The organism is Streptomyces wuyuanensis (assembly GCF_900103455.1).
GTDB classification, from domain to species: Bacteria; Actinomycetota; Actinomycetes; order Streptomycetales; family Streptomycetaceae; genus Streptomyces; species Streptomyces wuyuanensis.
Genome location: NZ_FNHI01000001.1, coordinates 115343 through 173013 on the forward strand (window position 1 = coordinate 115343; position 57671 = coordinate 173013).

Below are 57671 nucleotides of genomic sequence, written 5' to 3' on the forward strand. Positions count from 1 at the left end.
CGACTCCGCCGACGATCCGGTCGCCCTCCTTGAGCGCGATGACCTCGAGCTCGTCCTTGTTGGACGGAAAGTCCGGCACCACCCGCTTGACCACGCCCTGCAGCGTGCCCAGCGCCAGACCCGGCGAGGACTCCTCCAGACCGGTCAGACAGACGACCGTCTCGTCCGCCTCCAGCGACAGGAACTCCGAGACCTGGGCACCGCCCGAGAGGTTCGGCGCATGGGCCGTCTCCGGAAGCTGCGGGAGGTCGATCACCGACAGCCGCAGCAGCCTGCCCGCCGAGGTCACCACGCCCACCTCGCCCCGCGCCGTCGCAGCCACGGAGGAGACGATCACGTCGTGCTTGGCGCGCCTGCCCTCGTCCGGCAGCGGCTCGCCGGTGACCGTCCGCGCGAGCAGCCCCGTCGAGGACAGCAGCACGCGGCACGGGTCGTCCGCGACCTGCAGCGAGGCGGCCGGGGCCGGGGTACCCGCGGACTCCAGCAGGACGGTGCGCCGGGGGGTGCCGAACTTCTTCGCCACCGCGGCCAGTTCGGACGAGACGAGCTTGCGCAGCTCGGCGTCCGACTCCAGGATCGTCGTCAGCTCCGCGATCTCGGCCTTCAGCCTGTCACGCTCGGCCTCCAGCTCGATCCGGTCGAACTTGGTGAGCCGGCGCAGCGGGGTGTCCAGGATGTACTGCGTCTGGACGTCGCTGAGGGAGAAGTGCGCCATCAGCCGCTCCCTGGCCTGAGCCGCGTTCTCGCTCGACCGGATGAGCCGGATGACCTCGTCGATGTCGACCAGCGCGACGAGCAGTCCCTCGACCAGGTGGAGCCTGTCCCGCTTCTTCCCGCGGCGGAACTCGCTGCGGCGCCGCACCACGTTGAAGCGGTGGTCGAGGTAGACCTCCAGCAGTTCCTTGAGGCCCAGCGTGAGCGGCTGGCCGTCGACCAGCGCCACGTTGTTGATGCCGAAGGACTCCTCCATCGGCGTCAGCTTGTACAGCTGCTCCAGAACTGCCTCGGGGATGAAGCCGTTCTTGATCTCGATGACCAGGCGCAGTCCGTGCTCGCGGTCCGTGAGGTCCTTGACGTCGGCGATGCCCTGCAGCTTCTTCTGGCCGACCATGTCCTTGATCTTGGAGATCACCTTCTCGGGGCCGACGCTGAACGGCAGTTCGGTGACGACGAGGCCCTTGCGGCGCGCGGTGACGGTCTCCACCGCCACCGTGGCACGGATCTTGAACGTGCCGCGGCCGGTCTCGTAGGCGTCCCTGACCCCCGACAGGCCGACGATCCGGCCGCCGGTCGGCAGGTCGGGACCCGGCACGTGACGCATCAGCGTCTCCAGGTCCGCACCCGGGTGCCTGATCAGATGACGGGCGGCGGCGATGACCTCGCCCAGGTTGTGGGGCGGCATGTTCGTCGCCATGCCGACCGCGATCCCGGACGCGCCGTTCACCAGCAGGTTCGGGTACGCCGCGGGCAGCGCCAGGGGCTCCTGCTCCTGCCCGTCGTAGTTCGGCGCGAAGTCGACCGTGTCCTCGTCGATGGACTCGGTCATCAGGCTCGTCGCGTCGGCCATCCGGCACTCGGTGTAACGCATCGCCGCCGGAGGGTCGTCATTGCCCAGGGAGCCGAAGTTCCCGTGGCCGTCGACCAGCGGCAGCCGCATCGAGAACGGCTGGGCCATGCGCACCAGGGCGTCGTAGATCGACGCGTCGCCGTGCGGGTGGAGCTTGCCCATCACCTCGCCGACGACACGGGCGCACTTCACATAGCCCCGGTCGGGGCGCAGCCCCATCTCGTTCATCTGGTACACGATCCGGCGGTGCACCGGCTTCATGCCGTCCCGGGCGTCGGGCAGGGCGCGGGAGTAGATCACCGAGTACGCGTACTCGAGGAAGGAGCCCTGCATCTCGTCGACGACGTCGATGTCGAGGATCCTCTCCTCGAAGTCGTCGGGCGGCGGCGTCTTCGTGCTGCGGCGGGCCATCGCTGCTGCGGCTCCTTCACCAACATGAACCATGAACGGGATCTGACGCGGACCATTGTGGACCGTCCCACCGACAACGCGGACCGCGACCCGGAACAGAGGGTGGAAGCGGCGGGAACTTCGCCGGTTACCTGCACGGTTTGCATACAGTGGCAGAACATCCTGCAACGCGATCGAAGGGACCACATGCCCATGGGTCACACGGCCACAGCCCAGGCCGGCTCCGGAGGCCTGACAGCGACCGAGCACCGCCTGGCCAACGGCCTGCGCGTGGTGCTCTCCGAGGACCACCTGACCCCGGTCGCCGCGGTGTGCCTCTGGTACGACGTCGGCTCCCGCCACGAGGTCGAGGGCCGCACCGGCCTGGCCCACCTGTTCGAGCACCTCATGTTCCAGGGCTCCGCGCAGGTGCCGGGCAACGGCCACTTCGAGCTGGTGCAGGGGGCCGGCGGCTCGCTCAACGGCACCACGAGCTTCGAGCGCACCAACTACTTCGAGACCATGCCCGCCCACCAGCTGGAGCTCGCGCTCTGGCTGGAGGCCGACCGCATGGGCTCCCTGCTGTCCGCCCTCGACGACGAGTCCATGGAGAACCAGCGGGACGTCGTCAAGAACGAGCGCCGCCAGCGCTACGACAACGTTCCCTACGGCACGGCCTTCGAGAAGCTGACCGCGCTCGCCTACCCCGAGGGCCACCCGTACCACCACACCCCGATCGGCTCGATGGCAGACCTGGACGCGGCGACGCTCGAGGACGCGCGGAACTTCTTCCGCACGTACTACGCGCCGAACAACGCGGTGCTGTCGGTCGTCGGCGACATCGACCCGGAGCGGACGCTGGCCTGGATCGAGAAGTACTTCGGGTCCATCCCCATGCACGACGGCAAGCAGCCGCCGCGCGACGGCACGCTCCCGGAGACCATCGGCGAGCAGCTGCGCGAGGTCGTGGAGGAGGACGTCCCGGCCCGCGCCCTGATGGCTGCGTACCGCCTCCCGCACGACGGCACGCGCGAGGCCGACGCCGCCGACCTCGCCCTGACCGTCCTCGGCGGCGGCGAGTCGTCCCGGCTGCACAACCGGCTGGTCCGCCGCGACCGCACGGCCGTCGCCGCCGGCTTCGGCCTGCTCCGCCTCGCCGGCGCCCCCTCCCTGGGCTGGCTGGACGTGAAGACGTCCGCGGGCGTCGAGGTCCCCGACATCGAGGCCGCGGTCGACGAGGAGCTCGCCCGCTTCGCCGCCGAGGGCCCCACGGCGGAGGAGATGGAGCGCGCCCAGGCCCAGCTCGAGCGCGAGTGGCTGGACCGCCTCGGCACCGTCGCCGGCCGTGCCGACGAGCTGTGCCGGTACGCCGTGCTCTTCGGCGACCCGCAGCTGGCGCTCACCGCCGTCCGGCGGGTGCTCGACGTCACCGCGGAGGAGGTGCAGGCGGTAGCCAAGGCCCGGCTGCGCCCGGACAACAGGGCGGTGCTCGTGTACGAGCCCGTGGCGGCAGCCGAAGCCGAGGACAACGACGACGCAGAGGGGACGGACCAGTGAGCGACGCTGCCGTGACCATGGACCTCCACCCGCAGCCGCAGCCCGGCGAGGCCAGGCCCTGGGCCTTCCCCGCCCCCGAGCGGGGCACGCTCGGCAACGGGCTGACGGTGCTGCGCTGCCACCGTCCCGGCCAGCAGGTCGTGGCCGTGGAGATCTTCCTCGACGCCCCGCTCGACGCCGAGCCCGAGGGGCTGGACGGTGTCGCCACGATCATGGCCCGGGCGCTGCACGAGGGCACCGACAAGCACTCGGCGGAGGAGTTCGCGGCCGAGCTCGAGCGCTGCGGCGCCACGCTCGACTCGCACGCCGACCACCCCGGGGTCCGAATCTCCCTGGAGGTACCGGTCTCCCGGCTGCCGAAGGCCCTCGGCCTGCTCGCCGAGGCGCTGCGCGCACCGCTGTTCGCCGACAGCGAGGTCGAGCGGCTCGTGCGGAACCGGCTGGACGAGATCCCGCACGAGACCGCGAACCCGGCCCGCCGGGCCGCCAAGGAGCTCTCCCGGCAGCTGTTCCCGGCGTCCTCCCGGATGTCCCGTCCGCGGCAGGGCACGGAGGAGACCGTCGAGGGCATCGACTCCGCCGCGGTCCGCGCCTTCTACGAGGCGCACGTCCGCCCCGCCACGGCCACGGCCGTGGTCGTCGGCGACCTCGAAGGGGTGGACCTGGACGCGGTGCTGGCCGACACGCTCGGCGCCTGGACGGGCGACTCGGCGGAGAGCCGCCCGATGCCGCCGATCACCGCGGACGACACGGGCCGCGTCGTCATCGTCGACCGCCCCGGCGCCGTCCAGACCCAGTTGCTGATCGGCCGGATCGGCCCCGACCGCCACGACCGGGTCTGGCCCGCCCAGGTCCTGGGCACCTACTGCCTCGGCGGCACGCTCACCTCCCGCCTGGACCGGGTCCTGCGCGAGGAGAAGGGCTACACCTACGGCGTGCGGGCCTTCGGCCAGGTGCTGCGCTCCGACGCCCCGGCGTCCCCGGGCGGCGCCGCCGGCGCGTCGATGCTCGCCATCAGCGGCTCGGTGGACACCCCGCACACCGGCCCCGCGCTCGACGACCTCTTCAAGGTGCTGCGCACCCTGGCCGCGGAGGGACTGACCGACGCCGAGCGCGACGTCGCGGTGCAGAACCTGGTGGGCGTCGCCCCGCTGAAGTACGAGACGGCCGCGTCCGTGGCCGGCACGCTGGCCGACCAGGTCGAGCAGGGTCTCCCGGACGACTACCAGGCCCAGTTGTACGCGCGGCTGGCCGGAACGGGCACCGTGGAGGCGACCGCCGCGGTCGTCAGCGCCTTCCCGGTGGACCGGCTCGTCACGGTCCTCGTCGGGGACGCGTCCGAGATCGAGGAGCCCGTCAGGGCGCTCGGAATCGGTGAAGTGACCGTTGTCACGGGCTGATTGACCGCGCGCGCTCCGGCGCACGCGAAAGGGCTCCGTCGGCTTCGCGCCGGCGGGGCCCTTTCTCCTACCCGGAACACCCTCCCTCTATGTCCGTTTTGATGAGGAGAGGAGGTGTCTGCCCTGTGGCGTGCACTACAAATATCCGTGTCTGTTTGGTGATTGGGCGAAGATCGGCTTAGCGTCTTCTGCGCTGTCCGCCAGTTGCACGCGCCGCACCCGCGGCATCGGACAGCCATCGCCGAGTCCCCGTCCGGCGCGAGCCTGGGGAGCCGGGGACCCACATGTCCCCTGGGGTGAATCGGACGCCTTCGCCTCCGCGCGGAGGGGCCCGTAGGAGACCTTCCTGCTCCGAACCCGTCAGCTAACCCGGTAGGCGAGAAGGAAGGAAAGGATCAGCCACTTCATGGCGTTCACCCGTGCCACCGGGAAGCATCGTGGTCCGAGCCGCCTGTCGCGCAAGAGCGCGGGCGTCGCCTCCGTCGCGGCCATCGCCACCACCGGCGTCATCGGCACCCTCGCCTCCCCGGCCTTCGCAGCCGAAGCCGAGGTGTCCGCCCCCGTCGAGGACACCGGACTGACCCAGGCCGTCGCCGTCGACTCGCTCGCCCAGCAGATCGACGCCCAGGCCGAGGCCCAACAGCAGGAGGCCGCCCTGGTCGCGGCCCAGGAGAAGGCCGAGGCCGAGGCCAAGCACAAGGCCGAGCTCCGGGTGAAGGCCGCCCGTGACGCCGCGGAGCGCGCCGCCCGCGAGGCCGAGCGCAAGCGTCTGATGACCTACACGCTCCCGGTCGCCGGCTCCTACGTGAGCACCGACTACCACGCCGGTGGCGCCCAGTGGTCCTCCGGCAGCCACACCGGCGTCGACTTCCACGCCGCCTCCGGCACCGAGGTCGTCGCCGTCGGGATGGGCACCGTCGTGGAGGCCGGCTGGGGCGGCGCCTACGGCAACAACGTCGTCCTGCGCATGCACGACGGCACGTACACGCAGTACGGCCACCTGTCCTCGATCAGCGTCTCGGTCGGCCAGCAGGTCACCCCGGGGCAGCAGATCGGCCTCTCCGGGTCGACCGGCAACTCGTCCGGCCCCCACCTCCACTTCGAGGCCCGCACCGGCGAGGACTACGGCTCGGACATCGACCCGGTCTCGTACCTCCGCTCGCACGGCGTCCGCGTCTGACGCACGCGCCCGTTCCCACCGAGGCCCCGGCTCCTCTTCGAGCCGGGGCTTTCGGCGTATTCCGGCCAAAAGATATCCATGGATTACCATGGACCTTCGGAAATTCCGGCCGCCTGCCATAGAGTCACCGAAACAGACGTCGCTCGACGGGGTTTCGCGGCGATTAAAGCGGAGGTTCGGTATGCGCATTCCCGCGCGCTCGGTGTGCACGGCGATCCGCGACGACATCGTCTCCGGTGTGTTCGAGCGCGGCAGCCGGCTCACCGAGGAGCAGCTGGCGCGCCGCTACGGCGTCTCACGCGTCCCGGTCCGCGAGGCGCTGCGCACCCTGGAGTCCGAGGGCTTCGTCGTCACCCGCCGCCATGCCGGCGCCTGCGTGGCCGAGCCCACCGAGCAGGAGGCCGCGGACCTGCTGGAGATCCGGCTGCTGCTGGAGCCGCTCGGCGCCGCCCGGGCCGCCCAGCGCCGCACCGAGGCGCATCTCAAGGTCCTGCGCGGGCTGGTCAGGCTCGGTCAGGACCGTGCGCGGCGCGGCCAGGGCGAGGACCTGCGCTCGCTCGGTGCCTGGTTCCACGAGACGCTGGCGCAGGCGTGCGGAAGCCCCGGGCTCACCTCGCTGCTCACCCAGCTCCGGCACAAGATCGCGTGGATGTACGCGGTCGAGCAGCCCACCCGTCCGGTCGAGGCGTGGGCGGAGCACGGCGCGATCGTGGACGCGGTCGCCCGCGGGGACGCCGAGCGGGCCCGCGCGCTCACCGCGCTGCACGCCGAGCGGACGACGGGCGCCCACCGGCTGCGGATTCCCGCGGGTGTGAGGCCTTCGCAACATCCCGTAAACACGGTGGGCGACCGTATTTAACAGTCGCGCCGTATACAAAGAAAGGGATTGAATCCCGGGGCTCTTTCATGCTGCCCGAAACGCATTCCGGCAGGGTGCGAAAAATGAGCGGGCCGCGGTCCCGGAATTTCCGGTACCACGGCCGGCCCCTGAATTCATCGCGTTCAGACGGTCTCGGGAAGCTCCTCGAGCCCCTCGGCGACCAGCTTCGCCAGACGCTCCAGGGCGGCCTCCGCGCCCTCCGCGTCCGAGGCGAGCACGATCTCCTCGCCGCCCTGCGCGCCGAGGCCGAGCACCGCGAGCATCGAGGCGGCGTTGACCGGGGTGCCACCGGCCTTGGCGATCGTCACCGGAACCCCGGAGGCCGTGGCGGCACGAACGAAGATGGACGCGGGGCGGGCGTGCAGGCCCTCGGCCCAGCCGACATTGACGCGGCGCTCAGCCATGGTGGTGCCCTTCGAGTCTCAGCGGTAAGTGTTGGCGGGTTGTCTAGACCAGTCTCTCACGGGGTGCGGAGTGCCCGGCCACCGGCCTCGGCCCGCGCGGAGCCGGGAACGGCCCTCCCAGCCTGCCCCCGCACTTCGGGGACCGCGACCCGTGCCGGGGCCTTACGCTGGCCCCATGCAGACCCCGTCGGACCACGCGTACCCCGACCACTGGGAAGCCGACGTGGTGCTGCGTGACGGTGGCACCGCGCACATCAGGCCCATCACCACCGAGGACGCCGAGCGGCTCGTCAGCTTCTACGAGCAGGTCTCGGACGAGTCCAAGTACTACCGCTTCTTCGCACCCTACCCACGCCTGTCCGCCAAGGACGTGCACCGGTTCACGCACCACGACTACGTGGACCGGGTGGGTCTCGCGGTCACCGTCGGCGGCGAGTTCATCGCGACCGTCCGCTACGACCGCATCAACGCGGACGGCATGCCGGCCTCCGCCCCCGCCGACGAGGCCGAGGTGGCCTTCCTGGTGCAGGACGCGCATCAGGGCCGGGGGGTCGCGTCCACGCTGCTCGAACACATCGCGGCGGTCGCGCGCGAGCGCGGGATCAGGCGGTTCGCGGCCGAGGTGCTGCCCGCGAACAACAAAATGATCAAGGTGTTCACGGACGCCGGCTACACCCAGCGGCGCAGCTTCGAGGAAGGCTCCGTCCACCTCACCCTCGACCTCGAGCCGACCGCCCGCTCGCTGGCGGTCCAGCGCGCCCGCGAACAGCGCGCCGAGGCCCGTTCCGTCCAGCGGCTCCTCGCGCCACGCTCGGTGGCGGTGATCGGCGCGGGCCGCGCACCCGGCGGGGTGGGTCGGGCGGTGCTGCGCAATCTGCTCGACGCCGGGTACACCGGGCGGACGTACGCCGTGAACCGCTCCCTCGTCCTCGACATGCACGAGATCGACGGGGTGCCCGCCCACCGCTCGGTGGGCGAGATCGTCGCGGAGACCGGCGAGCCGGTCGACCTCGCCGTCGTCGCCGTCCCCGCCGAACGCGTCCCCGAAGTCGTCGCGGACTGCGGCGAGCACGGGGTGCAGGGACTCGTCGTGCTCGCCGCGGGTTACGCGGAGAGCGGCCCTGAAGGCCTGGAACGGCAGCGCGAACTGGTGCGACAGGCGCGTTCGTACGGGATGCGGATCATCGGGCCCAACGCGTTCGGGATCATCAACACCGCGAACGGGGTCCGGCTCAACGCCTCGCTCGCACCGGAGTCGCCCGCGCGCGGCAGGACCGGGCTGTTCACCCAGTCCGGCGCCATCGGCATAGCACTGCTCAGCGGACTGCACCGGCGGGGCACGGGTCTGTCGTCGTTCATCTCCGCGGGCAACCGGGCCGACCTGTCCGGCAACGACTTCCTCCAGTACTGGTACGAGGACCCGGACACCGACGTCGTCCTGCTCTACCTCGAATCGATCGGCAACCCGCGGAAGTTCACCCGGCTCGCACGGCGCACGGCAGCGGTGAAACCGGTGGTCGTGGTGAAGGGCGCCCGGCACAGCGGCAGTGCGCCGCCGGGACACGCCGTACCGACGACCCGGGTGCCGTACGCGACGGTCTCGGAGGTGCTGAGGCAGGCCGGCGTGATCCGAGTCGACACCGTCACCGAACTCGTCGACGCCGGGGCCCTGCTGGCGAGCCAGCCGCTGCCCGCCGGGCCGCGGGTGGCGATCCTGGGCAACTCCGAGTCCCTGGGCCTGCTGACCTACGACGCCTGCCTGACGGAGGGCCTGCGGCCGCTGCGGCCGCGCGACCTGACGACGGCAGCGACGCCGGACGACTTCTGCGACGCGCTGGCCGCGGCACTGCGGGACGACGCGTGCGACGCGGTCGTCGTCAACGCGATCCCCTGGGTAGGGGAGAACGGCGCAACCGAGTCCGGCGACGGCGAGGTCCTCGCGGCGGCCCTCCGCGCCGCGACGGCCTCCGCACCGGCGAAGCCCGTCCTCGTCGTGCACGTCGAACTCGGCGGACTCGCGGACGCCCTCGCGGCGGCCAGCAGCTCCGCCCCGGCCTCCCCGCACCGGGGCCCGGGCGCTGCGGCGGACTCCGGGCCGGGCGCGGACCCGGGAGCGACGGCTGCGAACGCTCCGCCGGTCCTCGCCCCGGGCACCGATCAGGGGCTGCGGCCCGGGAACCGGGCGGACGGCTCCGGGCCCGGACAGGGGCCGGCGCCGGTCCTCGGCACCCCCGCGGCCCGCGGCCCGGACACCGCGGCGGGCCCGGGGACGGGCGCCCCGCCAGAGCCGGGGACCGGGATCCGTGCCGGCGGCTCCTCGGCGGCTGCCCGGGGACCCGCTCAGGGTCCGGGCGACGCGCAGGCCGACGGCCCCGGGGGCCCGGGCGCGGCCGCCACCGCGACGCCGCCGGCGCCCGGAGCGGGTGCCCGCGCGGACGTCCCCGACGCCACCGCCCCCGCCGGACGGCCCGGCGAGGGACCCCCGGCCGCCCGCGGGGAAGCCGCCCGCATCCCCGCGTACCCCGCCGCCGAACGCGCCGTGCGGGCCCTGGCCGAGGCCGTGAGGTACGCGCAGTGGCGCCGGGACGCGGCGGAGCCGGGGAAGGTGCCGGAGTACGACGACATCGACGAAGGGGGTGCCGCCGAGCTCATCCAGGGTCTGCTCGACGCGGCCCCCGGTGAGCGCGGAGTCACGCTGCCCGAGAACGACGCGCGGCGGCTGCTGGAGCGCTACGGCATCACCGTCCTCCCCACCCTCGCCGCCCCCGACGCGGACACCGCGGCCGAGGCGGCCGCCCGGCTCGGCTACCCCGTCGCCCTCAAGACCACCGCCCCCCATCTGCGCCACCGCCCCGACCTCGGCGGCGTACGCCTCGACCTCGCCGACGAACGGCAGGTGCGCCAGGCCTACGCCGAGTTGACGGAGAGCCTCGGCAAGTCCGAGGAGCTCCAGCCCGTGGTGCAGTCGATGGTCCCGCGAGGAGTGGACACCGTCGTGCGCGCCGCGATCGACCCGGCCGTGGGCGCCGTGCTGTCCTTCGGGCTGGCGGGCCCCGCCACGGAACTGCTCGGCGACACGGCCCACCGCCTCGTCCCCGCCACCGACCGCGACGCCGCCCAGCTGATCCGGTCCATCCGGACCGCCCCGCTCCTCTTCGGCTGGCGGGGATCCGCGCCCGTCGACACCGCCGCGCTGGAGGAACTGCTGCTCCGCGTCTCCCGGCTGGTCGACGACCACCCGGAGGTCGTCGGCGTCGGCCTCGAACCGGTCGTGGTCGCCCAGCACGGACTCTCCGTGCTCGGAGCCTCCGTACGGCTCGCCCCGCCGCCGCCCCGCACCGACCTGGGCCCGAGGACCCTCCCGAGCTACTGACGGGCCGCCGGGACCGGCGGGTGCCCGGTCGTCGGGCCCGGCGGTTACGGAGCGCACTCCCGGGTCCCCGGGCCCCGTAGGATGGAGCCCATGGCGAAGACCGGTACGACGACCCAGGGGCTGCGCGCGGCGATCGAGCGCAGCGGCTACTACCCGGCTCTCGTGGCCGAAGCGGTGGAGGCCGCGGTGGGCGGCGAGCAGATCTCGTCGTACCTCGTGCACCAGGAGACCACCTTCGACTCCAACGAGGTGCGCCGCCACGTCACCGTCCTCGTGCTCACCGGGGCCCGTTTCATCGTGAGCCACACGGACGAGCAGGCGGCCGACAGCAGCTCCCCGACCCCCTACGCGACGACCTCCACCGAGTCGGTCAAGCTCCCGAGGATCTCGTCCGTGGTGGTCAGCCGCGTCGTCGCCAACCCGGAGTCGTACACCCCGGGCACCCTGCCCCGCGAGGTCGTCCTCACCATCGGCTGGGGCGCGGTCTCCCGGATCGACCTGGAGCCCGCCGCCTGCGGCGACCCCAACTGCGACGCCGACCACGGCTACACCGGCAGTTCCACGGCCGACGACCTCAGCCTGCGGGTCAGCGAGGCCGGCGACGGGCCGGAGGCGGTCCGCCAGACGCTCGCCTTCGCCCAGGCGCTGTCCGAGGCGACGGCCGCCACGGCGGCCACCCGCTGATGGTCCGTCCCGACTGGCCCGAGGACGTCGTCCCGCTCGCCCTCGACACGGCTCCCGTCCCCGCGTACGGCACGGCCTCGCTCGCCGATCTGCTCCCGACGCTCGCCGCCGGGCAGGGCGTGCCGGGACTGCACCCCACCATCCCGGAACTCGCCCCCGCGGACCGGAACTGCGTCTTCCTGATCGACGGCCTCGGCTGGGAGCAGCTGAGGGCCCACCCCGAGGACGCGCCGTACCTCACCTCGCTGCTGGCCGGCTCGCTGGGCGGCACCGGCCGGCCGCTGACCGCCGGATTCCCCGCCACGACGGCGACCTCGCTGGCCTCCTTCGGCACCGGCCTGCCGCCCGGCGCGCACGGCCTGCCGGGATACACCGCCCGCAATCCGGAGACCGGCGAGCTGATGAACCAGCTGCGCTGGAAGCCGTGGACCTCGCCGCGCGTCTGGCAGCCCTACCCGACGGTCTTCCAGCTCGCCGACGAGGCGGGGGTGCACACCGCGCAGGTGTCGTCCCCCACCTTCCGGGACACCCCGCTCACCAAGATCGCCCTCAGCGGCGGCACGTTCCACGGCAGGCTCACCGGCGAGGAGCGGATGGACTTCGCCGCGCAGCAGCTCGCCGCCGGGGACCGGTCGCTCGTGTACACGTACTACAGCGAGCTCGACGGCAAGGGCCACCGCTTCGGCGTCGACTCCGACGCCTGGCGCGGCCAGCTGATGTACGTCGACCGCCTCGTGCAGCGCCTCGCCGAGCAGCTGCCGCCCCGAGCCGCGCTGTACGTGACCGCCGACCACGGCATGATCGACATCCCGTTCGACGAGGAGTCCCGGATCGACTTCGACGAGGACTGGGAGCTGCGCGCCGGCGTCGCCCTGCTCGGCGGCGAGGGCCGCGCACGCCATGTCTACGCCGTTCCCGGCGCCGAGGCCGATGTGCTCGCCGTCTGGCGCGAGGTGCTCGGCGACCGCTTCTGGATCGCGAGCAGGGACGAGGCCATCGCGGCGGGGTGGTTCGGCCCGCAGACCGACGAGCGGGTCTACCGGCGCATCGGGGACGTGGTCGCCGCCGCCCACGACGACGTCGTGATCACCGCCTCGGTCAACGAGCCCAACGAGTCGGCCATGGTCGGCATGCACGGCTCGATGACCCCCGTCGAACAGCTCGTCCCCCTGCTCGAAGTACGCTCCTGAGTCCGGCCGCCCGACCGCGTCCCCCCGCACAACTGAAAGGCTGTCACGTCCTCATGCCCGAGCTGGTGTTCTTCTCCGGAACGATGGACTGCGGAAAGAGCACCCTCGCTCTTCAGATCGAGCACAACCGGTCCGCCCGGGGCCTGCAGGGCATGATCTTCACCCGTGACGACCGGGCCGGCGAGGGCAAGCTGTCCTCCCGGCTGGGGCTGGTGACGGACGCGATCGAGGCGGCGGACGGCTTCGACTTCTACGCCTACCTCGTCGCCCACCTCTCCAAGGGCGGACGCTGCGACTACGTGATCGCGGACGAGGCGCAGTTCCTGGCTCCGGAGCAGATCGACCAGCTGGCGCGGGTCGTGGACGACCTCCGGCTCGACGTGTTCGCCTTCGGCATCACGACGGACTTCCGGTCCAAGCTCTTCCCGGGGTCGCAGCGGCTGGTGGAGCTGGCCGACCGGGTGGAGGTGCTGCAGGTCGAGGCGCTGTGCTGGTGCGGGGCCCGAGCCACCCACAACGCCCGGACGATAGGCGGGGAGATGGTCGTCGAGGGCGCCCAGGTCGTCGTCGGCGACGTGAACCAGTCGCTGGACGAGATCGGCTACGAGGTGCTGTGCCGGCTGCACCACCGGCGGCGGATGACCGCGGCGTCCGCGCGCGCCGCGGCGCTGTCGCCCGATGTGCTGCCCGTGGCCGCCGACTGAGAGCGGACGGACACCGGCCGGCGCGCCCCGTCGGGACCCGACACCGTCACACTCCGCCGGTGACGTTCCACGCAGCGCGGGAGCGGCTCCGGGGGCGTCCTTCCGAAGGGAGCGGCTCCGGGGTGCGTCCTACAGCGTTCGAGGCCGCGGGCTCCGGGCGGCGCCGACGGACCCGGCCGTGATCTCGGGACCGTGCCGGCGGCGCCCGGCGTCACCTGGGGCCCGGCCGTGAGAGCCCGCCGACCGGGTCAGTCCTGCCGTGCGGTCCGCACGATCGTGAAGACCGCGCCCTCCGGGTCCGCCACCGTCGCCAGCCGGCCGCTGGTGCCCTCGCACGGTTCGCGCACGACATGGCCCCCGAGATCGACCACCGTGGCCGCGATCGCGTCGGGGTCCTCGACCTCGAAGTAGGTCATCCAGTGCGAGCCCCTGTCGCGCGGCAGCGAGTGGCCCACCCCGTGGATCGAGGCGACCGGGCGGTTCTCCAGGTGCAGCGTCAGATAGTCGAAGTCGGCCGAGACCACGGGCTCGAGGTCGTAGCCGAAGACCGACTGGTAGAACTTGCCGACCGCCGCGGTCTCGCGCGTCATCAACTCGTTCCAGACGGGCGTGCCGTGGGTGCCGAAGAGGGCCGTGCCGGTGTGCGCGGCCGCCTGCCAGACGCCGAACACCGCGCCCTCGGGGTCGGCGGCGATGACGAGCCGGCCCGCGTCCGCGGCGTCGAGCGGCCCGACGCCGATCGTGCCGCCGCACATCCTGATCTGCTCGGCGGTCTCGTCGACGTCGTCCGACGCCATGTACGTCGTCCAGGCGATCGGCAGATGGCGGTCCGGCGGGAGTTGGCCGATGCCCGCCACCTCCTTGCCGTCGAGCAGCGCGCGGACGTAAGGGCCGAGCGGCTGCGGCCCGGGGACGAATTCCCAGCCGAACAGCTCCCGGTAGAAGTCCTGCGTCGCGTCGAGTCCGTGCACCATGAGGCTCACCCAGCAGGGTGTGCCGGGTCTGCGCCGAGTCGCCTCGGTCGTCATCGTCACTCTCTCCTCGGACCATCGTCGTCGTGGCCGTGCGGGGGACCGGTGGCCGTCGTACGGAATCGGCCCTCACCCGTGCAGATGCTCGCACCACCGGGTACGCCGCGCGTCACGGCCGCGCCGCTCGTTCCCGGGGATCCCCCAGGGAAGGATGCCCGTTCCGGCACCTTCCATCCTTGGCGCGGCCATTGCCGTTGTTGCCGCGGGCCCGCCGGGCCCTGCGCGAAGATGGCGTTATGAACCCCATCATCACCGCTACCGAACTCGGCGGCGAGTCGGCCGGTCCGCGGCCTCCGGTGCTGCTCGACGTCCGCTGGCAGCTCACCACGGCCAAGGCCGCCGGCGCGGCACCCTTCGACGGGCGGGCCGCCTACCGGGCCGGGCACATCCCGGGCGCCGTGTACGTCGACCTCGACGCCGAGCTGGCCGGACCGCCCGGGCGGGGCGGCCGGCATCCGCTGCCGGACATGGACACCTTCGGCGCGGCGATGCGCCGCGCCGGGGTGTCGCGGGACGTCCCCGTCGTCGTGTACGACGGCGGCCAGGGCTGGGCCGCGGCGCGGGCCTGGTGGCTGCTGCGGTGGGCGGGACACCCAGACGTCCGGGTCCTGGACGGAGGTCTCGAGGCATGGGACGGCGCGTTGAGTACGGACGTCCCGGTCACGGAACCGGGGGACTTCACCCCCGAGCCCGGCGGTCTGCCGCTGCTCGACGCGGACGGTGCGGCGGCCCTCGCCCGGTCCGGCCTGCTGCTGGACGCCCGCGCCGCCGAGCGCTACCGGGGCGACGTCGAGCCGATCGATCCGGTCGGCGGGCACATTCCCGGCGCGGTCTCGGCCCCGACCACGGAGAACGTCTCCGAGGGCGCCACCACCTTCCTGCCCCCCGATGAACTGGCCGCCCGCTTCAAGCGCCTCGGCGCCGCGGACGCTCCCGAGGTCGGGGTCTACTGCGGCTCCGGCGTCTCCGGCGCGCACGAGGTCCTGGCCCTGGCGGTCGCGGGCATTCCGGCGGCGCTCTACGCGGGCTCCTGGTCGGAGTGGTCCTCCGACCCCGGCCGGCCGGTCGCGATGGGCCCCGAACCGCAGTAGTCCGCAGTACTCCGCAGCCGCAGGGACCGGAGCGCACTGCGCGCCACCGGCGATCACGCGCCCGGGGCCATCCCGACCGCGGCGAAGGGCTCGTACGGATCATCCGTACGAGCCCTTCGCCTTCGCGGTCCGGAGGTGCTACTCCTGCTTCTTCCTGCGCGTGCCGAAAACGATCTCGTCCCAGCTCGGCACCGCCGCGCGGCGGCCCGGGCGGACGCCGTCGGCCTCGGCCTGCCGGTCCGTGGTTCCGGTGAGGCGGTCGCGATGGCCGGTGACGGAGCGCGGCATCAGGACGTCCGCGTACGCCGAGCCGGCGCCGGCCGACGCCGCGGGGGGCTCCTCGGCCTCGGGCTCCTGGACGGGCTCGGCGGCCGGTGCCTCCGGCGCGGGCCGCTCCGGGACGACGAGGTCGCCGCGGAAGCTCGGCACCGCCTCCAGCAGGCTGGTCAGCGAGTCCCGCTCGGACTCGTCGGCCTCGGGTGCCGGTGCCGGAAGCGCGGCGGGGCGGTCCGGCGCGCGGTCGAGCGGCCGGTCCCGGGGGAGCCGGGCGATGCGGGGCACGAACGGGAAGCTCGGTTCATGGGTGACGCCGATCGCGTCGTCCGTCTCCCCGATCAGCGCCCGGGCCTCGTCGTCGACCGCCTGGACGAGCCGGCGCGGCGGGTCGTACGTCCAACTCGCCGAGTGCGGTTCGCCCGCCACCCGGTAGACCAGCAGGACTTCCCAGGTGCCGTCGTCGCGGCGCCAGGAGTCCCACTGGACGGTGTCCTTCTCGGCACCCCGCAGCAGCAGACGCTCCTGCACGGCCTCGCCGAGCTGCGGACCGGTGTTCTCCCCGGGGCGCCGGACGGGCGTCTTGCGCGCACGCTCCGCCATGAACGCGCGCTCCGCGAGGACGGGCCCCTCGAACCGGCGCACCCGTTCCACGGGGATGCCGGCGAGCTGCGCGACCTCCTCCGCGGAGGCGCCCGCTCTTATGCGCGCCTGGATGTCGCGGGGGCGGAGGTGGCTCTCGACCTCGATCTCGATCTGGCCGAGGCGCGCGCGGTCGTTGCGGACGGCGGCGCGCAGCCGTTCATCAATCGGAAGCGTGTACTCCGTGCTGTCCGCAGCCTTCAGCACCAGTCGTGTGCCGTCGTTTGAGACGGCCACGACACGCAGTTCGGGCATGGGGACCTCCCGGGTGGTGCCTGCCGACGTCACGTGCGTCGCTGCTTCCGCTAGTCGAGTGTGGCCTGCCCGGGTGCAGCCTGCCACAACCTTGCCGAGTTGCCCGGCGTGTCGGGCATGGGCCCTGGACCGCCGTTATGGCACGGTTACCTGTTTGCAACGCAGGGTGACGAGCAACGTCACCCTGTGCAGCAGGCGACCGTGCGGTGCCACGGCGCCGCCGGTTCGAGTGCCGCTTTCGGCCCCCTGTTCCCGGGGCCGTGCACCCGTGAGAGAGACCGGACCCAGGGCTCGTCACAGTACTCCATTCGGGCCATCGGGGTGGACCGGCGCGCCGCCGAAGTTGCCGCGGAGGCCGCAAGTTCCGTTCCCCTACCCCGGATTGAGGGGTGGCAAGCTTCACACAATCCGCAGAATCGGAACTATTCGATTCGCCCATATGTCCCTTCCTGGTGCACGGTGGGACAGATGGGTAAGCAGAGGCCGGAGATGCATCACAAGAGGGACGACGGAACGGCGGAGCAGAAGGAGCGGCGCCTCGACCTGAGCGTTCCGCAGGTCGCGGGCAGCGCCCTCGCGGCGGTCGCGGCGGCGGTACTCGCCTCCCGACTCGGCGTCTACGGAACGATTCTGGGCGCCGGACTGGTGGGCGTGGTGGCCACCTGCGGCGGCTCGCTCTTCCAGCACCTGTTCAGGCGAACCGGCGAACAGATTCGCGATGTCACCCAGCAGGCTCGCCCCAACGGCCCCAGGCTGTCCGCCGGTTCCCCGGAACCGGAGCCCCCCGCGTCCGGAGGACCTCCCGGATGCGGGGAGTTCGGCGAGGCGACGACCCGCGGGACCCGCGTCCGCGGCCGGAAGCGGTCCGCGCTCGCGGCCGCCGTCGTCTTCGTGGTCGCGATGCTCGGCATCACCGGGTACGAGCTCGCTTCCGGCCAGGACCTGGCCGGCGGGCGGGGCACCACCGTCGGCACGGCCGTGCGTGGCGGCGGTGGCGATCCGGCCGGCAGTGGCGCCCCTGCACCGCCGGGTCCCCGGCACGACGGGAACGGCGAGGGGCACCCGGGTGGCGACCGGGGCACCGGTTCCGGGACGGACGGCGGCTCCTCGGGCGGCCGCGACGGCGACGGCACCGCGGGCGACCGGCGACCCGGCTCCGGCTCCGATCCGGGCTCCCACCCCGGTTCGGGTACGGGTCCCGGGGCGGACGGCGGCGACGGGGACCGGCCGGCCCCCGGATCCTCCGAGTCCACTGGCGAGGAGAGCCCGGCGGCGCCGCAGGACCCGACCCCCTCCGCTCCCTCCGTGCCGGCGCCGTCCTCGTCCACGGGAGCGACCGCGCCGGACAGCCCGTAGGCCCCGGCGTGCAGCCCTAGGCGCCGAGTACCCGCCGCAGGTGGTCGTTGCCGAACACACGGTCGGGATCGAGCCGGTCGCGCAGCGCCAGGAACTCGCCGAAGCGCGGATAGACGCTCTCGAAGTACTCCGCGTCCCGCGTGTGGATCTTGCCCCAGTGCGGCCGGCCGCCGTGCTCGGTCATGATCCGCTCGACCGCCGTGAAGTACGAGCGGTACGGCGTGCCCTTGTACATGTGAACGGCGATGTACGCGCTTTCGCGCCCGGACGCGGTGGACAGCGTGATGTCGTCGGCCGGCGCCGTCCGCACCTCCACGGGGAAGCTGATCCGCAGCGGCGAACGGTCGATCATGGCCTTCAGTTCACGCAGCGCCGTGACCGCGGCCTCCCGCGGAAGCGCGTATTCCATCTCGACGAAGCGCACCCGGCGGGGACTTGTGAAGACCTTGTAGGGAATGTCCGTGTAGGTACGGGCCGACAGCGCGCGGCTGGAGACCTTCGCGATCGCAGGAATCGTGGCCGGTATTGCACGTCCGAGTGAATTGACCACCTGGAACAGCCCGTTGGAGAGGAGCTCGTCCTCTATCCATCCGCTCACCGCCCCGGGCGGGGCGACGGGACCGGCGCTGCGGTTGTTGCGCTTGGTGTTGCAGTTGCCCGTGTGGGGGAACCAGTAGAACTCGAAGTGCTCGTTCTCGGCGTGCAGCTCGTCGAACTCCGATGTCACCCGGTCGAAGGACATCGGCTCCTCGCGCGCCGTCAGCAGGAACAGCGGCTCCACCGCGAAGGTGATCGCGCTGATCACGCCCAGTGCGCCGAGCCCGATCCTGGCCGCGGCGAAGATCTCGCGCTCCTCGTCCGTCCCCTTCTCGGAGCAGGTCACCACCGAACCGTCGGCCGTGATCAGCTCCAGGCCCCGGATCTGCGCGGCGATCGAGGCCGAGTCACGGCCGGTGCCGTGCGTCCCGGTGCTCGTGGCGCCGGCGACCGTCTGCTCCATGATGTCGCCCATGTTCGTGAGCGACAGGTCCTCACGGGCGAGCGCGGCGTTGAGCCGCTTCAGCGGGGTCCCGGCCTCGACCGTCACCGTCATCGCCTTACGGTCGATCTCCCGGATGCCCGTGAGGAGATCGGGCCGGATCAGCAGCCCGTCCGTCGCCGCGATCGCGGTGAACGAATGGCCGGCGCCGACCGTCTTGACGCGCAGACCGTCCTCCGCGGCGCCCCGTACCGCCTCGGCGAGTTCCCCCGCCGAGGCCGGAGCGACCTCCCGCACCGGACGGGCGGCCACCGTGCCCGCCCAGTTACGCCACGCGTTCCTCGTCGTGGTCCTGGATGTGCTCGTCATCCCGCCCCTCCCGCGTCGGCACCGGCCTGCGCAGCCGGCGGTACCCCAGGAACGCGACCACGACCGCGAGCGCTCCCGCCACCGCGGGCACCGCGTACGCGGCACCGGCCCCGTACTCGTCCACCACCCATCCCGAGGCGGACAAGCCGAGCGAGACGCCGACCGCGAGCCCGGTACCGGTCCAGGTCATGCCCTCGGTCAGCTTGGTGCGCGGTACGTGCGCTTCGACGAGGGCCATGGTCGTCACCATGGTGGGCGCGATGGCCAGGCCCGCGACAAAGAGCGCCACGGCCAGGACCACCAAGTTCCCGGCCAGTTGGAGGGGGATCATACTCACGGCCATCGCGCACACGCCCAGTACCCATCTGCGGGCCGGCTCACCCTTCAGGTGCAGCAGTCCGAAGACCGCTCCGGCCAGGCACGAGCCCAGCGCGTACACCGCCAGGACCAGGCTGGCCGCCGCCTTGCTGCCCTGCTCCTCGGCGAAGGCCACCGTCACCACGTCGATCGAGCCGAAGATGGCGCCCGTCGCGACGAAGGTCACGACCAGCACCCGCAGGCCGGGGGAGCGCAGCGCCGAACCGCCGCTGTCGGACGTGCGCGGGTGCGGCGCGGGCTCGGTGGCGCGCTGCGCGGTCAGCCACAGGACGCCGATCACCAGGAAGACGGTGGCCAGCAGCGGCCCCGCCTCGGGGAACCAGACCGTGGACAGGCCGATCGAGACGATCGGGCCGACGATGAAACACACCTCGTCGACGATCGACTCGAACGCGTACGCGGTGTGGAGTACGCGCGGCGAGCCGTGGTAGATCGCCGCCCAGCGCGCCCGGGTCATCGCGCCGACCGCCGGAATGCAGCCGGCGCAGGCGGTGAAGGCGAACAGCATCCAGTTCGGCGCCCCTTGCTGGGCGCAGACGAGCAGTCCCGCCACCGCCGCGACCGAGATGAGCAGGGCGGGGCGCAGCACCCTGGCCTGTCCGTGCCGGTCGACCAGCCGCGAGACCTGGGGGCCGAGCACGGCCGCCGAGAGCGCCAGGGTCGCGGAGAGCCAGCCCGCGAGGCTGTAGCGCCCCGTCAGCTGGGACACCATGGCCACGATGCCGACGCCCATCATGGACAGCGGCATGCGCCCGAAGAAGCCTGCGGCGGAGAACGCCAGGGTGCCGGGGGCCGCGAATATGGCGCGGTAGGGACTGGGCAAGGCGGCGCTCCGTAAGGAATGTGAATGGCTCGCACAGCTTACTGGTGAGGCAACCCTTACTCCAACGCGGTTTTCCCGCCGTCCGAGGCTGGTGGGAGGATCGCAACATGGCAGAACAGCACGATCCCGCCCCGCGCGACCCCGCTCCCTACGACGCCCTGCTGCTGCTCTCCTTCGGCGGCCCCGAGGGACCGGACGACGTGGTCCCGTTCCTGGAGAACGTGACGCGTGGCCGCGGCATCCCCAAGGAGCGCCTGAAGGAAGTCGGCCGGCACTACTTCCTCTTCGGCGGGGTCAGTCCGATCAACGACCAGAACCGGGCGCTGCTGGACGCGCTCCGCAAGGACTTCGCGGGCGCCGGCCTCGAGCTGCCGGTCTACTGGGGCAACCGGAACTGGGCGCCGTATCTGACCGACACCCTCCGCGAGATGGTCCTCGACGGGCGACGCCGGGTGGCCGTGCTCGCCACCAGCGCGTACGCCTCGTACTCGGGCTGCCGGCAGTACCGGGAGAACCTCGCGGACGCGCTCGCCGCCCTGGAGGCGGAGGGGCTGCCGCTGCCGCGCGTCGACAAGCTGAGGCACTACTTCAACCACCCCGGGTTCATCGTCCCGATGGTCGAGGGGGTGCTCTCCTCGCTGGCGGACCTGCCCGAGGACGTGCGCGCCGGCGCGCACCTGGCCTTCACCACCCACTCCATCCCGGAGGCGGCGGCGGACAGTTCGGGCCCGGTCGCCGAGCACGGCGACGGCGGGGCGTACGTGAAGCAGCACCTCGACGTGGCGCGGCTGATCGTCGACGCGGTCCGGGAGGAGACCGGCATCGCCCACCCGTGGCGGCTCGTCTACCAGTCGCGCAGCGGCGCGCCGCACATCCCCTGGCTGGAGCCGGACATCTGCGACCACCTGGAGGAGCTGCACGGCGACGGGGCCCCGGCGGCCGTGATGGTGCCGATCGGCTTCGTCTCGGACCACATGGAGGTGCTGTACGACCTGGACACGGAGGCCACCGCCAAGGCTGCGGAACTGGGGCTTCCGGTGCGCCGGTCGGCGACGGTCGGGGCGGACCCGCGTTTCGCCGCCGCGGTCCGCGACCTGCTCCTGGAGCGCGCCGCGACCGAGCGGGGGAAGGTGGTGGAGCGCTGCGCGCTCGGGTCCCTCGGGCCGTCCCACGACCTGTGCCCGATCGGCTGCTGCCCGGCCCGGTCAGAGCGCCCGGCGGCGGCCGGCGCGGACAGCCCGTACGCCTGAGCGGTACGGGGACGTACGGACGGAGCGGCACGCGGACGTACGGACGGAGCGGGGAGCGGACGCGGTCCGCACGCCCCGGTACACGACACAGCCACGCACCTGGGAGCCCTTCCGTGACCGACCCTCTGCCCGACGAACTGCTGTCCCTCGCGCTGGAGGCCGCGCGCAGGGCGGGTGAGCTGCTGCGGGACGGCAGGCCCGACGACCTCGCCGTGGCCGCGACGAAGTCCAGCCCGATCGACGTCGTGACCGAGATGGACCTCGCCGCGGAGAAGCTGATCACCGACTTCCTCGCCGCCGCCCGGCCGGAGGACGGCTTCCTCGGGGAGGAAGGGGCCTCGACGGAGGGCACGAGCGGTGTCCGCTGGGTAGTGGACCCGCTCGACGGCACGGTGAACTACCTCTACGGCCTGCCGACGTGGGCCGTGTCCATCGCGGCCGAGCGGGACGGGGAGACCGTCGTCGGCGTCGTCGAGGTGCCGATGCGCGGTGAGACGTACCGGGCCGTGCGCGGCGGCGGCGCCTTCTGCGGCGACCGCCCGATCCGGTGCCGGAAGGCACCGCCGCTGGACCAGGCACTGGTCTCGACGGGCTTCAACTACGTCCAGTCAGTGCGCCGCCACCAGGCGGAAGTGGCCCGGCAGCTGATCCCGCAGCTCCGTGACATCCGGCGCGGCGGTTCCGCGGCCGTGGACCTCTGCGACGTCGCCGCAGGCCGCCTGGACGGCTACTACGAGCGGGGTCTCCATCCCTGGGACCTCGCGGCGGGCGACCTCATCGCCCGCGAGGCGGGGGCTCTCACGGGGTCCCGCCCCGGTGAGCCGCCGTCCCGGGATCTCGCCGTCGCGGCGTCGCCCGGCGTCTTCACCCCGCTCCAGCGCCTCCTCGACGACCTCGGCGCCTGGCACGACTGAGCACGCCCGCCGGCCACCACCGGCCCCGGTCCGCGCATGCGTGGGGGCCCGGCGCCGTCCCACGGCACCGGGCCCCCACGGGCCGGTCAGGCGCTGACGGCGCCGAACTTCACGCCGTGCTCCGCCGCGAGCCGGTGCAGGTCGTCCAGCTCGGCCTGCTCGACCTCCGCCAGGAAGTCGTCGCCGTCCTCGCGGGCCTGCGTGAGGTCGGTCTCCGTGGCCTTGATGCGCTGCAGAAGACCTGCGGTGAATGCGTCCATGGTCGCGCCCCCTCGTCGTGGGTCGGTGGCGGGTGGTGGTGGATCACGCGCACCCTCTGGGGGACAGAGAGACGGGGTGTGGCATGCCACATACATGGCGTGATCGCGGGGTGTGCAGTCGTCCTCCCCAAGGCCACCCTCAGGGAAACCTCAACTCCACCGGGATTCGCGTGAATTCCCGGGGCGCTCCCGGTGCCGCGGCGGTGGCCCTTCACCGTCTTACGGCCGGTTTACGCGCGTAAGGGGCAGGATGGAGACACAACGAACCACCATTCGACCACCGACCTGCCCAGGTCACGCCCGACGTGCCCAGGTCACCATCGACCTGCCCGCGTCACGGACCGGGCAGTCAACAGAGGAAGGACCAGCCTCGTGCGCGTACTCGTCGTCGAGGACGAGCAGCTGCTCGCCGATGCGGTGGCCACCGGACTGCGCCGGGAGGCCATGGCGGTCGACGTCGTGTACGACGGCGCCGCCGCACTGGAACGCATCGGGGTCAACGACTACGACGTCGTCGTCCTCGACCGCGACCTCCCCTTCGTCCACGGCGACGACGTCTGCCGCAAGATCGTCGAACTCGGCATGCCCACCCGCGTCCTGATGCTGACCGCCTCCGGCGACGTCAGCGACCGCGTGGAGGGGCTGGAGCTCGGGGCGGACGACTACCTGCCCAAGCCGTTCGCGTTCACCGAGCTCACCGCGCGGGTGCGCGCCCTGGGCCGGCGCACCACGGTGCCGCTGCCTCCCGTCCTGGAGCGTGCCGGCATCAAGCTCGACCCCAACCGCCGCGAGGTGTTCCGCGAGGGCCGGGAGGTCCAGCTCGCCCCCAAGGAGTTCGCCGTGCTGGAGGTCCTCATGCGCAGCGAGGGCGCGGTCGTCTCCGCCGAACAGCTGCTCGAGAAGGCCTGGGACGAGAACACGGACCCGTTCACCAACGTCGTCCGGGTCACCGTCATGACCCTGCGCCGCAAGCTCGGCGAGCCCCCGGTGATCGTCACCGTCCCCGGCTCCGGCTACCGGATCTGACCGTGGCGACGGCACCCGCGCCCCCCACGGCGCCCCCCAAGCCCACCTGGGACCCGAGAGAGCCCGTCGGACCGCTGCTGCGCCCCACCATCCGGATAAGGCTCACCCTGCTGTACGGCGGGATGTTCCTGATCGCGGGCATCCTGCTGTTGTCGATCATCTATCTCCTGACGGCGCAGGCGCTGCACGACGGCATCCGGCAGTCCGTCGAGGTCGGCGCCGCACCGGGCGCGAACGTCACGATCACCAGCCCCACGTGCCCCCGCATCAACGACCTGGTCGACAACCAGCAGCGGAACGAGGCGCTGAAACTGTGCATCGCCGAGCAGCGCCAGCACGCCCTCGACGAGCTCCTGACCCGCTCGCTCTTCGCGCTCCTCGGCCTCAGCGTGATCGCGTTCGCCTTCGGGTACGCCATGGCCGGCCGTGTCCTCTCCCCGCTCGGCAAGATCACCCGCACCGCCCGCCGCGTCGTGGGCACGGACCTCTCGCGGCGGATCGAGCTGGACGGCCCGGACGACGAGCTGAAGGAGCTCGCGGACACGTTCGACGAGATGCTGGAGCGGCTGGAGAGGGCCTTCAGCGCGCAGCAGCGGTTCGTCGCCAACGCCTCGCACGAACTGCGCACGCCCCTGGCGATCAACCGGACCCTGCTGGAGGTGCACCTCTCCGATCCCGGCGCCCCCCCGGAGCTCCAGCAGCTCGGGAAGACCCTGCTCGCGACCAACGAACGCAGCGAGCAACTCGTGGAGGGCCTGCTGCTGCTCGCCCGCAGCGAGAACCAGATCGTCGAGCGCAAGCCCGTCGACCTGGCCGAAGTCGCCGGCCGCGCCGTCGACCAGACGAGGGCGGAGGCCGAGGCCAAGGGCATCGGGATCCGCGGGGAGCGCGCGCCCGCGGTCGTCCAGGGCAACGGCGTCCTGCTGGAGCGGATCGCCCTGAACCTGGTGCAGAACGCGGTCCGGTACAACATCGTGGACGGCGGCTGGGTGGAGGTCACCACCGAGGTCCAGCACGGCCAGGCGGTGCTGGTGGTGACGAACACCGGCCCGGTGGTGCCCGCGTACGAGATCGACAACCTCTTCGAGCCATTCCGGCGGCTCCGTCAGGAGCGCACCGGCAGTGACAAGGGTGTCGGACTTGGCCTGTCGATCGCGCGGTCCGTCGCGATGGCCCACGGGGGCCGTATCATCGCGGAGCCGCGCGAGGGCGGAGGCCTCGTCATGCGCGTCACCCTGCCGCTCTGAGACATGCTCCCGGACTGCGGGTGACGCCGAAGAGCCGCCGAGGGAAACGCCTCTGTTCGCTTTACGCGGAATTTTCGGGACTCACACCCGGAGGTTCGCTGTGTGATCGATCACAGAGGCGAATTTCCGGCCATGTACTCTCCGTCGTCAAAGATCCTGTGGAACGCCGGGAACGTCCGGGTTTCCGGGGGCCGGAATGACGGGAAGTACACGGGGTGGCGCCCGTGAAGTGCGACATTAGGACCGTGTACGGTCCTGATCGCCATCCAAGCTGATCACTCATGAGGGGTCGGGTTGGGTGTCGATTGAGTAACAGACCTTGATGTGAGGCAAAATCTCCGCCTCAGGTCGGGCACAAGTCCGGCCTCTCACGCGTTACGTGCGCTGGAGACACCGCAAACACCCAGAGGGGGAGAGCGACATGGCTACGGATTACGACACCCCACGCAAGACCGACGACGACATCGATTCCGACAGCCTCGAAGAGCTGAAGGCGCGCCGGAACGACAAGACGACCTCCACGGTCGACGTCGACGAGTTCGAGGCCGCAGAGGGCCTGGAGCTGCCCGGAGCGGACCTCTCGAACGAGGAGCTGGCCGTCCGGGTGCTGCCCAAGCAGGCGGACGAGTTCACCTGCATGAGCTGCTTCCTGGTCCACCACCGCAGCCAGCTGGCCCGTGAGAAGAACGGCCAGCCGATCTGCCGCGACTGCGACTGAGGTCCGGTAGGCCGTGGCAGGAGACGGACCGGCGGACCGTCCGGCGAGGCGGCGCTTCCGCCGGAAGGGCTCCCCGGACGCACATCCGGGCGGTACCGGCCCGTGGGACGGCGAGAAGCCGTCGGACGGGCCGGACGATGCTGCCCGCCTGCCCTCTCCCGGTGCACGTGACGACGAGCGAGGCCGGCCGGCCTCGCTCGAGGCCGCACCTCGGCCGGAGTCCCCGACCAGGGCCCGGCGCCTGGACGCCGTCAGGCAGGGAGTGCGCAGGAGCGGGGCGGCCGCCAGGACCGGCGTGCGCAAGAGCGGCGAGGCCGCGAAGGTCGCGCTGGGCTTCGTCGCCGACCGGCTCATCGAGTACTCGCCGCGGATCCCCGTCCGCGATCTCACCACCCTGCGGGCGCAGTTCCCGGGCCTCGGCCCGGAACAGATCGCGGACAAACTGATCGCGGGAGCGGCGAACGGCACGTCCACCGTGGGCGCCGGGATCGGCGCCGCGGCCATGATGCCGGTGCCGCCCGCACTGCCGGCCGAGCTGGCGACGGAGATCATCGGCGTCGCGGCGATCGAGCTGAAGCTCATCGCCGAGCTGCACGAGGTCTACGGCCAGCGCCCGCCCGGCAACCTCAAGGAGCGCTCCACCGCGTACCTGGCCAGCTGGTCGGAGGAGCGCGGCATCGACGTGTCCAAACCGTCGACGATCAACGCCGCCCTGGGCGGCCAGATGAAGCGCGAGCTGCGGCAGCAGATCATGAAGCGCACGGTCCGCAATCTGCCGAACCTGATGCCGTTCATGATCGGTGCCGCCGTCGGTGCCGTGATGAACCGGCGCGACACCCGGAAGCTCGCCGAGCGCATCCGCAAGGACCTGCGCGCCCGGCAGGTCCCCTGGGACGCACTGCCCCCGCAGCCCCGGCTGGAACAGCCCGGAGAGCTGCCGGACACCATCCCCGCCGAACTGCGCCGGGAACTCGACCGCTGACTCCGCATCCGGGGTCCGGCCGCGGACAGCCGCGCTACGGACACCCGCGTACGCGCCGTCCTGCACACCCGGCCCCGGACACCCGCGTACGGGCATGTGGGGCCCGCTGAGGCCCGCGGACGACGACCCGCACCAACTGCGGCCCGGCCGTCCGGTCAGGGCGCTGCCGTCCCCGTCCGGGGCGCCGTCCAAACTCCGTACCCCCGACAGGGCCGGCGGCCGTCGCGCCTCAGCGATCCCTGACGGCGTCGAGGGCGGCGATCAGGCCCTGCGGGTCCCGGGTCGACAGGTACAGGTACGGCGTCGGGTCCGCCGGGTCCGTGACCGGCACCCGCACCGCCGTCGGCACGTAGCTGCGCAGCAGCATGAAGGCGCGCGGGTCCGCCTTGTGGGAACGCCAGGCCCGTGCCTCCTCGGGCTCCAGCACCTCGGGCTCGCCGAGCGCCGGCAGGGGGATCCGGGCGTCGCCCGCCACCAGGGAGTCCGCCACCACCCGGATCCGGGCGGAGCCGTACGAGCTCACGGCGGCCGCGGCCAGCGCGCCCGCCGCGATCAGCCCGCCCAGCATCGGCACCGGACCCAGCGGCAGGAGGACCAGCCCGCCGGAGACCGCCACCAGCACGGTGATCAGCCACCAGGAGCGGGGGGCGGTGAGACGCTCGTCGTAACGGGGTGCCGCGGGGGTGCCGGACGGGGTGGCGGAGGGCTGCATGAACCCAAGCTTGGCACGGTGCGACCGGCGGGTTGCCTCGCGGGTAAGGTCTGCGCCTGTGAGCACTGCACTGACCCCTCCCGCCGACGCCGCGGCGCCGGTACGGCACCCCGACGCGCCCGCCCCCGGCGAGCTCCTCGGCGCGCACTACGAGTACTGCTTCGGCTGCGGCGGCGGGCAGCCCCACGGGCTGCACCTGGAGGCCCGGGCCGGCGAGGGCGTCAGTCTCACCGCCGAGTTCACCGTGACCGCCGCCCATCAGGGCGCTCCCGGCCTCGCCCACGGCGGCGTCCTCGCCACCGCGCTCGACGAGACGCTCGGCTCGCTCAACTGGCTGCTGCGGGTGATCGCGGTGACGGGACGGCTGGAGACCGACTTCGTCCGGCCCGTTCCCGTGGACACGGTGCTGTTCCTGGAGGCCGAGGTGACCGCGGTCGCCGGCCGCAAGATCTACTCCCGGGCCACCGGCCGGATCGGCGGCCCGGAGGGACCCGTCGCCGTCCGCGCCGAGGCCCTCTTCGTCGAAGTCAAGGTCGACCACTTCATCGACAACGGCCGCCCGGAGGAGATCCAGGCGGCCATGGCCGACCCCGACCAGGTCAGGCGCGCCCGCGCCTTCGAGGTGAACCCCTGATGCGCAATCCCGTCGACGTACTCATCCGGCGCGTGGACCCGGAGGTGCCGATCCCGCAATACGGACATCCGGGCGACGCGGGTGTCGATCTGGTGACCACCCGGGCCGCCGAGCTGGCGCCCGGGGAGCGCACCGTCCTGCCGACCGGAGTGTCCATCGCGCTCCCGGACGGGTACGCGGCATTCGTGCACCCGCGTTCGGGCCTGGCGGCCCGCTGCGGACTGGCGCTCGTGAATGCCCCGGGGACGGTGGATGCCGGGTACCGTGGGGAGATCAAGGTGATCGTGGTCAATCTGGACCCGCGCGAGAGCGTGCGGTTCGAGCGGTTCGACCGGATTGCTCAACTGGTCGTCCAGCAGGTCGAGAAGGTGCGCTTCCACGAGGTGGCGGAGCTTCCCGGCTCGGCGCGGGCCGAGGGGGGCTTCGGGTCCACCGGCGGTCATGCCGCCGTGGACGGATCGGGCGGCTCACAGGGTGGGAATCGATACGCTTCGGTCGTATCCGACCGGGAAGGACAGTGACGTGTTCGGACGTCGCAAGAAGAGCAGTCCCGCTGGGGAAACAGCGGACGTGGCGGGCGAGGCCGAGCAGGTCGTCGACGAGCTCGACACGGACGACGCGGCGGAGCAGGACGAGCCCCGTCGGGTGAACCTTCCGCCGGCGCCGAGGCCGGACGGCCCCTGGGACGTCTCCGAGGTCTCCCGGCCCGAGGAGGGCCGCGTGGACCTGGGAGGCCTGTACGTGCCCGGGGTCGAGGGCATGGAGCTGCGCGTGGAGGTCGCGGGCGACGCGATCGTGGCGGCCACGATCGTGCTGCGGGACAGCGCGATCCAGCTGCAGGGGTTCGCCGCGCCCAAGAAGGAGGGCATCTGGGGCGAGGTCCGGGAGGAGATCGCCTCCGGCATCACCCGGCAGGGCGGCATCATCGACGAGGTCGAGGGCCCTCTGGGCTGGGAGCTGCGGGCCCAGGTCCCTGTCCAGCTGCCCGACGGCACGGGCGGCGTGCAGCTGGTGCGCTTCGTCGGTGTGGACGGACCGCGCTGGTTCCTGCGCGGAGTGATCTCCGGCCAGGGCGCAGTGCAGCCGCAGGCCGCGGGCCTGCTGGAGCAGATCTTCCGGGACACGGTCGTGGTCCGCGGCGAGGGGCCCATGGCGCCCCGCGACCCGATCGTCCTGAAGCTGCCGAACGACGCGCAGATGGTGCCCGAGGGCGTCCAGCAGGAGGAGCAGGAGACGTCCCGCTTCTCCGGCGGCATGGGACAGCTGCAGCGCGGCCCGGAGATCACCGAGGTGCGCTGACGCGGACACACCCACGGCGAGCGGCCGTGGAACCGTGCGGTGGGCCGCACCCCGGGGCGGGGTGCGGCCCACCTGCCGTTCGAGCTCCTTGCCCCCAGGGCCGTTCCCGCCGATACTGATCCGTCGTTCCGGGGCCGGGGGAGCCGGGGCAGGGACCGGCGGGGCCGGTGAGGCAACGGGGAGGGAACCGCATGGCCGACAGGCTTATGGTGCGCGTCGAGGATCTGCACCGCTCGTACGGCACCGGGGCCGCCGCCGTGCACGCCCTGCGCGGGGTGTCGTTCGAGGTCCCGCGCGGTGAGCTGGTCGCGCTGAGGGGCCGGTCCGGCTCGGGCAAGACCACACTGCTCAATCTGGTCGGCGGGCTCGACAGCCCGGACCGGGGAACGATCACCGTCGACGGCACCGACCTCTCGGGACTCGGCGAGGACGGCCTGCTGGCGCTGCGGCGCGACCGTATCGGCTTCGTCTTCCAGTCCTTCGGGCTGATCCCCATCCTCACCGCCGCCGAGAACGTCGGGGTGCCGATGCGGCTGCGCGGCACCGAGCCGCGCGAGCGGGAGGAACGCGTCGAGCTGCTGCTCTCGCTGGTGGGCCTCGCCGACCAGGCCGCGCAGCGCCCGGGGGAGCTGTCCGGTGGCCAGCAGCAGCGGGTCGCCGTCGCCCGCGCCCTCGCCAACCGTCCGGCCCTGCTGATCGCCGACGAGCCCACCGGGCAGCTGGACGCCGAGACCGGCCTCGCCGTCATGGAGCTGCTGCGCGCGGTCGTGCGAAGTGAGGGCGTCACGGCCCTTGTCGCCACGCACGACGCCCAGCTGCTGGGCCTCGCCGACCGGGTGCTGGCCCTGAGCGACGGCCGGATCGCCGAGGATCGAGCCGCCGCGCGCTCCTGACCGGGGAGCCGCCACCGAGCGCCGGGGCGCTCCTGACCAGGGACCACGGCGCATCAGAATCGCGTCAATACGTCCTCTGACAGAGCAACCGGTCCGATCTGTCCGACTTCCTGGATGTAGCTTCGACAGGGCGTCCACGGCGGGCGCAGCAGCCGGTGCCCGGCTGCCCGTGAAGGACAATGAGGCCATGGCGCGGGGCAAGCTACGGATCTATCTCGGGGCCGCACCGGGCGTGGGCAAGACCTACGCGATGCTCTCCGAGGCCCACCGGCGCGTCGAGCGGGGCACGGACTGTGTGGTCGCCTTCGTCGAGCACCACGACCGGCCGCGGACCGAGGTCATGCTGCACGGCCTGGAGCAGATTCCCCGCCGCGAGCTCGAGTACCGGGGAACCGTCTTCACCGAGATGGACGTCGACGCCGTCCTGGCCCGCAGACCCGCCGTCGCGCTCGTGGACGAACTGGCGCACACCAACGTGCCCGGCTCGCGCAACAGCAAGCGCTGGCAGGACGTCGAGGACCTCCTCGCCGCCGGCATCGACGTCATATCGACGGTCAACATCCAGCACCTGGAGTCACTCGGCGACGTCGTCGAGTCGATAACCGGCGTGCGCCAGCGGGAGACCGTCCCCGACGAGGTCGTCCGCCGCGCGGACCAGATCGAACTGGTCGACATGTCGCCGCAGGCCCTGCGCCGCCGCATGGCGCACGGCAACGTCTACAAGCCCGACAAGGTCGACGCGGCACTCTCCAACTACTTCCGCCCCGGCAACCTCACCGCCCTGCGCGAGCTCGCCCTGCTGTGGGTCGCCGACCGCGTCGACGAGTACCTCCAGCAGTACCGCGGCGAGCACAACATCCGCTCCACCTGGCAGGCCCGTGAACGCATCGTCGTGGGTCTCACCGGCGGCCCCGAGGGGCGCACGCTGATCCGGCGCGCCGCTCGTCTCGCCGAGAAGGGCGCGGGCGGGGAGGTGCTGGCCGTCTACATCGCCCGCAGCGACGGGCTGACCTCCGCCTCGCCCAAGGAACTGGCACTCCAGCGCACGCTCGTCGAGGACGTCGGCGGCACCTTCCACCACGTCGTCGGCGACGACATCCCCTCGGCGCTGCTGGAGTTCGCACGCGGGGTCAACGCCACCCAGATCGTGCTCGGCTCCTCGCGCCGCAAGACGTGGCAGTACATCCTCGGCCCCGGAGTGGGCGCCACCGTGGCCCGGGAGTCGGGCGCCGACCTGGACGTCCACATCGTCACCCACGAGGAGGCCGCCAAGGGCCGCGGACTGCCGGTGGCACGCGGGGCGCGGCTCGGCCGCTCGCGGATCATCGCGGGCTGGCTGGTCGGCGTCGCCGGCCCGGTGCTGCTGGCCCTGCTGCTCACCCACATCGACGCGGACCTCGGCCTGGCCAACGACATGCTGCTGTTCCTGTCGCTGACCGTGACCGCGGCGCTGCTGGGCGGCCTGCTGCCGGCCCTGGCCTCCGCGGCCTTCGGCTCCCTGCTGCTGAACTACTTCTTCGCGCCGCCCCTGCACAGGTTCACCGTCTCCGACCCGAAGAACATCGTCGCCATCGTGGTCTTCTTCGGGGTCGCCGTCGCCGTCGCCTCGGTCGTCGACCTCGCCGCCCGCCGAACGCAGCAGGCGGCCAGGCTGCGGGCCGAGTCCGAGATCCTGTCGTTCCTCGCGGGCAGCGTGCTGCGCGGAGAGACCGCCCTCGACGCCCTGCTGGAACGGGTCCGCGAGACCTTCGGCATGGAGTCCGTCGCCCTGCTGGAACGCCTCAGCGACGTCGACCCCTGGACCTGCGCGGGCAGTGTCGGCCCCCTGCCCGCCGACCGCCCCGAGGACGCCGACGTGGACATGCCCGTGGGCGAGAACATGGCCCTGGCCCTGTCCGGCCGAGTGCTGCCCGCCGAGGACCGGCGCGTGCTCGGCGCCTTCGCCGCCCAGGCCGCCGTCGTCCTCGACCGGCAGCGCCTCGTCGACCGGGCCGAGGAGGGGCGCAAGCTCGCCGAGGGCAACCGCATCCGCACCGCGCTCCTCGCCGCCGTCAGCCACGATCTGCGCACTCCGCTCGCCGGCATCAAGGCGGCGGTCTCCTCACTGCGCTCCGACGACGTCGAGTGGTCCGAGGAGGACCGGGCCGAACTCCTCGAAGGCATCGAGGCGGGCGCCGACCGGCTGGACCAACTCGTCGGCAACCTGCTCGACATGTCGCGGCTCCAGACCGGCACCGTCACGGCGCTCATCCGGGACATCGACCTCGACGAGGTCGTCCCCATGGCCCTCGTCGGCGTCCCGGATGGCAGCGTCGAACTGGACATCCCCGAGACCCTGCCGATGGTGCGCACGGACAAGGGCCTGCTGGAGCGTGCCGTCGCCAACATCGTCGAGAACGCGGTCAAGTACAGCCCCGACGCGACCTCCGTCGTGGTCTCCGCGAGCGCCCACGGCGGCCGGGTCGAGGTACGCGTCGTGGACCGCGGCCGCGGTGTCCCGGACGACGCCAAGGAACGCATCTTCGAACCCTTCCAGCGCTACGGCGACGCCCCGCGCGGCGCGGGAGTCGGGCTCGGCCTCGCCGTGGCCCGCGGCTTCGTCGAGGCGATGGGCGGGACACTGACCGCGGAGGACACCCCCGGCGGCGGCCTGACGATGGTCCTCACCCTGCAGGCGGCGCCCGGCGCAGCCGCGATGGGCTCCGAGGTCCCGGCCCGGGCCACCGGCTGACCCCGCACACCAACCCCGACGAGCGGACGAGAGACGGAAGGAAGGCACTCATGACCCGAGTGCTCGTGGTCGACGACGAGCCCCAGATCGTACGCGCCCTCGTGATCAACCTGAAGGCACGCAAGTACGAGGTCGACGCCGCCCCCGACGGCGCGACGGCACTGCAGCTCGCCGCGGCGCGCCACCCGGACGTCGTCGTCCTCGACCTCGGACTGCCCGACATGGACGGGGTCGAGGTGATCAAGGGCCTGCGCGGCTGGACGCGTGTGCCGATCCTGGTCCTCTCCGCCCGGCACACCTCCGACGAGAAGGTCGAGGCCCTCGACGCCGGCGCCGACGACTACGTCACCAAGCCGTTCGGCATGGACGAGCTGCTGGCCCGTCTGCGGGCCGCGGTGCGCCGTGCCGAGCCTGCGGGCGGGGACGAGGACGAGATCGTGCTCGTCGAGACCGAGGGCTTCACCGTCGACCTCGCCGCCAAGAAGGTCAACCGGGACGGCAAGGACGTCCGGCTCACCCCGACCGAGTGGCACCTCCTGGAGGTCCTCGTCCGCAACACCGGCCGGCTGGTCAGCCAGAAGCAGCTGCTCCAGGAGGTGTGGGGGCCCTCGTACGGCACGGAGACCAACTATCTGCGGGTCTACATGGCGCAGCTGCGCCGCAAGCTGGAGGCCGATCCGTCGCATCCCAGGCACTTCGTCACCGAGCCGGGCATGGGATACCGCTTCGAACGCTGACGTCGCCTTGCGGTGCGCGCGCCGCTGCCCCGACCGGCCGGGCCGTGCCCGGCTGCGGCGGCCGGGGCCACCGGTCCGGCTGATCCGTACCGCTCGGCTCTTGACGGTGCCCGTACATCGCCCCGGTACGCTTTCACCATGAGTGCTGTACCTCGATCCGGGAACGCCGAGAAGCCGGCAGGCCGCTTCCGGCGGATGCTCGACCGTCTGTCCAGCTCCCAGCAGGAACTCGAGTCCGCGGAGCTCAAGGAGGACGCGCAGGCGTCGGGTTGCACGCCCATCTGCGACTGCGGCGACCGGCAGATCGTGAAGGTGACTGGTACCTTGCGCACGGTCACCCTGCGTCCGCGGGCCGGTGTCCCGGCCCTGGAGGCGGAGCTCTTCGACGGTTCCGCGGCCCTGGACGTGGTGTGGCTGGGCCGGCGCTCCATCGTGGGCGTCGAACCGGGCCGCAAGATGATCGCCTCCGGCCGGATCTCCATGAGCCACGGCCGGCGGGTGCTGTTCAATCCCAAATACGAGCTCCGACCGCTCGGACAGGAGTAGCCGGTGACGTCCCTCGACAAGCCGAACACGCAGGAACAGGACGACGACGGTCACGGCCGGCACGCCAGGGCCGTCACCGAAGCGGCCCTGTTCGAGGCCTTCGGCGGTATCCGGGGCACGGTCGAGACGGTCCTGCCCGGACTGCTCTTCGTCACGATCTACACGATCAACAAGGACCTGCACGTCTCGGCCATCGCGGCCCTCGGGCTGTCCCTGGTCCTCGTCGCCGTCCGGCTCGTCCGCCGGGACACCGTGAAGCACGCCTTCAGCGGCGTCTTCGGCGTCGCCTTCGGCGTCGTCTTCGCCATGATGACCGGCAACGCGAAGGACTTCTATCTGCCGGGCATGCTGTACACGCTCGGCCTCGCCCTCGCGTACATCATCACCACCCTGGCGGGCGTCCCGCTGATCGGTCTCATCCTCGGACCGGTCTTCAAGGAGAACCTCTCCTGGCGCACCCGCAACCCCGGCCGCAAGAAGGCCTACGCCAAGGCCAGCTGGGCGTGGGGCCTGATCCTGCTCGCCAAGTGCGCGATCCTCTTCCCGCTCTACTGGTGGGCCGACACGACACAGCTCGGCTGGGTCCTGGTCACGCTCAAGATCCCGCCGTTCCTGCTGGCGGTCTATCTGACCTGGGTCTTCCTGGCCAAGGCTCCGCCGCCCATCGACGTCTTCGCGGAGATGGAGGAGCAGGAGCGCGCCGAGGAGGCCCGCAAGGCGGCCGCGGCCCGCGACGGCGAGGCGTAACCGCCCGGCGCGCACGGGACGCACGCCCCCGAGGTCCGGAGGCGGCGCCCGCAGCCGGAAACGCCGATCGCGGGACGGACCGGAGATCCGGTCCGTCCCGCGATCGGCGTTCGCGGCTCCTGCGGTGTCAGCTCGCGGCCGTCGGGTCCTCGCGGCGGACCGACAACAAGTCCTCCAGCTGCTCCTCACGCGCCTGGGCGGCCACGAAGAGGAGTTCGTCACCCGGCTCCAGGGTCTCCTCGTTGTGCGGGGTGAGCACCCGGGGACCCCGGATGATCGTCACCAGCGAGGTGTCCTCGGGCCAGGCCACGTCGCCGACCTGCGTGCCGGCCAGCGCCGACTCCGGCGGCAGGGTCAGCTCGACGAGGTTGGCGTCGCCGTGGCTGAAGCGCAGCAGCCGCACCAGGTCGCCGACGCTCACGGCCTCCTCGACCAGCGCCGACATCAGACGCGGCGTGGACACCGCGACATCGACGCCCCACGACTCGTTGAACAGCCACTCGTTCTTGGGGTTGTTCACCCGTGCCACCACGCGCGGCACGCCGTACTCGGTCTTCGCGAGCAGGGAGACGACCAGGTTCACCTTGTCGTCGCCCGTCGCCGCGATCACCACGTTGCAGCGCTGCAGCGCCGCCTCGTCCAGCGACGTGATCTCGCAGGCGTCGGCCAGCAGCCACTCCGCCTGCGGCACCCGCTCCACGGAGATGGCGGTGGGCGCCTTGTCGATCAGGAGCACCTCGTGCCCGTTCTCCAGCAGCTCACCCGCGATGGAACGACCCACCGCGCCGGCCCCGGCAATCGCGACCCGCATCAGTGACCGCCCTCCTCGGGACCTTGGGCGAACGCCGCCTCGACCTTCTCGATCTCGTCCGTGCGCATCATCACGTGCACCAGATCGCCTTCCTGCAGCACGGTCTGGGAGCTCGGCAGGACCGCCTCGCCCAGGCGTGTGAGGAACGCGACCCGCACGCCCGTCTCCTCCTGCAGCCGGCTGACCTTGTGGCCGATCCAGGACGCGGAGGTGTGTACCTCGGCGAGCTGCACGGCGCCGCTCGGGTCCCGCCACAGCTCCTCCGCTCCGGAGGGCAGCAGCCGTCGGAGCATCTGGTCCGCGGTCCAGCGGACCGTCGCCACCGTGGGGATGCCCAGCCGCTGGTACACCTCGGCACGCCTCGGGTCGTAGATACGGGCCGCGACGTTCTCGATCCCGAACATCTCGCGAGCGACGCGCGCGGCGATGATGTTGGAATTGTCACCGCTGCTGACCGCCGCGAAGGCGCCGGCCTCCTCGATGCCCGCCTCGCGGAGCGTGTCCTGGTCGAAGCCGACACCGGTGACGCGGCGCCCGCCGAAACCGGATCCCAGACGACGGAAGGCGGTGGGGTCCTGGTCGACGACGGCGACCGTGTGCCCCTGTTGCTCCAGGGTCTGTGCGAGCGCGGCTCCCACGCGCCCACAGCCCATGATCACGATGTGCACCTATCTACCCCGCAGTCCTGGTCATCCCGATGACCTGCGCAAACACCCTGCTCACTCTTCTCTCTCGGCTCTGCCGGGCAACGATGGGGCATCAGTGTGCGGTTGTCGCCCCAGACGAGCTTATGACGCGGCTCCCGCGTTGCCCTCATCCGCGGTCCCGATACCGCCGGTAGACCCGATGACGTAGCACTCCGTGCCAGGTGCGTGGCCGCAGCGTGGCCGCCCGCGGGCGATTTCGTGGCGGAGGGCCCCACGGGTGGGCGTCGTCAAGAGGAACCCCTTACGATCCTCTCCGTGTCCAAACTGACCGACCTGCCCAAACGGATCCTGATCGGCCGGGCGCTGCGGAGCGACAGGCTGGGCGAGACGCTGCTGCCGAAGCGCATCGCACTCCCCGTCTTCGCCTCCGACCCGCTGTCCTCGGTGGCGTACGCACCCGGGGAGGTGCTTCTCGTCCTCTCGATCGCGGGTGTGTCGGCCTACCAGTACAGCCCGTGGATCGCGGCAGCCGTCGTGGTCCTGATGTTCACCGTCGTCGCCTCGTACCGGCAGAACGTGCACGCGTACCCGAGCGGCGGCGGCGACTACGAGGTGGCGAACACCAACCTCGGTCCCAGGGCCGGACTCACCGTCGCCAGCGCCCTCCTCGTCGACTACGTCCTCACCGTGGCCGTGTCGATCTCCTCCGGCGTGGAGAACCTCGGCTCGGCGGTGCACTTCGTGATCGAGCACAAGGTGCTCAGCGCCGTCGTCATAATCCTGCTGCTGACGCTGATGAACCTGCGTGGGGTGAAGGAGTCCGGCAAGCTCTTCGCGATCCCCACGTACGTCTTCGTCTTCGCCGTCTTCACCATGATCGCGTGGGGCGCCTTCAAGGGCTTCGTCCTCGACGACGCGATGCGCGCCCCGACCGCCGACCTCGAGATCAAACCGGAGCAGCAGGGCCTGGCCGGCTTCGCCATGGTCTTCCTGCTGCTGCGGGCCTTCTCCTCCGGCTGTGCCGCGCTCACCGGCGTCGAGGCCATCAGCAACGGAGTCCCCGCCTTCCGCAAGCCCAAGAGCCGGAACGCCGCCACGACGCTGCTGCTCATGGGTGTGCTCGCGGTCACCATGTTCTGCGGCATCATCGGCCTGGCCATGGCCAGCGACGTGCGGATGGCCGAGAACCCCGCGCACGACCTCATCCGCAACGGGCAGCCGGTCGGCCCCGGATACGTCCAGGACCCGGTGATCTCGCAGGTGGCGGCCGCCGTCTTCGGTGAGCACTCGTTCTTCTTCGTGCTCCTCGCCGCGGCCACGGCCCTCGTCCTCTTCCTGGCGGCGAACACCGCGTACAACGGCTTCCCGCTGCTCGGCTCGATCCTCGCCCAGGACCGGTACCTGCCGCGCCAACTGCACACCCGCGGCGACCGGCTCGCCTTCTCCAACGGCATCGTGCTGCTCGCCGGCGCGGCCATGCTGCTGGTCTGGATCTACGACGCCGACTCCACGAAACTGATCCAGCTCTACATCGTGGGAGTCTTCGTCTCCTTCACCCTCAGCCAGACCGGCATGGTCCGGCACTGGAACCGCCATCTGCGGACGGAGCGGGACCCGGCCGTACGGCGCCACATGATCCGCTCACGGGCGATCAACGCCTTCGGCGCGTTCTTCACCGGCCTCGTTCTGGTCGTCGTCCTCGTCACCAAGTTCACGCACGGCGCCTGGGTGGCGCTCCTGGGCATGGTGATCTTCTACGGGACGATGTCGGCGATCCGCCGCCACTACGACCGGGTTTCGGACGAGATCGCCGCACCCGACGAGCCCTCCGACGACAGCGTGCGGCCCTCCCGGGTCCACTCCATCGTGCTGGTGTCCAAGGTTCACCGGCCGACCCTGCGGGCTCTCGCCTACGCCAAGCTCATGCGCTCCGACAAGCTGGAGGCGCTCAGCATCGACGTCGACCCGGCGGAGACCAAGGCGCTCAAGGCGGAGTGGGACCGGCGGGGCATCAACATCCCGCTGAAGATCCTCCACTCGCCCTACCGCGAGATCACCCGGCCGATCGTCGAGTACGTGAGAAGCCTGCGTCGCGAGAGCCCGCGCGACGCCGTCAGCGTGATCATCCCCGAGTACGTGGTCGGCCACTGGTGGGAGCACCTGCTGCACAACCAGAGCGCCCTGCGCCTCAAGGGCCGGCTGCTGTTCACCCCGGGCGTCATGGTCACCTCGGTCCCCTACCAGCTCCAGTCCTCCGAACTCGCCAAGAAGCGGGCCAGGAAGCGCCAGGAGTGGAACGCACCCGGCTCGGTGCGCCGCGGACCTGTGAACGAGCAGACCAAGGAGCCCAGCGGCAGGAGCTGACGCGGCGGGAGCGCGCCCGGGGCACGGTCCTCGGCACCCTCCCGCCCACGTAGACTGGGAGGCTGTCGTCCGCGGACGACAGCCTTCTCCGCTGTCTCCGCCTCTCCCTTCACTGGTATTCCCCCCGCCTCTCCCATCCCTGGAGTCACCCCGCCATGCCGAACGCTTCCGATGCCTCGCTCGTCGGGGAGGAGTACGAGGTCGAGGTCGGCCCCGTCGCGCACGGCGGTCACTGCATCGCCCGCACCGACGCCGGGCGGGTCCTCTTCGTCCGGCACGCGCTGCCCGGCGAGAAGGTCGTCGCCCGGGTCACCGAGGGCGAGGAGGGCTCCCGCTATCTGCGCGCCGACGCCGTGCGCGTCCTCGAAGCGTCCAAGGACCGCATCGAGGCGCCGTGCCCGTACGCCGGGCCCGGACGGTGCGGCGGCTGCGACTGGCAGCACGCAAAGCCGGGTGCGCAGCGGCGCTTCAAGGGCGAGGTCGTCGCGGAGCAGCTGAAGCGTCTCGCGGGCCTCACCCCGGAGGAAGCCGGCTGGGACGGCACCGTCATGCCGGCGGAGGGCGACAAGCTTCCCGCGGGCGAGGTCCCGGCCTGGCGGACGCGGGTGCAGTACGCCGTCGACGAGGAGGGCCGCGCCGGGCTGCGCAGGCACCGCTCCCACGAGGTGGAACCGGTCGAGCACTGCATGATCGCCGCGCCCGAAGTCTCCGAACTCGGCATCGAGCAGCGGAACTGGGAGGGGATGGCCTCGATCGAGGCGATCGCCGCGACGGGCTCCCAGGACCGCCAGGTGATCCTCACTCCGCGGCCCGGCGCGCGACTGCCGATCGTGGAACTCGACAAGCCGGTCTCGGTCCTGCGCGTCCACGAACGCGACGGCAGCGTCCACCGCGTCCACGGCCGCCCCTTCGTCCGCGAGCGTGCCGACGACCGCACCTACCGCGTCGGCATGGGCGGCTTCTGGCAGGTCCACCCGAAGGCGGCCCAGACGCTCGTCGGGGCCGTGATGCAGGGCCTGCTGCCGCGCAAGGGCGACACCGCGCTCGATCTCTACTGCGGTGTGGGCCTGTTCGCGGGCGCGATCGCCCAACGCGTCGGGGAGAAGGGCGCGGTGCTCGGGATCGAGTCCGGCAAGCGCGCGGTGGAGGACGCCCGCCACAACCTCCAGGACCTGCCGCGCGTCCGCATCGAACACGGCAAGGTCGAGTCCGTCCTGCCCCGTACCGGCATCACCGAGGCCGACCTCGTCGTCCTCGACCCGCCCCGCGCGGGCGCCGGCCGCTCCACGGTCGAGTACGTCTCGGGCCTCGGCGCCCGCCGCATCGCCTACGTCGCGTGCGACCCGGCGGCCCTGGCGCGGGACCTGGCGTACTTCCGAGAGCACGGCTACCGGCCGCGGACACTGCGGGCGTTCGACCTGTTCCCGATGACGCACCACGTGGAGTGCGTGGCGATTCTGGAGCCTGCCGCGAAGGGTCTCTGACTGCGGTTTTCCTGGGCACTTCAGGTGGGGCCGGAGGTGCTCGATCAGTTTCCCGAAGCGAAGCGGGTCGAGCGAACAGCCTCACCGCTCCAAGTCGCAGACCTGCGGTTCCGTGTCCACCCGGCAGCGAGGGCGCCCTCTCGGACCGGGAGGATATGGGTCGGCGGCTTCTCCCGTGTCCGCATCCATTCGGTGGCCGGTTGCCATGCGCAGGCGCGAAGTTGGCGCCGCCCCCTCCTGTAGTCGACGAGCCCTGGCTTCAGCCTGTCTGGATGCACCGACGGACTCGGCCTCGCCGCCAGCTGCCTCGTCACCCACCTCGACCAGGCCACCCCACCGGTAAGGTCACAGCCAGACGTCTCCCTGCCGTGCCTGGCCACCCCGTCGTACCTGGTACACCACGGACATCCGGCCCAGGCGGTGGTCGTACAAGCGATGCCGCCTCAGACGTTTCCCCGGCCAGCGGCACCCAGAGCCGAAGGGCCCTGCGACCTCGGACCAACGGGCCCTCACCGCCGGTGCCGCACGGCCTGCCACCAGGGACTGTTGCCGTCCGGGTTCAGTCGGCCGCGAGTGACAGGGTTCAAGTGCTCCCCGGGCGTCACGCAGACGCCGGGGAGCACGTCATGTGCCCTGCCTCCGCGGCACTTCGCAACCGACCTTACGGGGTCCCAAGTCTTTTCACGTTGACTCCGAGACGGGCCGTCCACAGCGGCGATGACAGTACTTCGTGACATGGAATCCTCCGGGCAAGGGGGCGTTTCCGTCGGGAAGTGGCCGCCGGCGAGGCGAAGGCCGGGCCCCGCTGCCGGGGCGCCGCACTTGCCGGCGGCGAACAGGTCGGCTTCCCGCGGCGGCCGGCAGCGGGGAGCTCGGGACGGGGCGGAGGGGATGCTTCCGGCCCGGGGTGAGTTCTACCGGGCCGGGGCGATCAGCCCGTAATGGCCGTCGTAGCGGTGGTAGAGCACGCTGCCCCGGCCGGTGGCCGTGTCGTGGAAGAAGACGAACGGCAGCCCGGTGAGGTTCAGCCGCTGAACGGCCTCGGGCACCGTGCTCGTGGGCACGGGAGCCGTGCTCACGCTCAGCAGCCCCTCGGTCTCCCGCTCCTGGCCCACGGGCCCCAGCGATGCCAGGCGGTGGCGGCCTGTGCGGACGTCGCGGTAGACCACGCTGTCATACGCGGAGGCCAGGTCCGTGAAGACCCAGAAGTCGTAGTCCATCGACTCCAGGTCGATCACGGCGTCCTCGGGTGTCTGCCGGGTCGGGCCGAACGACTTGTATCGCTCGACGCGGCGTTCCTCGGCCGGGAGGTGTTGACGGTGCGGACGGTGTTCGTGGCCCGCGCTGTCCCACCACGCCTCCTGGACGGTGCCGGACAGACCGCGCGGCCCGTGTCGCCGTGCCCGGGCCAGCCGCGCGGTCAGACGCTCCTGCAGCAGGTCGACCGCCTCGAACATGGTGCTCGCGGCCACGTGGGCACGTACCGGCCGGCCGTTCACATCGACCACGGCCTGGGCCGCGGCGGGACGAGCCGCCGAACCATTGGCTGCCTGGGTGAGCTTCACCTGGGCGGCCGGCACCGGTTCGCTGACGTGGTCGAGGGTCGCGAGCACCTTCTCCCGTGCGTAGGCGTCCGCACCTCGGGGCACCTGTCCTCGGCTGCGGACCTGGACGTCGACCGCCTGGCTGGTCTTGAGACCGCTCATGGGAACTCCTCCTTGATCGCCCTCAGCCTGTCTGGCGCCGACCGACGTCGGCAGAGCCGACCGGGCCGCCGCCGCAGTGCGACCGGTCCTCCGCATCGCCTGTCCGTCCGGGACGTACGGGCGCCTGAAAAGGCCATTCGGCCCAGGGCTCGTGAGCCAGGGCCCAATCCCAGGGACAAGTACAGAGCAGGCAGGTGGCCGTCGTCTGCGGCACCGGGAGAACCGCTACGACCGCGCGTCCGACGACGTCGAACGCGTGACGGGCGTCGCCGCCCGGTGCCGCCCCCTGCTCTGCCGGGACAGAGCAGGGGCGGGCTGCTGAAGTGGCCCATCCGGCCCTTACTGCGCGGTCTTTGCTGTGTCAGCGTCTGAGGCGGCGGGTGCACTTCCGACCATCGGGTCGGTGGACTTGCGGGAGGTCCCATGCCCCCCGGGCGCTGCTGAGAGGGTTCGCATTCCTGCGACGCGGGGCGTCGCACGCTACGGCTACGCCGGCCCGGCTCCCGCCCGCGACCACACACGACGGAGGAAGCATGCGCAAGGACGAGCGTCCGGACGGCTTACCGCTGACCGACGAGGAGCTCGGAGCGCTGGATGCGCACTGGAGGGCCGCCAACTACCTGTCGGCGGGCCAGATCTACTTGATGGACAACCCTCTGCTGAAGAAGCCGCTGGAACCGGTGCACGTCAAACCGCGGCTGCTCGGCCACTGGGGCACCTCCCCGGGTCTCAACCTCGTGCACACCCACCTCAACCGGATCATCAAGCGGCACGGCATCGACGCACTCTGCGTCTGGGGTCCCGGACACGGCGGGCCGGCCGTTCTCGCCAACTCCTGGCTGGAGGGCAGCTACAGCGAGGTCTACCCGGACGTGAGCCGTGACGAGGACGGCATGGCGCGGCTGTTCCGGCAGTTCTCCTTCCCTGGTGGAGTGCCGAGCCATGTGGCGCCCGAAACCCCCGGCTCGATTCACGAGGGCGGCGAATTGGGCTACTCCCTGTCGCACGCCTACGGCGCCGCCCTGGACAACCCGGACCTGCTGGTGGCGTGCGTCATCGGCGACGGCGAGGCGGAGACGGGACCGCTCGCCGCCTCCTGGCACTCCGACAAGTTTCTCGACCCCGTCCACGACGGAGCGGTCCTGCCCATCGTCCACCTCAACGGATACAAGATCGCGAACCCCACCGTGCTTGCGCGGATGCCGGAGACGGAGCTCGACGAGCTGCTGCGCGGCTACGGCCACGATCCCCTGCACGTAACCGGAGATGACCCGCACCAAGTCCACCAGGCCATGGCCGCCGCGATGGACACCGCCCTCGACCACATCCGGCACATCCAGCAGCAAGCCCGAAACGGCGCCCCCGCCGGACGGCCGCGCTGGCCGGTGATCGTCCTGCGCACGCCCAAGGGCTGGACCGGCCCCGCCGAGGTCGACGGCGTGCCCGTCGAGGGCACCTGGCGCTCCCACCAGGTACCCCTGGCGCAGGTCCGCGACAACGACGACCACCGGGCCCAACTGGAAGCGTGGCTGCACTCGTACCGTCCCGAGGAGCTCTTCGACGAGACCGGCCGGCCGAGCCCCCAGGTGCTGGAATGCGTGCCGGAGGGCGAACGGAGGCTCGGCGCGACACGCCACGCCAACGGCGGCCTGCTCCTGCGGGACCTGCCCCTGCCTCCGCTCGAACGCTTCGCCGTCCCCGTGGACCGGCCCGGCGCGACCCGCCACGAGCCGACCGGGGTACTCGGACTGCTCCTCGAAAGCGTCATGGCATCCACCGGCGAGCGCCGCGACTTCCGCCTCGTCGGCCCCGACGAGACCGCCTCGAACCGCCTCCAGTCCGTGTACGAGGCGAGCGGCAAGGCATGGCAGGACCCGGTCCTGGACACTGATGAGCATCTCGACCGGCACGGCCGGGTGATGGAGATCCTCTCCGAGCACACCTGCCAGGGCTGGCTGGAGGGCTACCTGCTGACGGGCCGACACGGGCTGTTCTCCTGTTACGAAGCCTTTGTCCACATCGTCGACTCCATGGTCAACCAGCACATCAAATGGCTCAAGACCTCACGCGCCCTGCACTGGCGCGCACCCATCGCCTCCCTCAACTACCTGCTGACGTCCCACGTGTGGCGCCAGGACCACAACGGCTTCTCCCACCAGGACCCCGGCTTCGTCGACCACGTCCTGAACAAGAGCCCCGAGGTCGTCCGCGTCTACCTGCCCCCGGACGCCAACACCCTGCTGTCCGTCGCCGACCACGCGTTGCGCAGCCGTGACCACGTGAACGTGATCGTGGCCGGCAAGCAGCCGTGCTTCGACTGGCTCTCCCTGGAGGAGGCCCGCGCGCACTGCGCCCGCGGCGCCGGCGTGTGGGAATGGGCAGGCAGCGAGAACGGCACGCGCGAGCCCGAGGTCGTCCTTGCCTGCGCCGGCGACGTACCCACCCAGGAGACCCTCGCGGCGGCCGGCCTCCTGCGGCGCCATCTGCCCCAGCTCGCCGTACGCGTGGTGAACGTCGTCGACATGACCCGGCTCATGCCCCACGAGGAACACCCACACGGCATGACCGACCTGGAATACGACGCCCTGTTCACCCGCGACAAGCCGGTGATCTTCGCCTACCACGGCTACCCCTGGCTCGTGCACCGCCTCGCCTACCGCCGCGCCGGACACCCGAACCTCCACGTACGCGGCTACAAGGAGATGGGCACCACGACGACCCCCTTCGACATGGTCGTACGCAACGACCTCGACCGCTACCGCCTCGTGATGGACGTGATCGACCGCGTGCCCGGCCTCGCCGTACGGGCCGTGGGCGTACGGCAGGCCATGGCGGACGCCCGCGTCCGCCACCACGCCTGGATCCGCGAACACGGCACCGACATGCCCGAAGTCACCGACTGGACCTGGAGCAACGACCGGCACCCGGCCTGATCCCACCGTCCACACGCTGTGACCCTGGACGTCTCGGGCAGGCCGCCGCAGCACCCCGGCGCGGCTCCGCCCGACCCGCAGAACCGCTCAGGGGCGGGAGTCGAGCCCGCGCTCGCCGATCACGTCAGCCTCCCCTGTAGAGAGGGAGGCGACCGCGACGCCGCCTTGCCTGCCGGCTGCCCAGCAGACCCGCCGCCAGGCGCTGGGCACCCGGCGGCGGGTGCCACCGCTCGTGCAGTGCCTTCCGGCGGCCGCGCGGGACCAACGCCCCGGCACCCCCCACTCGGCTCCCGGCATTTTCAAGGACATGGCGCCTACCGCGTGCCCGCAGCCACACCAGGCCGTCCTGCTCGCCGCACGCACTCGCCGCACGCCCCAGGGCCCACCGCCTGGTGCCTTTCGGCGAGAGCTGCACATCACCTGATGAGGTGTGACGTGTGGCGCACCAGCGGCCTGAGCCGGGTACGAGCTTCGGTGATCGGCAGGGGTGGGCGGTCAGGGGTGCGGGCGGTCACGGGGGTGGCGTCGAAGCGGTGGACGAGTTCGGGGCTGTTCACGGGGACGGGCGATGATCGGCAACGCGCCTTCTTGCATGGCCAGTGGCTCAGCATCCAGGCACTTCCCCCAGCATTTCGGAAGGCCCAACTGCTATACCTCGCTTGGCCGTACAGGCGAGGCGTATCGCCGGTCGGCCGCCAGCCGGTTGACCACGCCGACGACGCCGTCGACCCGCCATGCGGCCCGGATCAGCGCCACGGTGTTGATCTCGGGTCCGGCGGCGCCCTCGATGGTGACGACCCCCTCCCGGACATCGATGTGGAGTTTGCCGGCGTCGTCAGCGGGACTGTGGAGGCGGACAGCGCCGGCTACGTCTTCGCGGATCTCCTCGTCGGTGCGCAGGAAGACGCGCAGGAGGTCGCGGCGTGTGGTGATGCCGATGAGACGGTCTTCCTCGTCCACCACAGGCAGCCGGTCGATGCGGCGGCGTTCCATGATGCGCGCCGCGTCGACCACGCGCTGCTCGGGATGCACGGTGACCGCGGGACTCGACATCAGCCCGCGGGCCGTCAGGGCGGCTGTGGCGGTGGGGTGAGCGTGGGCGATCCGCCTCAGGGCTCCCAGCACGCGGTCCCGGCCGGACCCGGTCCGGCCGTGAGCCGCCTGTCGCCGGGTCAGGTCGGTCTGGGAGACAACGCCCATGACCTTGTCGTCGTCGTCCACCACCGGCAGACCGCTGATGTGGTGGGACGTGAGCAGGCGAGCCAGCTCCTTCAAGGAGGTGTCGGGGTGTGCCTGGACCACTTCGCTCGTCATCACTTCGCCCACAGTCCGGTGCTTCACCACGGTCTCATCTCCATTCGCTTGAACAGCTCTTGGCCGCTGCCCACGGCACCACCGTCGTCCCCAGCCCAAAGGGAATGTGTCTTGGGGGCGCCGAGGTGGCTGCATCCCCTCGCGGAGGCTGGGCGCTTACAAGTCGAAGACAACGCGGGCCTGACATGGCCCTGAAGGACCCGGATTGCACTCGTCGACGGACGACAGCGGCCGGGTCTCGTGGACCACGCCGGTACGTCCGGCGGCGTGCATCCGGCACACTTCGGCCAGGTCTTGCCGGGTGCCGACGATCGAGCCGATGACGGACGTCCCGCCGAGCACGGTCGAGAAAGCCGGCACCCGGACGATGCCCTCCGGGAAGAGCCACCATGACCAGCTTGCCGCCACGCCGGAGACCGGCCAGGGCCGTCGCCAGGGTCTCCTCGTTCACCGTTAGCGCCAGGGCGTCTTCATCACTGCTTCCTTCATCGCCCGCTCCTCCTGCTGTCGTTGCCACCAGCCTGGGCCGCGGTGGGGAGGGCGAACAGAACCGGTCAGGACCTGTACCGCGGGCCCTTCGGCCCGTGATCCGTCGGGCCACTCGGCGTGCGGGAGATGAGGGCCCAATGGCACTGGGACAGCCCCGATCGACCCCTGCCGCGGGGCAGGCGGGGGCCCGCACGCTGGTGCCTGCATCGGAACCCCTCGGGAGGGCGGCGGAGATGACCGTACGCATAGCAATCAACGGCTTCGGGCGCATCGGGCGCAACTACCTGCGCTGTGTCATGGAACGCGCGGAGGCGGCAAGCGGCACCCCGGTGGAGGTGGTGGCCGTCAACGACCTCGCCTCGCCGCAGGTGCTGGCGCATCTGCTCACCTACGACTCCACCTACGGCCGGCTGGGCCGCACCGTCGAGCACGACGACGCATCGATCACGGTGGACGGGCACCGCATCACCATCACCTCCGAGCGCGACCCGGCCGACCTGCGCTGGGGGGCCCTGGGGGTGGACGTGGTCATCGATGCCACCGGCCGCTTCCGCACCCCGGAGGACGCCGGCAGGCACCTGAAGGCGGGAGCGCGCAAGGTCCTGCTGTCGGTGCCGGGCAGGGGCGTGGACGCCACCATCGTCATGGGTGTCAACGAGTACACCTACGACCCGCAGCTCGACCACGTGATCTCCAACGCCTCCTGCACCACCAACTGCGTGGCCCCGATGGTGAAGGTCCTCAACGCGCGCTTCGGGATCGTCAAGGGCCTGATGACCACCATCCACGGCTACACCAACGACCAGGTCGTGCTCGACGGCCCGCACAAGGACCTGCGCCGGGGCCGCACGGCAGCCGTCAACATCATCCCGACCAGCACCGGCGCCGCCCGGGCCGTAGGCCTGGTTCTGCCCGAGCTGGCGGGCACCCTGGACGGCATCGCCGTGCGCGTGCCGGTCGAGGACGGCTCCCTGACCGACCTCAGCCTTGTCCTCGAACAGCCGGTGACCGGGCAGGACATCAACGACGCGTTCCGCGAGGCCGCCGATGGGCCCCTGAAGGGCATCCTGCGCGTAAGCGGGGCCCCGATCGTCTCGCGCGACATCGTCGGCGACCCCGCCTCGTGCATCGTGGACGCCCCGCTGACACAGGCGCACGGGAACCTGGTCAAGGTGTTCGGCTGGTACGACAACGAGTGGGGCTACACCAACCGTCTCGTCGACCTGACCCAGCACGTCGCGGCCCTTCTCGGCGCCCGATGAACACCGGGCACCCGGCTGGCCGGGAGGAGGAAGGTGCCACGGTGCGCGTCAGGAGGGTGCGGCTGTGGCGGTGGCGCCGTAATGCGCTGCGTCATCGTTACCACGCGGTGGAGGGCTGGATCCTCTTGGTCCTGGGCGTGGTCGGGTTCATCGGTGCGCCGCTGGGCGGCGCGGTGGCTTGGGAGGCCGTGCTGGAGGGGCGGGCTCAGCAGCGGACCGAGCGCCACCTCACCGATGCGGTGCTGGTGGAGGATCCCGCCCCCGCGGCCACGGGCAGTACACGCACCCGGGCCACCGCCCGGTGGACCGCGCCCGACGGCACCACGCACACGGGCCGGGTGCCGTTCGGAAGCCACCCGGAGCGCGGAGGGCGTGTCCCGGTGTGGACGGACAAGGACGGGGCGATGACCTCCGCGCCGCTGGGGCCGGCCGCGGCGCGGTTCGATGCCGCGGTAGCCGCACTCGCCGTCACGGTGAGCCTCGGTTTCCTGGTGCTCGCCGTATACCAGCCCGTGCGACGGCATGGCGAACGGCGCTTCACTGCGCAGTGGGGCAGGGAATGGGCCCGAGTCGCCCACGAGTGGGACCGCAAGAACGCCTGACCAAGAGCTACGGAGACCATCGGGCACCTCCCCGGGACCTTCGGGACCTTCGGGACCTTCGGACAGGGGCATCTCCGGCGCAAGGCTGTAGCTGACACGACGAGCGGCCACCCCATGACCGGCCGATCCATCCGCATCCAGGGAGCCATCCATGACTCAGGTGACCAGTGACCACCGCGACACCTCCGACGGGGGCGTCCCCTCCGACGCGCGGATCGCCGTGAACCGACTCGTCGACAACGCTTCCAAGGCGCTCGCCGACTTCGATTCCCTCACGCAGGAGCAGGTCGACCACATCGTCGCCAAGGCGTCCGTCGCCGCTTTGGACCAGCACACCGCCCTGGCACGCCTGGCGGTGGAGGAGACCGGTCGCGGGGTGTTCGAGGACAAGGCGGCGAAGAACATGTTCGCCTGCGAGCACGTCACCCACAGCATGTCCCGGACCAAGACGGTCGGCGTCATCGCGTGCGACGACATCGAGGGCATCATCGAGATCGCCGAACCGGTCGGCGTGCTCTGCGCGATCACCCCTGTCACCAATCCGACGTCCACCACCGTCTTCAAGGCGCTGCTGGCGCTGAAGACGCGTAATCCGGTCGTCTTCGCCTTCCACCCCGCCGCGCAAACGTGCAGCGCCGAGGCCGCCCGCATCGTGCGGGACGCGGCCGTCGCCGCCGGCGCCCCCGAGCATTGCGTGCAGTGGATCGAGACACCCTCGATCGAGGCCACCGGCCTGCTCATGCGCCACCCGGGCGTGGCTCTGATCCTCGCGACCGGCGGCAACAGCATGGTCAAGGCCGCCTACTCGGCCGGCAAGCCCGCCGTCGGCGTCGGCGCCGGCAACGTCCCCGCCTACGTGCACCACAGCGCCGATCTGCACCGGGCGGTCAACGACCTGGTGCTGTCCAAGTCCTTCGACAACGGCATGATCTGCGCCTCCGAACAGGCCGTCATCCTCGACACCAGCATCTACGACGAGGCCCTGGCCGAGTTCCGGCGCCTGCACGCCTACGTCGCGACGGCCGAGGAGAAGCGGAAGCTGGAGACCTACCTCTTCCCGCCGGACCCGGCCGGTCGGCAAGGCCGCGTGAATCCGGCGGCCGTGGGCCAGAGCCCCGACTGGATCGCCGAGCGGGCAGGGTTCGCGATCCCCGCCGAGACGTCGCTCATCCTGGCCGAAGCGAGCCGCGTCGGGCCCGACGAGCCGCTCACCCGGGAGAAGCTCTGCCCGGTCCTCACCGTCCTGCGGGCCGACTCGACCGAGGAGGGCTTCGACCTCGCGGCCGATATGGTCGCCTTCCACGGCCAGGGGCACAGCGCGGTGATCCACACCGGGGACCCGGCCCTCGCCGAGCGCTACGGCCGCCGCATGAAGACCGTGCGGGTCATCGTCAACTCGCCGTCCTCACAGGGCGCGATCGGCGGCATCTACAACCGTCTGCTTCCCTCCCTCACCCTGGGCTGCGGCTCCTGGGGCAGCACGTCGGTCTACGACAACGTCTCCGCCGCCCAGTTGCTCAACATAAAGCGCGTCACCACCCGGCAGAACAACCTGCAGTGGTTCAAGGTGCCGCCAAAGATCTACTTCGAGCCCCAGGCAATCCGCTACCTCGCCTCGATGCCCGAGGTGCACCGCGTCACCGTCGTCACCGACGCCACCATGACCCGGCTCGGCTACGTCGACCGCGTCAGCCGCGTCCTGCAACAGCGGGAACACCCCGTGACCATACAGATCATCGACGATGTCGAACCGGAGCCCAGCATCGCCTCCGTGCAGCGCGGCGCCGCCCTCATGCGCGACTTCCGCCCGGACACCATCATCGCCCTGGGCGGCGGATCGCCCATGGACGCGGCGAAGGTGATGTGGCTGCTGTACGAGCAGCCGGACGTCGACTTCGCCGACATGCGGCAGAAGTTCTCCGACATCCGCAAGCGCGCCTTCCGCTTCCCCGTCATCGGTGAGCGGGCCCGCTTGGTATGCGTGCCCACCACCTCGGGCACCGGCGCGGAAGTCACACCCTTCGCGGTGATCTCCGACCCGGCTACCGGCATGAAGTACCCGCTCGCCGACTACGCCCTCACGCCGAGCGTGGCCATCGTCGACCCCGTACTGACCGCCGACCTGCCCTCCCCGCTCGCCGCCGACAGCGGCTTCGACGCCCTCACCCACGCCACCGAGGCGTACGTGTCGGTCTACGCCAATGACTTCACCGACGGTCTGGCGCTGCACGCCGTCAAGCTGATCTTCGAAAACCTCGAGGGCGCGGTCACCGGTCAGGGCGCACAGCGGACCCTGGCCCGGGAGAAGATGCACAACGCGGGCACCATCGCCGGCATGGCCTTCGGCAACGCCTTCCTCGGCATCGTCCACGCCATGTCCCACACGCTGGGCGCCACCTTCCACATCGCCCACGGCCGGACCAACGCGATCCTCCTGCCGCACGTGATCCGCTACAACGGCCGCGTTCCCGCCAAGTTGACGGGCTGGCCCAAGTACGAGAGCTACCGGGCCCCCGAACGCTTCCAGGACGTCGCCCGCGCACTGGGCCTGGCCGCCTCCACCCCCGCCGAAGGCGTCGCCTCCTACGCGGCCGCCGTGGAGCGCTTGCGCGACGCGGTCGGTATCGCGCCGTCCTTCCGAGCCCTGGGCATCGACGAGACGGCATTCATCGGCGCCCTGCCTCAGCAGGCGCTGAACGCCTACGAGGACCAGTGCGCCCCGGCCAACCCGCGCATGCCGATGCTCGACGACATGGAGGACATCATGCGCGCCGCGTACTACGCCGGGCCCCGGCCGCTGCCCTTGATCTGACCCTCCGGCCACCCGCACGGCCGATAGGCTGTCCCGGCACGGGCGGGTGATCGACGGAGGAGGCCCGGTGGTTGTGGAGGAGCCGCTGCCGCGGATGCCTCAGATGCGGCTCGATGAGCTGCTGGAGGAACTGCAGGCGCGTATCAACGCCGCCCGCGGCACCCGGGACCGGGTGCACAGCCTGCTGGAGGCGGTCGTCTCGGTGGGCCGCGAACTGGACCTTGCGCAGGTGCTGCGGCGGATCGTGGAAGCCGCCGCGCTGCTGGTCGATGCCCAGTACGCGGCGCTCGGAGTGATCGGCCCCGACGGCCGGAGCCTGTCGCAGTTCCTCACCGTCGGCCTGACAGAGGAGGAGATCGCCAGGATCGGGCCCCTGCCGGCCGGGCACGGCATCCTCGGAGAGCTCATCCGCAACCCCGAACCGCTCCGCCTGACCGACCTCGGCGCCCATGAGGCGTCCTACGGCTTCCCCTCCGACCACCCGCCGATGCGGACGTTCCTCGGCGTGCCCATCCGCGTCCGCGACGAGGTCTTCGGCAACCTCTACCTGACCGATAAGCACGGGGGCATGGACTTCGACGCCGAGGACGAGTCGGTGATCTCCACGCTGTCCGTCGCCGCCGGGGTCGCCATCGACAACGCCCGGCTCTACGAAGCCTCGCAGCGCCAGCACCGCTGGCTGCAGGCGAACGCGGAGATCACCAATAGCCTGCTCTCGGGCAGCCCGCGCCTGGAGGTCCTGGAGCTGATCGCCCGCCGAGCCCGGGAGATCACGGAGTCAACGCTCGCCGACGTGTCCGTGCCCGTGGCCGGGACGGACGACCTCGTCGTCGAGCTGGCCATCGGTGCCGACGACGACACCCGCCGCGGCCTGGTGGTACCGGTCGAAGGCACCCTTTCCGGCGCCGTCTACCAGGCCGGTGCACCCGTGACCACCGCCGGCCTCGCCGAGGACGACCGGTACAGCGCCGGGCCCGGCCACTTCGACGGCCTGGGCCCGGCGGTCGCCGTCCCCCTGGGCACAGCCGCCAAGGACACCCGGGGAGTGCTGCTGCTGGCCCGCCACCAAGGAGAGCCGGTCTTCACCGAAGCCGAACTGGAGCCGCTGCTGGCCTTCGCCGGACAGGCCGCGCTCGCCCTCGAACTGGCCGAACGCCGCAGCGACGCCGAGCAGCTCGCGATCCTGGAGGACCGCGACCGCATCGCCCGGGACCTGCACGACCTCGCCATCCAGCGCCTGTTCGCGACCGGCATGACGTTGCAGAGCGCCGCACGTCTCGTGCAGCACGAGGGCGCCGCCGAACGGGTCTCGCGCGCCGTCGGAGACCTCGACGAGACCATCAAGATCATCCGTTCCACCATCTTCGGCCTGCGCGCCCGCGAGGAGGACACGGGACCGAGCCTGCGGGCACGCATAGCCCGCACCGTGGGCGAGACGGCGACCGCGCTCGGGTTCCCGCCCCGCCTGAGCATGGAGGGCCTGCTGGACACGGACGTACCGCCGCAGGTGGCCGATCACGTAACGGCAGCCCTGACCGAAATGCTCAGCAACGCCGCCCGCCACGCACACGCCACCCGGGTGGAGATCGCCCTGCAAGCCACCTCCGACGAAGTCGTCCTCACCGTGACGGACAACGGCACAGGCATTCCCACCGACGGCCGGCGCAGCGGCCTGAACAACCTGGAAGAGCGGGCCCGCAGAGTGGGCGGTTCCGTGGAGATCGGGCGCCCGGACGAGGGCGGCAGCCGGCTGGTGTGGCGCGCGCCTCTCGCCTCCGGCCGTGGCGATTGATCGCCGGCTTCCCGGCAAGCGCACGTCCGATCCTTCCGGTGCAGGCCGGGGACGGTGGCGCGTCTGCCGCCCCACCCGACGTTCTGAGGGCCGCCGTGGAACAGGTGCGCGCAGTCGCGGTGACAGCGGCATTTGCCGTCGCAGGGCTCGGTCGTCATCCGGTGCGACCGGCAGGCCCCTACGCGGTGACCTGCAAGCCCGTCACCAGGTCCGGCCTGATGCGCAACGCGGCATTCATGGCGGGGTGTTGAACCCACGGGCGCAGACGGGCGGCGAAGCGTGCGAGTTCCCTCTCGTCGGTGACCCGGTGGGCGTATCCGGTGACCACCACGCTCCAGCCGATGTGCGTCTCGAGGTCGATGACGTCAGCCTCGTAGGCCACCACGACACCTGTGGCCTGAGCCGGCGTCACGATGGAGGCGAGCGTGGCGCCGTCGTGCAGCTGGACGATGATGTCCTCGCCGTCCATGAGGTGGTTCACCGGGCGGACGGCCGGCAGGGCCTGATGCGTGAAGACGATGCGCCCGAGCGAGATGCTGCCGAGCAGCCGCAGGCCCTCGACACGGCCGAGCTGTTCCGTCCGCCGGGGCGCCACCGCCTCACGGTGGTCGCCCACCGCGGTGTGCGTGGCTTCGTCCTTCATCGTGCCCACTTTCTGCTCCAGCTCGGCCCTGGACGACTTCGCTGCCTCCGGCCAGCGTCTCCCGTTACACGCTGCCTCAGTAGGGCCGAACGGACCTTTCAGCCGTGCCGGTCCGCCATCGCCGCAGGCCTCGTCGTTGCAGCGGGAACGAAGGGCCGAACAACGGGGGCGCCGACGGGTGCCGTTCAACCGGCTCGTGATCGTCGTCCACAGGAGGTGCACGGGGCTTTGCGGCATCGGGTACCGGCAATTGCCGGGCCTGGGCCGGGGTATGAGGGCCATCCGGCCCTGGGCGATGGTCCCGCTCGCGCGACACGATGCCCAAGGAGCCCCTCGGGGCGGAGAATTCGGCGAACACGGAGTGTGCGATGACAGACAGCAGCGGCGGGCTCACCGAGAAGGAACCGGTCAGGGTCTTCCTTCTCGACGACCATGAGGTGGTGCGTCGCGGTGTGCACGATCTGCTGGACGCCGAGCCCGACCTGACCGTGGTCGGAGAGGCCGGTACGGCCGAGCAGGCACTGGTGCGGGTGCCTGCACTGCGCCCGCAGGTCGCTGTCCTCGACGTGCGTCTGCCGGACGGGGACGGCGTGAGCGTGTGCCGGGAACTGCGCTCGCGCATGCCCGACCTGGCCTGTCTGATGCTGACCTCGTTCGACGACGAGGAGGCGCTGCTCGACGCGATCATGGCCGGCGCATCCGGTTACGTCCTCAAGCAGATCACCGGCACGGACCTGGTCACCGCCGTACGCACGGTCGCCTCGGGCCAGTCCATGCTCGACCCCGGCGCCACGGCACGGGTGATGGCCCGGCTGCGTGGCGGATCACCCCAGGAGGAGCAGCGCCAGGAGCTGCCCGGATTGACCGAGCGGGAGCGGGAGATCCTGGCTCTGGTGGGAGAAGGGCTGACGAACCGGGAGATCGGCAAGCGCCTGTACCTGGCGGAGAAGACCGTCAAGAACAACATCTCGCGGCTGCTCGCCAAGTTGGGTGTCGAACGCCGGGTGCAGGCCGCCGTCATCGCTGCCCAGGCACTGGCTGCCCAGAAGGCCCCGGGTGGTTCGGCAGGGCGGGAAGGCCGCCCGCGAGGCTGAACGCCGGTCCCGTACGCGGATGCGTACCGACGAGACGGCCCCTGCTCTGTGCCGCGCCGGAGCCGAGCAGGGGACCGCTGTCGGCATCCCCGGCCTACGAAGAGCACGACGGGCGCGGCCGCCGAACCCTTACGCGTTTTCACATCCGGCGACGTCCGGCCACCCGTCATGGATGTCGTTCCGAGGCGGGTTCGGAAGTCTCTTGCCGCGCCGTCGCATGATTGACGTCAGCGAGTCGCTGATGTCGACCAGCCAACTTGGCAGCCGTCAGCATCATGCGGAATCCGGTGGAATGAATCGCGTTCCCATGGGTGGGCAGGACGCCTTGCGATCCGGCCGCTTGGCGGTCCCGGCGGTGTCGTCTTCATGGCGGGGGCCGGCCATGTGCTCAGCCCCCGCCACCGGGAGATGGTCAGTCGTGCGGAACGACAGCGACGGGGCAGGGCGCATGGTGCAAGGCGGCGTGGGCGACCGATCCGATGCGGGGACCGACGGGCGCGCGACGTGTCCGTCGGCCGACCACGAGAAGCTGCGCGTTTGACACGGCCGACAGCAGTACCTGTCCCGCGCTGCCGATCTCGACGTGCTCGGTCACGGGGACGTCGGGGAACCGCTCCCGCCACGGGGCAAGGGCCTCCGCCAGCGCCTTCTTCTCGAAGGGCTCCAGCCCGCCCGCCTCGTCCGCCAGGCGCATCGAGCCGGGGCTGTAGGCGAAGATCGGCGGCAGGGCCCAGGCCCGTACCGCACGCACGGCCGCGCCGCGTACGGCCGCCTCCTCGAAGGCGAAACCGAGCACCGCGTCGCTGTCCTCCGGCGTGCCCTGCTGGCCCACGACGATCTCGCCGCCCTGCACGTGCTTCTGCTCGTCACGGGCGCGCACGGAGATGACGGGCCGTTTCGCGGCGGCGATCACCTGCTGACCGTAGGAGCCGAGGAGGAAGCCGACGAACGCCCCGTGCCCCCGCGAACCCAGCACCAGCATCTCGGACGCTTCGGCCTCCCTCAGCAGAGCGGCGACCGCGGTGTCCTGGACCACTTCGGCGGTGACCGTGAGAGCCGGGTGACGGCCGGCGACGTGTGTCTCGGCTTCGCGGAGCACCGTGTGGGCGGACTCGGCCTGCGTCTCCCTGTCCTGGACGACCGGGACGTCCAGCGGCTGCCAGAGCCAGGCGTGCACGATACGCAGCGGCATCCCGCGCAGTTCGGCTTCGCGTGCCGCCCAGCCGGCCGCTGCCAGGCTCTCCGCGGAACCGTCCACTCCTACGGTGATGGCGCTGGTCATGAGGGTGCCTCCATACGGTTCGACGGGCACGCCGTTGCGGCCGCCCTTCCTGTCCTCAGCATCCGTGAGGCGGCGGCGTTCCGCGGAGGGCCCAACGGCCCTGTCTCCCGGCCGTTCGGTCACGGCGGCAGGGCCGTCCAGCCGGTGATGCGCGGCCGCGAGGTCCACTGGCCCACGACAGGGACCTCCGGCCCCCTGCGCGAACCACCCGGGCCGACCACTGTGGAGGGGCAGGCCCTCCCCGCAGGGCGCCCCGGAGTGCCGGACGGCCAACTCCCTTGAGGGCCCGTGCAGGTCGCCCACGTACGCCGCATCCGGCCCTGCCGGACGCCAGACTTACGGAGTCCCCATGTCCCGCACCGTCACCGTCGGCCTCGACGGATCCCAGGAGAGCCTCACCGCCACACAGTGGGCCGCCCAGGAGGCACTGCGCCGCGCGGTGCCGCTGCGGCTGCTCCGGGCATGGAGCAGTGACGCGGACCCGCGCACTCGTCTGGTCGATGCGGAGACGGCACGCGGATGGGGCGAGCGCACGCTCGCCACCGCCGAAAGGCGGCTGCGGCGCCGCCACCCGGGCCTGGACGTCGAGACGAAGTGGGTGGCCGGCGACCCGGTGGAGGTGCTGTGCGCCGCTGCCGACGAAGCGGAATTGCTGGTGCTCGGCTCCCGCGGTCTGGGCGGCCTGGCCGGCTTCCTCGCAGGGTCGGTCTCCTTGGCCGTGCTCGCCCGCACGCGGCGACCTGTCGTGCTCGTTCGCCCGCACGATTCCCTGGAGCCCGAGCAGGATCGTACGGGGGATGTGGTGGTCGGTCTGGACGTGTCCGCCTCCAGTGACGCGGTGCTCGCCTTCGCCTTCGGCGCGGCCGACCGATACGGCTGCGGCCTGCGGGTGGTGCACAGCTGGGCCGTCCCCGCGCTCTACGGACCCGACATGGGCGGCGTACTGCCGCTGCTCATGACGGAGGTCGCCGAAGACGCACGACGGGCGCTCGACGAGGCGCTGGCCCCCTGGACCGAGAAGTTCCCGGGCGTAGTGGTGGTGCGCGACTGCCGCCAGGGTCGGCCGGCACAGGACCTGATAGAGCTGTCGCACGACGCCCGGCTCGTCGTCGTCGGCCGCAGGGTCCGGCGCGCGCGGATCGGCACCCACATCGGGGCCGTCACCCACGCGGTCCTGCACCACTGCCTGGCCCCGGTCGCGGTCGTCCCGCACG

General features: G+C 71.6%; 48 protein-coding genes, 1 pseudogene and 1 riboswitch (2 of these 50 running past the window's edge). Of the genes and pseudogenes, 33 read left to right on the top strand and 16 right to left on the bottom strand.

The window, feature by feature from the left end:
- Positions 1 to 1978, bottom strand: partial view of a DNA gyrase/topoisomerase IV subunit A gene (locus tag BLT82_RS00470; RefSeq protein WP_093651742.1) — the 5' portion only. The gene continues 470 nt to the left of window position 1, outside the view; only the first 1978 of its 2448 coding nucleotides appear in the window; its start codon is at positions 1976 to 1978; its stop codon lies beyond the left edge, outside the window.
- 192 nt (positions 1979 to 2170) lie between these two features.
- Between BLT82_RS00470 and BLT82_RS00475 the strand changes: the two genes are divergently transcribed.
- From BLT82_RS00475 to BLT82_RS00490, 4 genes are all read left to right on the top strand, one after another.
- Entirely contained in the window at positions 2171 to 3514 is a 1344-nt protein-coding gene (locus BLT82_RS00475; RefSeq protein WP_093651743.1) for a M16 family metallopeptidase, read from the top strand.
- Positions 3515 to 3531: 17 nt separating this feature from the next.
- Positions 3532 to 4914 carry a M16 family metallopeptidase gene (locus BLT82_RS00480; RefSeq protein WP_208867658.1) on the top strand — a complete coding sequence of 461 codons (1383 nt, stop codon included), beginning with the start codon at positions 3532 to 3534 and terminating at the stop codon, positions 4912 to 4914.
- Positions 4915 to 5143: 229 nt separating this feature from the next.
- Positions 5144 to 5307: riboswitch (cyclic di-AMP (ydaO/yuaA leader) on the top strand.
- A 13-nt stretch (positions 5308 to 5320) separates the two neighbouring features.
- Positions 5321 to 6094, top strand: a complete 774-nt coding sequence (locus BLT82_RS00485; RefSeq protein ID WP_093651745.1) for a M23 family metallopeptidase — start codon at positions 5321 to 5323, stop codon at positions 6092 to 6094.
- A gap of 181 nt (positions 6095 to 6275) precedes the next feature.
- The gene (locus BLT82_RS00490; RefSeq protein ID WP_093651746.1) at positions 6276 to 6953 is read left to right on the top strand and encodes a GntR family transcriptional regulator; all 678 of its coding nucleotides are present in this window, start codon (positions 6276 to 6278) and stop codon (positions 6951 to 6953) included.
- Between the two features lie 143 nt (positions 6954 to 7096).
- Here BLT82_RS00490 and BLT82_RS00495 read toward each other — a convergent pair whose 3' ends face one another.
- Entirely contained in the window at positions 7097 to 7378 is a 282-nt protein-coding gene (locus BLT82_RS00495; RefSeq protein WP_027734018.1) for an HPr family phosphocarrier protein, read from the bottom strand.
- 175 nt (positions 7379 to 7553) lie between these two features.
- Here BLT82_RS00495 and BLT82_RS00500 point away from each other — a divergent pair, with 175 nt between their 5' ends.
- From BLT82_RS00500 to BLT82_RS00515, 4 genes are all read left to right on the top strand, one after another.
- Positions 7554 to 10751, top strand: coding sequence for a bifunctional acetate--CoA ligase family protein/GNAT family N-acetyltransferase (locus BLT82_RS00500; RefSeq protein ID WP_093651747.1), 3198 nt, complete (start codon positions 7554 to 7556; stop codon positions 10749 to 10751).
- Between the two features lie 90 nt (positions 10752 to 10841).
- On the top strand, positions 10842 to 11435 hold the full coding sequence (locus BLT82_RS00505; protein WP_093651748.1) for a DUF5998 family protein: 594 nt from the start codon (positions 10842 to 10844) through the stop codon (positions 11433 to 11435).
- Positions 11435 to 12625, top strand: coding sequence for an alkaline phosphatase family protein (locus BLT82_RS00510; protein ID WP_093651749.1), 1191 nt, complete (start codon positions 11435 to 11437; stop codon positions 12623 to 12625). Before BLT82_RS00505 ends, BLT82_RS00510 begins: the two co-directional genes overlap by 1 nt.
- 53 nt (positions 12626 to 12678) lie before the next feature.
- Positions 12679 to 13329, top strand: coding sequence for a thymidine kinase (locus BLT82_RS00515; RefSeq protein ID WP_093651750.1), 651 nt, complete (start codon positions 12679 to 12681; stop codon positions 13327 to 13329).
- A gap of 248 nt (positions 13330 to 13577) precedes the next feature.
- On the opposite strand, the gene BLT82_RS00520 is transcribed toward BLT82_RS00515, so the two are convergent.
- Positions 13578 to 14357 (bottom strand): VOC family protein, encoded by a 780-nt coding sequence (locus BLT82_RS00520; protein ID WP_093651751.1) that lies wholly within the window; start codon positions 14355 to 14357, stop codon positions 13578 to 13580.
- A 239-nt stretch (positions 14358 to 14596) separates the two neighbouring features.
- Here BLT82_RS00520 and BLT82_RS00525 point away from each other — a divergent pair, with 239 nt between their 5' ends.
- Positions 14597 to 15451, top strand: a complete 855-nt coding sequence (locus BLT82_RS00525; protein ID WP_093651752.1) for a sulfurtransferase — start codon at positions 14597 to 14599, stop codon at positions 15449 to 15451.
- Positions 15452 to 15589: 138 nt separating this feature from the next.
- Here BLT82_RS00525 and sepH read toward each other — a convergent pair whose 3' ends face one another.
- Complete coding sequence (gene sepH, locus BLT82_RS00530) at positions 15590 to 16654, bottom strand: septation protein SepH (RefSeq protein WP_093651753.1); 1065 nt, start codon at positions 16652 to 16654, stop codon at positions 15590 to 15592.
- A gap of 435 nt (positions 16655 to 17089) precedes the next feature.
- Between sepH and BLT82_RS00535 the strand changes: the two genes are divergently transcribed.
- The gene (locus tag BLT82_RS00535; RefSeq protein ID WP_093651754.1) at positions 17090 to 17977 is read left to right on the top strand and encodes a hypothetical protein; all 888 of its coding nucleotides are present in this window, start codon (positions 17090 to 17092) and stop codon (positions 17975 to 17977) included.
- A 16-nt stretch (positions 17978 to 17993) separates the two neighbouring features.
- Here BLT82_RS00535 and BLT82_RS00540 read toward each other — a convergent pair whose 3' ends face one another.
- Together BLT82_RS00540 and BLT82_RS00545 are read right to left on the bottom strand one after the other, a co-directional pair.
- Complete coding sequence (locus tag BLT82_RS00540) at positions 17994 to 19325, bottom strand: D-arabinono-1,4-lactone oxidase (RefSeq protein WP_093651755.1); 1332 nt, start codon at positions 19323 to 19325, stop codon at positions 17994 to 17996.
- Positions 19282 to 20526 carry an MFS transporter gene (locus BLT82_RS00545; protein ID WP_093651756.1) on the bottom strand — a complete coding sequence of 415 codons (1245 nt, stop codon included), beginning with the start codon at positions 20524 to 20526 and terminating at the stop codon, positions 19282 to 19284. The genes BLT82_RS00540 and BLT82_RS00545 overlap by 44 nt, the downstream gene beginning before the upstream one ends.
- A 107-nt stretch (positions 20527 to 20633) precedes the next feature.
- Here BLT82_RS00545 and BLT82_RS00550 point away from each other — a divergent pair, with 107 nt between their 5' ends.
- Both BLT82_RS00550 and BLT82_RS00555 read left to right on the top strand, forming a co-directional pair.
- Positions 20634 to 21776, top strand: coding sequence for a ferrochelatase (locus BLT82_RS00550; protein ID WP_093651757.1), 1143 nt, complete (start codon positions 20634 to 20636; stop codon positions 21774 to 21776).
- A 113-nt stretch (positions 21777 to 21889) separates the two neighbouring features.
- Complete coding sequence (locus BLT82_RS00555) at positions 21890 to 22690, top strand: inositol monophosphatase family protein (RefSeq protein WP_093651758.1); 801 nt, start codon at positions 21890 to 21892, stop codon at positions 22688 to 22690.
- A gap of 86 nt (positions 22691 to 22776) precedes the next feature.
- Here the strand turns inward: BLT82_RS00555 and BLT82_RS36995 are convergent, their stop codons facing one another.
- Positions 22777 to 22950, bottom strand: a complete 174-nt coding sequence (locus BLT82_RS36995) for a hypothetical protein (RefSeq protein ID WP_167745926.1) — start codon at positions 22948 to 22950, stop codon at positions 22777 to 22779.
- 372 nt (positions 22951 to 23322) lie between these two features.
- Here BLT82_RS36995 and BLT82_RS00560 point away from each other — a divergent pair, with 372 nt between their 5' ends.
- The 4 genes from BLT82_RS00560 (at position 23323) to BLT82_RS00575 (ending at position 26923) form a co-directional block, all read left to right on the top strand.
- Positions 23323 to 23976, top strand: coding sequence for a response regulator transcription factor (locus tag BLT82_RS00560; protein WP_093651759.1), 654 nt, complete (start codon positions 23323 to 23325; stop codon positions 23974 to 23976).
- Positions 23977 to 23978: 2 nt separating this feature from the next.
- Positions 23979 to 25223, top strand: a complete 1245-nt coding sequence (locus BLT82_RS00565; RefSeq protein ID WP_093651760.1) for a sensor histidine kinase — start codon at positions 23979 to 23981, stop codon at positions 25221 to 25223.
- A gap of 421 nt (positions 25224 to 25644) precedes the next feature.
- Positions 25645 to 25941, top strand: coding sequence for a DUF4193 domain-containing protein (locus BLT82_RS00570; RefSeq protein ID WP_017946571.1), 297 nt, complete (start codon positions 25645 to 25647; stop codon positions 25939 to 25941).
- Positions 25942 to 25954: 13 nt separating this feature from the next.
- Positions 25955 to 26923 carry a hypothetical protein gene (locus tag BLT82_RS00575; protein WP_093651761.1) on the top strand — a complete coding sequence of 323 codons (969 nt, stop codon included), beginning with the start codon at positions 25955 to 25957 and terminating at the stop codon, positions 26921 to 26923.
- Positions 26924 to 27152: 229 nt separating this feature from the next.
- Here BLT82_RS00575 and BLT82_RS00580 read toward each other — a convergent pair whose 3' ends face one another.
- Positions 27153 to 27635 carry a DUF3093 domain-containing protein gene (locus BLT82_RS00580; protein WP_093651762.1) on the bottom strand — a complete coding sequence of 161 codons (483 nt, stop codon included), beginning with the start codon at positions 27633 to 27635 and terminating at the stop codon, positions 27153 to 27155.
- A 58-nt stretch (positions 27636 to 27693) separates the two neighbouring features.
- On the opposite strand from BLT82_RS00580, the gene BLT82_RS00585 reads away from it, so the two are divergent.
- The 8 genes from BLT82_RS00585 to BLT82_RS00620 all read left to right on the top strand — a co-directional run bounded on the left by BLT82_RS00585 (position 27694) and on the right by BLT82_RS00620 (position 35222).
- The gene (locus BLT82_RS00585) at positions 27694 to 28269 is read left to right on the top strand and encodes a PaaI family thioesterase (RefSeq protein ID WP_093651763.1); all 576 of its coding nucleotides are present in this window, start codon (positions 27694 to 27696) and stop codon (positions 28267 to 28269) included.
- Positions 28269 to 28790, top strand: a complete 522-nt coding sequence (gene dut / locus BLT82_RS00590; protein WP_093651764.1) for a dUTP diphosphatase — start codon at positions 28269 to 28271, stop codon at positions 28788 to 28790. Before BLT82_RS00585 ends, dut begins: the two co-directional genes overlap by 1 nt.
- Before the next feature lies 1 nt (position 28791).
- The gene (locus tag BLT82_RS00595) at positions 28792 to 29568 is read left to right on the top strand and encodes a DUF3710 domain-containing protein (RefSeq protein ID WP_093651765.1); all 777 of its coding nucleotides are present in this window, start codon (positions 28792 to 28794) and stop codon (positions 29566 to 29568) included.
- Between the two features lie 191 nt (positions 29569 to 29759).
- Positions 29760 to 30461 (top strand): ABC transporter ATP-binding protein, encoded by a 702-nt coding sequence (locus BLT82_RS00600; protein WP_093651766.1) that lies wholly within the window; start codon positions 29760 to 29762, stop codon positions 30459 to 30461.
- 187 nt (positions 30462 to 30648) lie between these two features.
- Positions 30649 to 33192 carry a sensor histidine kinase gene (locus tag BLT82_RS00605; RefSeq protein WP_093651767.1) on the top strand — a complete coding sequence of 848 codons (2544 nt, stop codon included), beginning with the start codon at positions 30649 to 30651 and terminating at the stop codon, positions 33190 to 33192.
- A gap of 50 nt (positions 33193 to 33242) precedes the next feature.
- A complete protein-coding gene (locus BLT82_RS00610; RefSeq protein ID WP_093651768.1) occupies positions 33243 to 33929 on the top strand; it encodes a response regulator in 687 nt (228 codons plus the stop codon).
- Positions 33930 to 34067: 138 nt separating this feature from the next.
- Positions 34068 to 34475, top strand: coding sequence for an OB-fold nucleic acid binding domain-containing protein (locus BLT82_RS00615; protein WP_093651769.1), 408 nt, complete (start codon positions 34068 to 34070; stop codon positions 34473 to 34475).
- Between the two features lie 3 nt (positions 34476 to 34478).
- The gene (locus BLT82_RS00620) at positions 34479 to 35222 is read left to right on the top strand and encodes a DUF3159 domain-containing protein (protein ID WP_093651770.1); all 744 of its coding nucleotides are present in this window, start codon (positions 34479 to 34481) and stop codon (positions 35220 to 35222) included.
- A 127-nt stretch (positions 35223 to 35349) separates the two neighbouring features.
- Here the strand turns inward: BLT82_RS00620 and BLT82_RS00625 are convergent, their stop codons facing one another.
- Together BLT82_RS00625 and BLT82_RS00630 are read right to left on the bottom strand one after the other, a co-directional pair.
- On the bottom strand, positions 35350 to 36033 hold the full coding sequence (locus tag BLT82_RS00625) for a potassium channel family protein (protein ID WP_093651771.1): 684 nt from the start codon (positions 36031 to 36033) through the stop codon (positions 35350 to 35352).
- Complete coding sequence (locus BLT82_RS00630) at positions 36033 to 36701, bottom strand: potassium channel family protein (RefSeq protein WP_093651772.1); 669 nt, start codon at positions 36699 to 36701, stop codon at positions 36033 to 36035. Before BLT82_RS00630 ends, BLT82_RS00625 begins: the two co-directional genes overlap by 1 nt.
- Before the next feature lie 294 nt (positions 36702 to 36995).
- Here BLT82_RS00630 and BLT82_RS00635 point away from each other — a divergent pair, with 294 nt between their 5' ends.
- A complete protein-coding gene (locus BLT82_RS00635; protein ID WP_093651773.1) occupies positions 36996 to 39044 on the top strand; it encodes an APC family permease in 2049 nt (682 codons plus the stop codon).
- Between the two features lie 155 nt (positions 39045 to 39199).
- Complete coding sequence (locus tag BLT82_RS00640; protein ID WP_093651774.1) at positions 39200 to 40528, top strand: class I SAM-dependent RNA methyltransferase; 1329 nt, start codon at positions 39200 to 39202, stop codon at positions 40526 to 40528.
- A gap of 914 nt (positions 40529 to 41442) precedes the next feature.
- Here BLT82_RS00640 and BLT82_RS00645 read toward each other — a convergent pair.
- Entirely contained in the window at positions 41443 to 42234 is a 792-nt protein-coding gene (locus BLT82_RS00645) for a sigma 54 modulation/S30EA ribosomal C-terminal domain-containing protein (protein ID WP_167745927.1), read from the bottom strand.
- A gap of 533 nt (positions 42235 to 42767) precedes the next feature.
- On the opposite strand from BLT82_RS00645, the gene BLT82_RS00650 reads away from it, so the two are divergent.
- Complete coding sequence (locus BLT82_RS00650) at positions 42768 to 45167, top strand: phosphoketolase family protein (RefSeq protein ID WP_093651776.1); 2400 nt, start codon at positions 42768 to 42770, stop codon at positions 45165 to 45167.
- Between the two features lie 416 nt (positions 45168 to 45583).
- Here BLT82_RS00650 and BLT82_RS37545 read toward each other — a convergent pair whose 3' ends face one another.
- The 3 genes and pseudogenes from BLT82_RS37545 to BLT82_RS37675 form a co-directional block, all read right to left on the bottom strand.
- The gene (locus BLT82_RS37545; protein WP_208867620.1) at positions 45584 to 45724 is read right to left on the bottom strand and encodes a hypothetical protein; all 141 of its coding nucleotides are present in this window, start codon (positions 45722 to 45724) and stop codon (positions 45584 to 45586) included.
- A 91-nt stretch (positions 45725 to 45815) separates the two neighbouring features.
- Positions 45816 to 46508, bottom strand: a complete 693-nt coding sequence (locus BLT82_RS00655) for a CBS domain-containing protein (RefSeq protein ID WP_244291767.1) — start codon at positions 46506 to 46508, stop codon at positions 45816 to 45818.
- Positions 46509 to 46637: 129 nt separating this feature from the next.
- A pseudogene (locus tag BLT82_RS37675) lies at positions 46638 to 46947 on the bottom strand (zinc-binding dehydrogenase); the annotation flags it as partial.
- Between the two features lie 256 nt (positions 46948 to 47203).
- Here BLT82_RS37675 and gap point away from each other — a divergent pair.
- The 4 genes from gap to BLT82_RS00680 all read left to right on the top strand — a co-directional run bounded on the left by gap (position 47204) and on the right by BLT82_RS00680 (position 53438).
- Positions 47204 to 48232, top strand: coding sequence for a type I glyceraldehyde-3-phosphate dehydrogenase (gap, locus tag BLT82_RS00665; protein ID WP_093651778.1), 1029 nt, complete (start codon positions 47204 to 47206; stop codon positions 48230 to 48232).
- A gap of 41 nt (positions 48233 to 48273) precedes the next feature.
- Positions 48274 to 48834, top strand: a complete 561-nt coding sequence (locus BLT82_RS00670; protein ID WP_143041461.1) for an Rv1733c family protein — start codon at positions 48274 to 48276, stop codon at positions 48832 to 48834.
- Positions 48835 to 48985: 151 nt separating this feature from the next.
- Positions 48986 to 51646 (top strand): bifunctional acetaldehyde-CoA/alcohol dehydrogenase, encoded by a 2661-nt coding sequence (adhE, locus tag BLT82_RS00675; protein ID WP_093651780.1) that lies wholly within the window; start codon positions 48986 to 48988, stop codon positions 51644 to 51646.
- Positions 51647 to 51740: 94 nt separating this feature from the next.
- Positions 51741 to 53438 carry a sensor histidine kinase gene (locus BLT82_RS00680; protein ID WP_404202738.1) on the top strand — a complete coding sequence of 566 codons (1698 nt, stop codon included), beginning with the start codon at positions 51741 to 51743 and terminating at the stop codon, positions 53436 to 53438.
- 178 nt (positions 53439 to 53616) lie between these two features.
- Here the strand turns inward: BLT82_RS00680 and BLT82_RS00685 are convergent, their stop codons facing one another.
- A complete protein-coding gene (locus tag BLT82_RS00685) occupies positions 53617 to 54081 on the bottom strand; it encodes a pyridoxamine 5'-phosphate oxidase family protein (protein ID WP_093652196.1) in 465 nt (154 codons plus the stop codon).
- Between the two features lie 368 nt (positions 54082 to 54449).
- Here BLT82_RS00685 and BLT82_RS00690 point away from each other — a divergent pair, with 368 nt between their 5' ends.
- On the top strand, positions 54450 to 55175 hold the full coding sequence (locus BLT82_RS00690) for a response regulator (protein WP_093651781.1): 726 nt from the start codon (positions 54450 to 54452) through the stop codon (positions 55173 to 55175).
- 412 nt (positions 55176 to 55587) lie between these two features.
- On the opposite strand, the gene BLT82_RS00695 is transcribed toward BLT82_RS00690, so the two are convergent.
- Positions 55588 to 56457 (bottom strand): universal stress protein, encoded by an 870-nt coding sequence (locus BLT82_RS00695; protein WP_093652197.1) that lies wholly within the window; start codon positions 56455 to 56457, stop codon positions 55588 to 55590.
- A 349-nt stretch (positions 56458 to 56806) separates the two neighbouring features.
- On the opposite strand from BLT82_RS00695, the gene BLT82_RS00700 reads away from it, so the two are divergent.
- A protein-coding gene (locus tag BLT82_RS00700) for a universal stress protein (protein WP_093651782.1) crosses the window boundary here: on the top strand, positions 56807 to 57671 show its 5' portion. 5 nt of this gene lie beyond the right edge of the window; 865 of the gene's 870 nt are visible here — the first part of the coding sequence; it begins with the start codon at positions 56807 to 56809; the stop codon falls past the right edge of the window.

Excerpts from the sequence above, each read along its gene's own strand:
- BLT82_RS00475 (WP_093651743.1), top strand. The coding sequence starts at position 2,171 with ATGGGTCACACGGCCACAGCCCAGGCCGGCTCCGGAGGCCTGACAGCG.
- BLT82_RS00480 (WP_208867658.1), top strand. The coding sequence starts at position 3,532 with ATGGACCTCCACCCGCAGCCGCAGCCCGGCGAGGCCAGGCCCTGGGCC.
- BLT82_RS00485 (WP_093651745.1), top strand. The coding sequence starts at position 5,321 with ATGGCGTTCACCCGTGCCACCGGGAAGCATCGTGGTCCGAGCCGCCTG.
- BLT82_RS00490 (WP_093651746.1), top strand. The coding sequence starts at position 6,276 with ATGCGCATTCCCGCGCGCTCGGTGTGCACGGCGATCCGCGACGACATC.
- BLT82_RS00495 (WP_027734018.1), bottom strand. The coding sequence starts at position 7,378 with ATGGCTGAGCGCCGCGTCAATGTCGGCTGGGCCGAGGGCCTGCACGCC.
- BLT82_RS00500 (WP_093651747.1), top strand. The coding sequence starts at position 7,554 with ATGCAGACCCCGTCGGACCACGCGTACCCCGACCACTGGGAAGCCGAC.
- BLT82_RS00505 (WP_093651748.1), top strand. The coding sequence starts at position 10,842 with ATGGCGAAGACCGGTACGACGACCCAGGGGCTGCGCGCGGCGATCGAG.
- BLT82_RS00510 (WP_093651749.1), top strand. The coding sequence starts at position 11,435 with ATGGTCCGTCCCGACTGGCCCGAGGACGTCGTCCCGCTCGCCCTCGAC.
- BLT82_RS00515 (WP_093651750.1), top strand. The coding sequence starts at position 12,679 with ATGCCCGAGCTGGTGTTCTTCTCCGGAACGATGGACTGCGGAAAGAGC.
- BLT82_RS00520 (WP_093651751.1), bottom strand. The coding sequence starts at position 14,357 with ATGACGACCGAGGCGACTCGGCGCAGACCCGGCACACCCTGCTGGGTG.
- BLT82_RS00525 (WP_093651752.1), top strand. The coding sequence starts at position 14,597 with ATGAACCCCATCATCACCGCTACCGAACTCGGCGGCGAGTCGGCCGGT.
- BLT82_RS00535 (WP_093651754.1), top strand. The coding sequence starts at position 17,090 with ATGGGTAAGCAGAGGCCGGAGATGCATCACAAGAGGGACGACGGAACG.
- BLT82_RS00540 (WP_093651755.1), bottom strand. The coding sequence starts at position 19,325 with ATGACGAGCACATCCAGGACCACGACGAGGAACGCGTGGCGTAACTGG.
- BLT82_RS00550 (WP_093651757.1), top strand. The coding sequence starts at position 20,634 with ATGGCAGAACAGCACGATCCCGCCCCGCGCGACCCCGCTCCCTACGAC.
- BLT82_RS36995 (WP_167745926.1), bottom strand. The coding sequence starts at position 22,950 with ATGGACGCATTCACCGCAGGTCTTCTGCAGCGCATCAAGGCCACGGAG.
- BLT82_RS00570 (WP_017946571.1), top strand. The coding sequence starts at position 25,645 with ATGGCTACGGATTACGACACCCCACGCAAGACCGACGACGACATCGAT.
- BLT82_RS00580 (WP_093651762.1), bottom strand. The coding sequence starts at position 27,635 with ATGCAGCCCTCCGCCACCCCGTCCGGCACCCCCGCGGCACCCCGTTAC.
- dut (WP_093651764.1), top strand. The coding sequence starts at position 28,269 with ATGCGCAATCCCGTCGACGTACTCATCCGGCGCGTGGACCCGGAGGTG.
- BLT82_RS00600 (WP_093651766.1), top strand. The coding sequence starts at position 29,760 with ATGGCCGACAGGCTTATGGTGCGCGTCGAGGATCTGCACCGCTCGTAC.
- BLT82_RS00605 (WP_093651767.1), top strand. The coding sequence starts at position 30,649 with ATGGCGCGGGGCAAGCTACGGATCTATCTCGGGGCCGCACCGGGCGTG.
- BLT82_RS00610 (WP_093651768.1), top strand. The coding sequence starts at position 33,243 with ATGACCCGAGTGCTCGTGGTCGACGACGAGCCCCAGATCGTACGCGCC.
- BLT82_RS00615 (WP_093651769.1), top strand. The coding sequence starts at position 34,068 with ATGAGTGCTGTACCTCGATCCGGGAACGCCGAGAAGCCGGCAGGCCGC.
- BLT82_RS00625 (WP_093651771.1), bottom strand. The coding sequence starts at position 36,033 with ATGCGGGTCGCGATTGCCGGGGCCGGCGCGGTGGGTCGTTCCATCGCG.
- BLT82_RS00640 (WP_093651774.1), top strand. The coding sequence starts at position 39,200 with ATGCCGAACGCTTCCGATGCCTCGCTCGTCGGGGAGGAGTACGAGGTC.
- BLT82_RS00645 (WP_167745927.1), bottom strand. The coding sequence starts at position 42,234 with ATGAGCGGTCTCAAGACCAGCCAGGCGGTCGACGTCCAGGTCCGCAGC.
- BLT82_RS00650 (WP_093651776.1), top strand. The coding sequence starts at position 42,768 with ATGCGCAAGGACGAGCGTCCGGACGGCTTACCGCTGACCGACGAGGAG.
- gap (WP_093651778.1), top strand. The coding sequence starts at position 47,204 with ATGACCGTACGCATAGCAATCAACGGCTTCGGGCGCATCGGGCGCAAC.
- adhE (WP_093651780.1), top strand. The coding sequence starts at position 48,986 with ATGACTCAGGTGACCAGTGACCACCGCGACACCTCCGACGGGGGCGTC.
- BLT82_RS00680 (WP_404202738.1), top strand. The coding sequence starts at position 51,741 with ATGCCTCAGATGCGGCTCGATGAGCTGCTGGAGGAACTGCAGGCGCGT.
- BLT82_RS00685 (WP_093652196.1), bottom strand. The coding sequence starts at position 54,081 with ATGAAGGACGAAGCCACGCACACCGCGGTGGGCGACCACCGTGAGGCG.
- BLT82_RS00690 (WP_093651781.1), top strand. The coding sequence starts at position 54,450 with ATGACAGACAGCAGCGGCGGGCTCACCGAGAAGGAACCGGTCAGGGTC.
- BLT82_RS00695 (WP_093652197.1), bottom strand. The coding sequence starts at position 56,457 with ATGACCAGCGCCATCACCGTAGGAGTGGACGGTTCCGCGGAGAGCCTG.